Below are 57,117 nucleotides of genomic sequence, written 5' to 3'. Positions count from 1 at the left end.
GCAGCAGTTACTATCTACCCCACTACGACTGAACCAACGAACTATGTCGTCTATTTACACGGTGGCGGGATGATTTATGGAACCAAAAGTGATTTACCAGAAGAACTGAAGGAGCTGTTTACAAGCAATGGCTATACCGTTTTAGCACTGGACTATTTGTTGGCTCCAAATACAAAAATCGATCACATCTTAGGGACGCTAACAGAAACCTTCCAATTGCTAAACGAAGAGATTATTCAAAATCAGCCCTTTGGTTTGTGCGGACGTTCCGCTGGCGGTTATTTAATGTTACAGTTAACCAAACAATTACAAACACTAAATTTGACGCCACAATTTTTAGTCAATTTTTACGGCTATACAGATTTAGAATTTATTAAAGAGCCACGGAAATTATTAAAGCAAGCCATTTCCGCTAAAGAAATAGCTGTTATCGACCAAACGAAGCCTGTTTGGGATGATCCTTTTCTTTCTCGCTATCTGCTGTATCATTACAGTATTCAGCAAACGCTATTGCCGCACTTTTACGGATTACCAGAAAATGGGGACTGGTCTGCTTACGCACTGTCAGACGAAACATTAAAAACTTTTCCACCTTGTTTCAGTACAGCTAGCAGTTCAGACGAAGAAGTGCCGTTCCGCTATAGCAAAAAAATCGGACGGACCATTCCTGAGAGTACCTTTAAAGCGGTTTACTATTTAGAACATGATTTTTTAAAACAAACCAAAGATCCTTCGGTCATCACTTTATTTGAGCAATTGGATAGCTGGTTGAAGGAACGATAAGCATAACAAAAAAAGAAGCGAGAAATCTCGCTTCTTTTTGTTATTTTTGATAAAGTATGGTTCCTTTTACCACACTGATTTCCACCGGTGTCTGACGAGCGACAAAAGCCGCCGCACATTCTGCTTCAGTGAGTAAGTAAGTTGCTTCAGCACCAACTTGCGGCCAATTTGCTTGCCCTTGTTCGTCTAAAGTTGTGACACCATCTGTCACTAAGCCCAATAATTGGGTTAAAGCATCTTGATCTTTCACATTAAAAAGTTCACCTAAACGAGCCAATTTTTCTTGTAATGAACCATCACCATAGGGAGACCAGCAATCGTAGATATTGTCACAACCAAGATGGACATTGACTCCATGACGTAACAATTCCATAATTGGCGGAATCGTATTAGGTGTGATTGGCACGCTGGAATTAATATGAATTTTTTCTGCTGCTAAAGCATCATAAACTTCGGCACGTTCTTCACCAATGAAATCATTTAACCCGAAGGCATGGCTGATAAATACTTTGTCTTGTAGGCCATATTCTTTCGTTAAACGGATAATTTCTTTAATCGTTGTTGTCCCAGCTTCGTGACGGTCATGTAAATGAATATCCACACCGACACCATGTTTATCTGCTAAGCGGAATGTTTCAGCCAATGATTTTTTGTAATCACCATCTAGTGAATAAGGATCCACGCCACCAATAAAATCGGCACCTTTTGCCAATGCTTGATCAACTAATTCAACGGAATCTGAACGTAGTAAGCCGTGCTGTGGAAAGACGACAATTTCTACCGCAAATGGTTTCGTTTGGGCCAATGCTTGGACTTCATCAAAATAACGTAAGTCTGTCATCGGTTCCACGTCGACATGTGTTCTGAAAGCTGTCGCGCCATGTGGTAATTCTAAGTCGATTAAATGGTTGGCGCGTTCAGTTAAAGAAAGTTCTAAACTATCTAAATAAGGAATTTCTGTTTCGACACGTTCCACAATTGACTTCGCTGGTGTCACCGGATACCACGGAACACCTAGTTTACTTTTATCAAAGTGACAATGTTTTTCAATCAAACCTGGTAAAATCAATTGATGGTGACCATCAATAATTGTCAACCCAGGTTCTTCTACCAATTCTTCATTGGGAATGATTTTCGTAAATACTCCATCTGTTACTTCAATTGCTACTTCTTTGGTTACTGTCCCAGATAACCAGTCACCTTCTTTTTGATACCCTGTTTCAATTCGAACATTTTTTAACCAATAATTCATGCTTTCCTTCACTCCTACCTGTATTTATTCCTTCCCGAAAGGACACAATACTTAGTTGTACTGTGCTAAAATTTTACTAATTTCCGTATAACCTTTTTGCTTGGCATAGTCCATTGCTGTTCGACCAGAATTGTCTTTAATGGATTGATCCGCACCATTTTCCATTAACAATTTTACAATATCTTGGTAAAGTTGGTTCCCTTCACGTAACCCCACTGCCTCAATCAACGCTGTATAGCCAAAGTCATTTTGGAAATCTATGTCTTCTCGTCCATCTTCTAACAAGAGCTTCACATTGTCAATATGTCCTTTTTCAGCTGCCGGAATTAACGCATTGCCACCGTAACGGTTATGCTTATTTAAATCTGGGGTCGCATTTTTTAACATATACGCTAAAATCTCCGTACGTCCTTGCGCTCCCGCATAAAGATAGGGACTATCACTAATGCTATTTTGCAGATTAATATCGGCACCCCGATCAATCAACGCTTTTGCAATCTCAATGTCATTATTGTGAACAGCGATATTGAGCGGTGTGTTGCCTTCTGTGTCGACTTCATCCACTTGATAAGTAGTATTTTGTAAAATTTCCTTGACCTTCTTCGTATCTCGTTGATTGGCTGCTTCTAAAAGCGCACCCACTTCATAGGTCTTCATCGGTTCTTTCACTTCCTCTTTTGATGTTGTTTGAGCCACCGAACGGGTTGTACTGGTGCTTTCAGTTTTTGCACTACTTTGAGTAGTCACCGTTTGACTATTTTTTGACGCTGCGGAGGGTGTTTCTCCTCCTTGACACGCAGCAAGTAATGGAATGGTCACGACACTTAATAGCCCCATTAAAATTTTTTTGTTCATTGTGCTCAACTTCCTTTCCTCGAGAGAAATATGAGATTTTTCTCCAGTGGTTCTAATCTAACGAATCTTTTTTTATTTGTCGATTAAAACGCTTTCTCTGTTTTTCTATTTTAAAAAGAGAGAAACCAAAAGAAGTCGAAACTTTTTTTGGTTTCCATTCGTATGTTTTGTTCTTAAAAGGTAAATTCAGGATTAAAAGTTCCTTGGTATGGTTCATGTTCCACATAGACTTGGATATCGTTTCCTTCGTTATCTTTACCCATTCGTGTGTACGTAAAACGATTATCATTCAATTCTGTTAATTCTAAGACAGCACCATAGCGATTGGTTCCAATCGAAACATGGGCACGGAATTTATTTTGATTTCCTACTTTAAAGTAGCCATAGTCGCCACGAGTTTCACCAGTTTGTAAATTGAAAAATTCATATTTGCTGCTATCTTGGTCAAATTTCGCTAAGCTGATAAAGTTTTGGTTGGCCGAAGTTACGTCATTGCCATCTTTATCCACTACTTTTGTGCCATTCCAAAGAAGTTGCGGTGTCCCATCAAAGGAAGTTTTACCAATAATTTCATCCCCTTGTCGATTTACATCAATCTGGCCTGTTTGTTCTGTCATGGCACGGCGTCCATTCGTGAATTCTAGTGTTCTGGGACGATTATTGGGGTATGGCTGCGGACGACCATAAACTGGTCCTGAGGTTGCTTTGTTTTCTACGAAAACTTCAATATCATTTCCGTTTTTATCTTTCCCCATCTGTCTATACGTAAAAGTATCTTGGTATAAAGTTCTAAGTGGGTATACACCTTGATAATTTTTGGTTTCAGAAATAATTACAAGACGGGAAACATCTGTAATACCAGCGGTCATAAAGAAGGTTCCTTCATCTCCTGTTGATTCTCCAGTCTCTTTATCAAAAAATTCATAGAAACTAGTGGTTGCATCAAATTTGATTGCATGTAATAGGTTTTGATTTTCATCTGTTAAGTCATTCCCGTTTCGATCATAAACGCGTGTTCCAGCCCAATCTTTTTCTGATAATCCTTCATCTTGTCTAATACCAACTGAACGTAAATACTCAGGTAAATCCCCTAAATTATTGGGATTGTCTACGCTTTGAGGAACGTATGCTTCTGCCGTCAAAGCCCCTCCTGCTCCACCAACTAATAACGCACTTAAAGCCAACAACGTAATTGTACCAACGATTTTTTTCTTCATAAACGACTACTCCCTTTCCTTTTGATAATTTAAGGATAGCAAGTAGTTATTAACTCCACCTGTCCATAATATGAACAAATTATTAAATAATAATCATTATAATTATCTTAATAATAATATTTAATTATAACTAATAACAATTTATTTATAGAAGAAGAAGAGAAAACAAAAGAACGTTGAGGGACGTTCTTTTGTTAAATAAGAGAGAAGACAAGAGACTTTTAGAAAGTAAAGGCTGGATGATATGCGCCTTGGTAAGGTTCATGTTCCACGAACACTTGAATATCATTACCAGCATTATCTTTACCCATTCGAGTATACGTAAATCGATCATTGTTTAGTTCCGTTAATTCTAGCGCTGCACCGTAGCGATTCGTACCAATAGATACATGGGCCCGAATCTTGTTATTGTCCACCACTTGGAAGTACCCAAAGTCGCCGCGGGTTTCACCTGTTTGTAAATTGAAAAATTCATATTTACTTGTGTTTGGATCAAATTTCGCTAAACTAATGAAATTTTGATTGGCCGCTGTCACATCATTCCCGTTTTTATCTACGACTTTTGTGCCATTCCACAAGGTTGTTCCTAAAATTTTATCCCCTGATTTATTTGTCACAATTTTGCCAGTTTGATTGGTTAATGCTTCACGTCCATTTGTAAAAGCTAATTTTTTCCCATGATAAGGGATGTGTTCCACGTAAACTTCAACATCATTCCCCAGTTTATCTTTCCCTAAACGCTTGTAAGTAAATTTGTCTTTACTCACTTCGGTTAAATCCACTACGGCTTGATAATTTTGTGTCCGCGAAATTAAAATTCGTTTTGTGCCATCACCCGTCACAAAAAATGTTCCTTCGTCACCACGGGTTTCCCCAGTGTTTTTGTCGAAAAACTCGTAAAAACCGGTTTCACCATCATATTTTGCTAACCCAATAAAATTAGCATTTTCTGCCGTTAAATCATTACCTGCAGCATCATAAACTCGGGTTCCTTGCCAGTCCGTGCCAGATAAAATCTTAGTCACCTTATCGCCTTTTGTTTGGCCATTGTTTTGATGTTTGCCTAAATTTGCTGTAGCACTATTTGGATTGGCTGCATGACCTGCAAATGCTGGACTTGCATAACCTGCTATAAGTAACGTACTTAATGTTACTAAAGTAATCGAACTTAATACTTTCTTTTTCATAAAGCATCGCTCCTTTTCTTTGATAAACCTATCTTAACAAACGATTCTAAACTACCACTGTCAGAAAAATGAACAATTTATAAACGATTAAAAACAACTATAAACTATTTTTTTGTTAAAAATGAAGCGGTCAAAAGAATCCTTTACTTCCTTTTGACCGCTTCATCCACTCGTGATTGACCAATTAGAACGTGAAGTCTGGCGTAAAGTCTCCTTCATATGGTTCATGTTCTACAAAGACTTTAATTTCTTTGCCATTGTTGTCTTTACCCATTCGTGTATACGTAAAACGTTTATCATTTAATTCTGTTAATTCTAACGCAGCTCCATATTTATTGTCACCAATTGAAACGTGGGCCCGGATTTTGTTATTATCAATTACTTGGAAGTAACCAAAATCTCCACGGGTTTTACCCGTTTCTAAATCAAAGAATTCATATTTACTTGTTTTATTATCAAATTTCGCTAAACTAATAAACATTTTATTTGCTTCAGTAACATCGTTACCGTCTTCATCTAAAACTTTCGTGCCATTCCATAATGTAGCCCCTAAAATGTCATCCCCAGGTTCACTGGTAACAATCTTGCCAGTTTCTGTTTCTAAATCTTTACGGCCATTCGTAAAGGTTAATTTCTCGTCAGAATAAGGGATATGTTCTACAAAGACTTCTACATCTTTCCCGTCTTTATCTTTACCCATTCGCTTATAGGTAAATTTATCTTTCGTCACTTCCGTTAAATCGACCACCGCTTGATAGTTTTGTGTATCCGAAATTAAGATACGCTTTTCGCCATCGTCTGTCACAAAGAATGTGCCTTCATCGCCACGGGTTTCACCTGTTTCTTTGTCGAAAAATTCATAAAAACCTGTTTCACCATCATATTTTGCTAAACCAATAAAATTAGCATTTTCTGCTGTTAAATCATTATTGTTTTTGTCGTAAACTTTTGTGCCTTGCCAATCAGTACTGGATAAAATTTCTGTTAATTCTTGTCCTTTTGATTGCTCTTTAGCTGCTTCTGCTGAACTAGAGACTGCAGTGCTTGAGCTAGCTGCACTTGATTTATCTGTTGCAGAGTTGGCTCCGCCAGCACAGCCTGCAATCAACAACGTACTAAAGGTTAATAAGGTAATCGTACTAAAAACTTTTTTCTTTTTCATAGTTGGTAATCCCCTTTTTTCTTTTTGATATACCTAGAATAGCAAAGCCTTATAAACTCCTACTTGCCGAAAAATGAACAAATTATAAACAAATGAAAAAAAGTTAATAACAATACTAGCTTTTTTTTGTTCACTTGTAATACACTATAAGTAAGAAATAGATTAAAACCACTAGGAGGGACGCTTTTGACCATTAAACGCCGCTTTTTTATTTCTTATATTAGTGCCATCATTATTACTTTAGCCTCTGTTTTAGCTGTTTTATCCTTAGCTTCTTACATCACGTTAGGAACTGTCCCCAGTTTGCCCCAAGCTTACCGAATGATGAATAAGCAACGACCATTGACCGCTAACGAAGAAGAAAGTTATTTGGCCTTAGATCAATTGTTAAAAAAGTCACCGAAATTACTAGATACGCCTTTAAGTAAAGAATTAAAGGAAACGATTCAAATAATTGAGGCAAAAGGATTAAGTGTGATTATTCGAAAGAATGCACGGTTTCCTTATTATTCGGATAATTTAGTAGAAAAATCTTTGTCTGTACATATTCCAAACTACGAAATGAATAATATTATGCCAACTGGCACACTGGATAATGCAGGGCGTCTATATCATTATGTCAAATCCGATTTTCATTATTTAGATGGTTCTAACGGGAGCTTTATTGTCTTGAAACGCGAAAGCAGCCTTTTTGAGTTCTTCACACGCTGGATTATCTGGATGATTTTGTTAATTATCCTTGTAGCAATTGCGGCAGCTTGGCTCATTAATAAGCGCTTAACCAAAACTACTATCGAGCCATTAGAAGCATTAGAAAAAGCGACTAAAACATTGGGTAAGGATGCCCAAAAAGAAAATCCATTTACACCAACTAGCCACCAAACCGTCTCAACAGAAGTCAAACAGCTCCAACTTAGTTTTGAACAAATGTGGCAAGATTTAGAAGAAGCCAATGCGGAACGCGAAAAATATGAAGCTAATCGGAAAGAATTAATTGCAAATATTTCTCATGACTTAAAAACACCAATTACTTCTATTATTGGTTACGTTGAAGGTTTGATGGATGGCGTTGCCAATACTGAAGAAAAAAAACAGCGCTATTTAACGGTCATTCATGAAAAAAGTTTAGGCCTCAATGATTTAATTGAAGAATTATTTTTGTATTCTAAATTAGACCTAGATCGTGCTGTCTTTACAATGGAAAAGACCAATTTCACTCGTTTTATTGCACATATTCTTGAAGAATACCGTTTGGAACAAGAACTCGTGATCACTTCTGTACTTCCCACCGAAGCTTTATACGTTCAAATGGATCCCACGCAGATGAATCGCGTGATTACCAATCTAATTCAAAATAGCATTAAATTTGCGGATCCCACTAAAGAACAACTAGCCTTTACGATTTCTTTAACGCATAATCAAACAGACTTAGTTTTAACCATTACAGATAACGGCATTGGTATCGATAAAAAAGAATTACCTTATTTATTCGAACGCTTCTATCGTGTAGACAAATCTCGAACCCCAACAGTTAAAGGAAGCGGCTTGGGATTAAGTATTGTCAAACAAATTATTGACTATCATCAGGGAACAATCACTGTCACAAGTAAAAAAGGAGACGGCACCAACGTGATAATTACGCTGCCGTTGTTGGAGGATGAAAAATGAAACCACATGTATTAATTATTGAAGATGATCCAAGCATTGCTGATTTGCAAAAAGATTATTTAGAAATTAACGATATGACTGTCACAATTGAACATGATGGAAAAAAAGGATTGGAAGCAGCTTTAAATGAGCCCTTTGATTTAATTATTTTAGATGTGATGCTGCCAACTATGGATGGTTTTGAAATCTGTCGTGCAATTCGAAAAAAAAAGCAAACGCCGATCATGATTGTTTCGGCTAAAAAAGAAGATATTGATAAAATTCGTGGGCTTGGCTTAGGTGCGGATGATTATATAATCAAGCCGTTTAGTCCCAATGAATTAGTCGCTCGAGCAAAAGCCCATATGAACCGTTATCAATTGTTAAGCAAAGCAGAACAACCACCACAATTACTAAAAATCAATGAAATCGCTGTCGACACTGCCGCCCACAAAGTGTTTGTTTTAGAAAATGAAGTTATTTTTACAAGCAAAGAATACAAATTGCTGGTTTTCTTGATGGAACATCCTAACCGTGTGTGGAATAAAGAAGAACTTTTTGAAAGTGTCTGGGGGTTTGATGCCTTAGATACTGAGGTTTCGACTGTCGTTGTTCATATTAAACGGATTCGGGAAAAATTAAAAAAAGCCAATCTTTCTGACTCTCCAATTGAAACACTCTGGGGTAGTGGCTACCGCTTCAATCGATAAAGAGAGCAAAAATAAGTCGGAGCCTATTTCTAGGCTCCAACTTATTTTTTATTAATTTACACGAGAAAATTTTTGATAAAGTTGGTTAAAAACAATCATAAATTGTTCAATTTCTGCCATTGTATTGCTTTCATCTAAACTAATGCGCACAGCGGAAGTCGCCAATTCCCCAGGCACATGCATGGCATACAAGGTGCTACTAGCCATTTTTTTTCGGCTAGAACAAGCACTCGTAGTCGAAATATAAATCTGTTTTTCTTCCAATGCATGGACTAGCACTTCGCCGCGAATCCCTTTCAAAGCAAAACATAAAATGTGTGGCGCAAAATGTTCATTATCTTGTGAAAAAACAGTCACATTTTGAAATTCTTCTAGCGCCTTTAATAAATAACTCCGTAATGTCGCCACATGTTGCGGCCGTTGTTGTTCGTTCTCTAAATGCAAGCGTAACGCTTTGGCCATTGCCACAATTGCTGGTACGTTTTCTGTCCCACTGCGTTGGTTGTTTTCTTGCCCGCCTCCTGTTAAAAGCGGCGCTAAACGTTTTCCTTGTTTCCAATACATAAAACCAATGCCTCGTGGTCCATGAAATTTATGTGCAGAAAACGTTGCAAAATCCACCCGATCCGTTAACCACTCTGAGTAATTAACTTTCCCAATTGCTTGAACCGCGTCTACATGAAAATGAATTTTAGGAAACTCCGCTAAAACCTCGCTGATTTCTTTAATTGGTTGAATCGTTCCCACTTCATTGTTCACTGCCATAACAGAAACCAAAATCGTTTCTTTTCTAATTAATTTCTGTAATTCCTCGACTTTTACACGACCTTCTTTATCCACTGGCGCATAAGAAAGTTCAAAACCTAGTTCGACTAATTGTTCCGCTGTTTCTGTAACTGCTGGATGTTCCACTGCAGAAATAATAATATGATTACCAAATTCTCGTTTTTCGATTGCCGTTCCTTTTAAAACCCAGTTATCTCCTTCAGTTCCGCCACTTGTAAAATAGATTTCATTTGCTGAAACATCGATTAGCTCCGCAATCTGCTTCCGTGCTTGTTGTAAGAGCCGATTCGCTTGGCTGCCTAAGTCATGTAGGCTAGACGGATTGCCAATAATCCGCTGACTGGTTTTTACATATGTATCTAAAGCCTGGGAGTAAATCGGTGTAGTTGCACTATTATCAAAATAAATCATTTGTCACCCTTCTTTTTTAAAATTCTTTCCCATTATATACTTTCTAAAGTATCACTTCAAGTCACCCCCACGCCATAAAAAACAGAGGCTTGTCTGTCGACAAACCTCTGTTTAGTGATTGTTTAATTAAATTGCTGTTAAATTAGGGTTATTGATATTTTTAAAATAAAAATCTTCGATTCGTTTGAACGCTCCTGGCTCAACAGCTTCCAATGCCGTTCCAATTTCATCTAATGCATCTTGATAACGGAATTCTGTCGAGAATAAATACATGCTTTTATCTAAAGCCGCTCGGATGTTCTCGTGAGTATGACGATAGCGGTTTGCATATTGCATCATTTGTTCTGTCAGAGCTGCTGCATTGACTAAATCTTTTGTTTTCTTATCTAATAACTCTAAATCATCTTCGCATAAGTCACACAAACGATTGATTTCATCCATGTTAATGCGCATTTTATTTAAGGCTCGGCTTAAATCTTCAATTCGATCCGTTGCCACATAGAAAAATTCTAAGTAATCAGCAGACAAACCTGGTAATCGTTGCTTTTCAACATATCGTTTGATACTCCGTAAACGGAATTCGTATTCGTCGACTTTTTCTTGGGCGACTTTTTCGCCTTTTCTTAGTTCTTTCAATGAAGCATCGATTTCTAATTGTTGATTTTCAATATCATCTAAAATCTTATAGCATTCTTTATAGAACGCTTGAATTTCAGAGTAAGGAACGGTATGTTCTTTCATTCGAGGTTCCAAGTCTTTTTGACGGCGGATAATTTCTTCAATTTCCGTTTGGAAGCCACGACTACGTCCTAGCTCGTTGTTGTTTAAGGTGTAGCTTTGTGATACATGGTCCAATTCAATCATTAATTGACGGTTATTTTTTAAGGAATGAGAAATATAATCGTCAATAATTTTTTGATTGGTCACGACATATTTCTTCGCTTCAATTTCACGTTCCATCACTTCATATAATGCATCAATCGCCGTTGCTGTGTCGCGATTTGCGACCTCTACTGCAGCAATCTCTGTTTTCTCTAAATCAGCCATTGAATTCTCGACACGTTTTTTCGCATGTTGAATTTCTTCAGCAAAGTTTTGTTCAGGGAACACATAATCGTCAGCTAATAATTGGTTGTAGCCTTCTTCGATTTCTTTTAATTGATCTGGGAAAGTTTCATTTAATTCTTCATACATTGGTGGAATCCGTTTCATTAAGTCTTCCAATTCATACGTATGACGTTCCGCATCTTCTAGGACTTCTCGAGCCTCAATTGGGTCCCCCGATGTATTTAGTGTGACAAATTGTGTGAATTCAATTTCGACGTTTCTTAATTGTTTTTGGATTTCGGAGTAAGCTGGACCAAAGCTAGCTTTATCATCTTTTAGTGATTTACTTAATTCTTCATAGACATCCAAAGCTTTTTGAACTTCTAATGAATTGCGCTCTTCACTTTCACGTAATTCTTTCAAGCCATTACGAATGACTTCCACTTCGGCTTCCATTTCGGTCATCGTTTCATTCGCTTCCACGACTGCTTTCTTCGCTTTCATGAAACGGAAAATTTCATTTTGATTTTCGACTTCATAAATTTGACTCTCTAGTTCGGCGAAAGAACGCGTCGATAGTTCTACCCAGCGTTGATTCCATTCACGGAAACTATTTTGACTCTGTCCAACTAGATGCATTTTTTTAATGTCATCGATTTCTTCAAAGACTGGCAAGTCAAACAGGGCTTCTTTACGAACTTCTAATTCATCTAATTGTTCTTGATTTTTTTTGCGCATAAAATAACCAATTAAGTATAGCACCGCAGCAATAATAACGATTACTAGTACTAAAATGATAATCCAATTATTCTTCATTTTGGCTCCTCCGATAATTTTTCTATAATAAAAGAAAGGTTGTTTGTTCTCTTCACACGGTTATCTATTGTTCCTGACCCTTGAAAAAGGGCATTCTTGCAGAAATACCTATAGAAAATTATAGCACAAACTGTATATTCATTCACTAGTTATAACAAACTTTTTTAAGAAAACCCGCGATCTTCTTACGAAGGGGTTGATTCACTGCTTTCATCGATCCGATTTTCACTAATTTTTTTACAAATATCACTTAGTTGTGTTAAGAAGGCATCCGCTTGACTTTGATCCATCCCAAAGTGTTCATCGCGCATCGCCCAAACTTCTAGCCCAGCTTCTTTGGCAGAGGCAATGCCTTTTTCTGAATCTTCAATGGCTATACATTCCTGTGGCGCAACAGCTAATTCTTGTAACGTGTGCAGATAAATATCCGGCGCCGGTTTACTTTCTTCGAAATCTTCCCCACTCACGACCGCATCAAAATAACTACTTAATTGCCCCACTGTCAAAACCTCTTCAATTGCGTCTTTTGTGGAAGAAGAAGCTAATCCGATTTTATAGCCTTGTCTTTTTAAAAATTGTAAAACACGTTTCGCATTTTCATCAAGCACAGCTAAATAATCTATCGGATGCGCTTTTTTATAGGCTATGTATTGTTCATTTAAAAAAGCAATATCTAGCTCTTTTTTGTTGACTTGTTCAATCTTTTGCCATAATGAACGCATATCCGCACCGACTAATTCCGGCAAGGTTAGGCCCTCAATGGTCAAATCAAATTCCGCTAAAAATGCTTTACGTCGCTCATAATAATAAGCTTCGCTATCTACTAGGACACCGTCCATATCAAAAATAATGGCAGTTTTGGATTCTGTCATACTATTTAACTCCTTCGTTACGACTCATATCTTTACAGTTTAACAAAATTTTAAGGAAAAATGAAGAACAAATATTTTCATGATTTCCTAACTTTCTGAAAATAAGTGGTTGCTTTTCTAAATGTTTTTCGGTATCCTTTTACTAATCTACAAATGAGAAAATAATTAAAAACAGGAGTGATAAACGTGAACGTAGTTAAATTCGGCGGTAGCTCGCTAGCATCAGCACCACAGTTACAGAAAGTCTTACAAATCGTCAAGGAAGAGCCGCGCCGAACGTTTGTTGTTGTATCTGCTCCTGGAAAGCGAACCCCGCAAGATATTAAAGTGACTGATTTATTGATTCAATACTATCAGCGCTACTTAAATAATGAGGAAATTGAATCGACAATCTCTGCCATCATTCGTCGTTATGAAGATCTTTTTGATGAATTACACTTGGATAAAGCAGTTTTAGCTGATATTGCTATTTCGATTCGCCAATTAGCCACTTTACCAAAAGAAAACAATGCTTTTTTATTTGACTATTTTTTAGCTAGCGGCGAGGACAATAATGCAAAAGTTGTTGCCAGTTTTTTCAATCAGAATGGCTTAGATGCTCGCTACATTAGTCCAAAAGAATTAGGTCTCCTAGTGACACCTGAGCCAGGCAATGCCCGCATTTTACCAAAAGCTTTAGAGAAAATTAGTGCCTATCGTGAGACTCAACAAATCTTGGTTATTCCAGGTTTCTTTGGTTATACAGAAGCCGGCGAAATTTGTACTTTTTCTCGTGGCGGTTCCGATATCACAGGGTCCATTGTTGCCGCAGGTGTTCAAGCAGATTTGTATGAAAACTTTACCGATGTGGACGGAATTTATGTCGCCCATCCTGGAATTATTGAACAGCCTCAAACGATTCAAGAATTGACCTACAGAGAAATGCGGGAGTTAGCTTATGCAGGATTTGCCGTCCTCCACGACGAAGCCTTAATGCCTGCCTATCGCGCAAATATTCCAGTCGTTATCAAAAATACCAACAACCCACATCATCCTGGCACCCTAATTACCACCTCTCGCAAAGTGAAGCATGCTCCTGTTGTAGGAATTGCTAGTGATCAAGGGTTCGCAAGTATTTACATTAGTAAGTATTTAATGAATAGAGAATTAGGTTTTGGGCGACGGCTCTTAGAAGTACTAGAAAAATTAGCCTTGAGCTATGAGCATATGCCCTCAGGAATTGATGACATCACGATTGTTTTAAGAGAAGACCAGTTAACAACTGAAATTGAAAATCGACTGATGGCTCAACTCCAAGAAGTTTTAGCGCCTGATGAGTTACGCATCACGCATCACCTTTCTATGATTATGATTGTCGGGGAAGGCATGCGCCAACGAATTGGGGTTACTGCTGAAAGTACAATGGCGTTAGCCAAAGAAAAAATCAACTTAGAAATGATTAACCAAGGATCTTCGGAAGTAAGTATTATGTTTGGTATCAAAAAAGAACAAGAAGAAAAAGCCATCAAAGCCTTATATCGGACGTTCTTCCATGATTAATGAAAAAGACGAATGAGTTTTCTCATTCGTCTTTTTCATTGGTCTCAGTAATTTTCAATTGGCGTTGAATTTCCGCTTTAATTTTAGCTTCTGGCGCAAAATCTTGTTCCCAATTTTCAGGTTTTAATACTTTATTTGTTTCCGGATCATAATGTGGCTGCCCATCTGGAAATAATTTCCCCATATTGGCTTGATGAACGATTTCAATAATTTTTGTTGGATTGACGCCCATTAAGCAAAACGAACCATAAGTAAAATACAATAAATCAACTAGTGCATCCACTTCCTCCACTAAAGGATCAGATACTGGTTTGCCTTTCGCCAAGACTTTCTGCTCTGCTTTATCGACAGATTTTTTTAATCCGTTGACCAATTGTTGAAAAAGTACTTGGTCATTATCAGCAGCACTATATAAAAATTCCACAAGTTCTTCGACTTTAAACTCTGCTCGTCGACTGGCTAGCTCTGGCGAAAAAGCAGTTGGTTGCTCTGGTTGTTGTGGATTAAAAACCTCGTGGAAGGCACAAGCCATTTCATAAGGGGATTGCTTTTCAGACATTCAGCTACCTTCTTTCTCAAAATAAATCTAATTGTTTTGGATTCAAATCATCGTAACTCAAATTCAAGACTTTTTGCATCTGTAGAGCGTTTTCTGCGGCATCGCCGCCAGAATTATTATTAAAAATTACGCCCACTTCTTTAGCTTCTTGCGACATTTTTAAAACAGCTTCGCTTAAATCAGCGATTTCCTGCGTATTATAATGATAAAGGGTTCTTTTTTTTCGCCACTCTGCATCATTGGCTAACCAGCCAGCCGCATTACGTCCGTGAAACCGGAAGAGCACGAGATTAGGATTCGTTACATAAGGATAAAAGGGCACTGGATTCGTAGGAATCTGCGGTTCATCTACAATCACAAGTGAAAATTGATTTTCTTTCATAAATTGCAACATTTGTTTTACAAAGTTTGGTTGATACCATGAATTATTTCGTAATTCAATGGCGATAGGTAGGTCTTTAAACCAGTGACGAATTTTTTGCAAGTAAGCGACATTTTCTTTCGTACAACCAAATGTTCCTGAAAATTGTACCAGAAAGGCAAATAATTTTTTACTTTCAATTAATGGGGCCATACTTTCTAAAAAAGCGGTGATCATTTCTTCTTCACTTGCATAATAGGTTTGCCACTCACCTTGACAACTGATTCCACTATAAACTTTCATGACAAAGCGAAAGTTTTCGGGAACTGCTTTGACCCATTCAGCTACTCGTTCTTTGGGAGGAATCCCGTAATACGCCGTGTCCATTTCAACTAGCGGTAAATGACTGGCATATTCATAAAGCGTGGCCCGTTTTTTTCCAGTTAAATAGTCGTGTTCACTAAAAGATGTTAATCCTAAGCGAATCATGTCCTTCCTCCTCTGCGTAACTTTTTATTTTTCTAAACCGTCCTCTCAACTTAGTTGGTCCAATCGATATTCGCTTCACAATAGGTTTGACCATCAATCCGAATCTCATGGCGCGTTTTCAACTGATTTTCTTGTTCGACAATTTCGTAATGACTTTCGACTTCTTGGCCATATTCTACTTCTTTATCAAATTTCACAAGAATTTTTTTCGGTTGATGCGTTGTTAAAAAGTCATACCCTAACACATCCAATAACCAATTAAAGTAAATCGCATTATTAACATGTTGATTGCCATCAATATCAAAAAAACGCACACGATAAGGTAAAAAGTTCCCCTCTGTGACTTTTTCAATTTTTTCATGGCGATAAATTTTAGTGATTTTTTCAGAATCAAAAGGTGCAATAATTTCTGGTAACACACTACTGATTTTCCGATTTTTTTGATCCATTAAGACAAAGGTTGATTTCACAAAGACACATTCATTGCCTTCTTCATCATGAACCCAAAAGTTACGATAACAAAAATATTTGTTATAACTCATAGCTTGCGTTGTAATTGCTACTTTTTCACCAACTTTTGGTAAACGGTGAATCTCTATTTCATAATTGGTGATGACCCAGCCTAGACCAAATTGAGCGACATAAGCCGCATCTCTTCCTAGTAATTCTGTTTGTTCTTCTGATACTTTAATGACAACCGCTAACAAAGCCGGTATCTTCATTGCACCAGTAAAATCGCCGTCATAGTAGGCAACTTCATAAGAGGATGTATGTTTTTTTCCCACGAAATAATCTCCTTTTTCCAATGGCTACTTTCGTGTCATTGTTTCTTCTTAAAAGTATACCACGTGATTTCTTCAATTGCGATTCCGAATGAAAAATTAACAAAACTTCGAAAAACACTATTATTTATATTATTTAAAAACATTCTTAATATTACTTAAAAAATATTGTTTTATTTTTAAAAATAACATTTCTTATTATTTGTATCCGAAAGATTATTATGTTATATTCCTATCTGTAAGCGCATACAAAATAATTTTTTAGGAGGTTTTTTTCGTGAAAAAGAGTTTATTAACAATCGTCCTGGCTTTTAGTTTTGTTTTAGGTGGCGCTGCATTGGCCCCTACTGTTTCAGAGGCTCATGGTTACGTAGCAAGTCCTGGAAGTCGTGCTTTCTTTGGTAGTTCTGCTGGTGGTAACTTAAATACAAATGTTGGTCGTGCACAATGGGAACCTCAAAGTATCGAAGCGCCCAAAAATACGTTTATTACTGGTAAATTAGCCAGTGCAGGTGTCTCAGGTTTTGAACCTTTGGATGAACAAACAGCTACTCGTTGGCACAAAACAAACATTACAACAGGTCCCCTTGACATCACTTGGAACTTAACTGCCCAACATAGAACTGCTTCTTGGGATTACTATATTACTAAAAATGGCTGGAACCCCAATCAACCATTAGACATTAAAAACTTCGACAAAATTGCTTCAATTGACGGCAAACAAGAAGTTCCTAATAAAGTTGTTAAACAAACAATTAATATTCCGACAGACCGCAAAGGTTATCATGTCATTTACGCTGTCTGGGGCATTGGTGATACGGTGAACGCCTTTTACCAAGCGATTGATGTGAACATTCAGTAAAAATACTCACATCTTAAACTACATTAAAGGAGTTCTCAAAAAATGAAGCTAAAAAAAATAATTCCTGCTTTTCTCCTTCTTTCAACCGTTGCAGTTGGCTTGTGGTTAACGCCTACTCAAGCTTCTGCAGATGCTGCGGATACGATGGTAGATATCTCTGGCAAAAAAGTGTTGGTTGGATATTGGCATAACTGGGCCTCAAAAGAACGCGATGGTTACAAACAAGGAACATCAGCATCGCTGAACCTTTCAGAAGTAAATCAAGCCTACAATGTCGTACCGGTTTCCTTCATGAAAAGCGATGGTACGACACGGATTCCTACGTTCAAGCCTTATAACCGAACGGACACTGCCTTCCGACAAGAAGTCGCACAATTAAATAGTCAAGGTCGCGCAGTTTTATTGGCACTTGGTGGAGCAGATGCACATATCCAATTAGTCAAAGGCGATGAACAAGCCTTTGCGAATGAAATCATTCGTCAAGTGGAAACATACGGCTTTGATGGTTTAGACATCGACTTAGAGCAATTGGCGATTACTGCTGGCGACAACCAAACCGTCATCCCTGCTGCGTTGAAAATAGTCAAAGACCATTATCGAGCACAAGGAAAAAATTTCATCATTACGATGGCGCCAGAATTCCCTTATTTAAAACCTGGTGCCGCTTATGAAACATACATTACTTCCCTAAATGGTTATTATGATTACATTGCCCCACAATTATATAACCAAGGCGGCGACGGTGTCTGGGTCGATGAAATTATGACTTGGGTTGCTCAAAGCAACGATGCTCTAAAATACGAATTCCTCTATTATATGTCTGATTCATTAATCCATGGCACGCGCGGCTATCTACAGATACCAAACGATAAATTAGTCCTTGGTTTACCAGCAAATCGGGATGCTGCTGGTAGCGGCTATGTCGTTGAGGCTACCCCTGTAGCCAAAACTTTTGATCAGTTAGCAAAAGACGGTAATCCTATAAGTGGCTTAATGACTTGGTCTGCAAATTGGGACGTTGGTCAAGATGTCAACGGCAAGTCCTACAACAATGAATTTGCGACACGTTATAGTAACCTTGTAAAATAAAAGCTATTTTGAGACAGAACACCGCATTTGGTTCTGTCTCTTTTTAAATTTTACTCACCTGTCTTTCAATAATCCAAACAATGTTCTCTCGCCTTCTAACCAATTAATTTTAAACCAATCACAGAAACAATGATTAAAAAAATAAAAAATATCCGGCGTAGGTCTTTTGATTCACCTAAGAGCATTCCTAAGATAGCGCCTCCTGCTGTACCAATTCCTGTCCAAACCGCATAAGAAACGCCCATCGGTAATTGTCTCATCCCTAAATATAAAAATAAGAAACTACCACTAAACGCTAGAATTAAAATTAACAATGAACGTAAGTCTTTTTTTGTTGTAAATAATTTAATTGAACCTACGCCAAAGATTTCAAAACAGCCTGCAATAACTAAGTATAACCAACTCATCTTGTTTCCTCCTCTTTATTTCCAGTTACCATTTTTAAGCCAATTACACCTATTAATAACAGCAACAGAAAAAGAACTTTTCCTATGCCCAATGGTGTGTGGAATAAAAAATGATCTGTCACAATAGTTCCAGCACTACCTAAGCCGACAAATACAGCATAGGCTGTGCCAACTGGCAATTCCTCTCCTGCTTTAATCAGCGCATAAAAACTGATAAAGATTGCGATTACTGTCCCTAAAATCTCCCACCATGTTGTACTATGCTTCATACCAATGACCCAAATCACTTCACAAAAAGCGCCAAAAATAACTTTTAACCAAGCTTTACTCATCTTGTTTTCCTTCCCTTCCAAACAAAAAAAGTGCCAACAAACAGTTCAGCTATGGCCTAAGAACTGTTCATTAACACTTTAGTCGCAAGCATCCGGCGATGTTTACGAAAGTTTATGTATTAAAATATCTCAGGCTATTATATTCTTATTTTTTTAAAAAATCAACTAAAAAATAATAGTTCGAATTCGAGACATTTCTTTTGCATTTTTAGGACTAATCATTTAAACTTACTTTTAGTAAGTTAATTAATTAAAAAATTATTTTTCTTTTAGGAGGATTTTTATTATGAATACACAAATTTTAGGTTTACACCACGTCACTGCCATGACTTCAAGTGCTGAAAAAATTTATCACTTTTTCACCGATATTTTAGGTCTACGTTTAATTAAGAAGACTGTCAACCAAGACGATATTGAAACATATCATTTATTTTTTGCTGATGATGCCGGCTCTCCCGGAACAGATATGACTTTCTTTGACTTTCCAGGCTTACCTAAAGGAACCAAAGGAACCAATACAATTTCTCGTACTTCCTTCCGTGTAAAAGATGATGCTGCTTTGGATTACTGGGTATCACGCTTTAATGAATATGCAATTGATCATGGAGAAATTCAAGAACGTTTTGGTAAAAAGTATTTAGAATTTGAAGACTTTGACAATCAACGTTACCAACTTATTTCTGATGAAAAGAACCAAGGTGTCGAAGCCGGCACGCCTTGGAAAAAATCTAACGTTCCTAGTGAACATGCTTTAATCGGCTTAGGTCCAGCCTTTGTAACTGTCGAAAATTACGAACATCTGCAACTAGTTTTAACTGAAGTTTTAGGATTCAAATTGATTGATGCTGAAGGTAGTTTCCATTTATTTGAAGTTGGTGAAGGTGGGAATGGCGCCAGCATCATCGTAGAGCATCGAGAAGATTTGCCAGCGGCTCAAGAAGGCTACGGCAATGTCCATCACTTAGCCTTGCGCGTTGCCGATGAGGAAGCACTACGTTTCTGGATTGAAAAAATTAATCGTTTGGAATTTCCTAATTCTGGCTTTGTGGAACGTTTTTACTTTAAATCTGAATATTTCTTGGCAGCAACACATGTTTTATTTGAACTGGCAACCGATGGTCCTGGATTTTTAGAGGATGAAACCTATGAACACGCTGGCGAAAAATTATCATTACCGCCATTTTTAGAACCAAAACGGGCAGGGATTGAAGAATTTGTGCGTCCTTTCGATACTTCAGATGCGAATGTTCAACGAAATTAGTATTTTTTCTAGGAGGTTCCTATGATTCATTACAATAGTAACGAGTTATCTGCAAAAACAGCGTATAAATTTTTATCAGGAAGTATTATTCCTCGGCCAATCGCTTGGGTTACAACACAAGATACAGCTACAGGTGTCGTCAACGCTGCCCCCTTTAGTTTCTTTAATGCGGCGGCAGCTGAAATTCCTTTAGCAACGTTGTCCATTTTACGACCAGACAAAGAGCCTAAAGATACGGCACGAAATATCTTGGCTACTAAAGAACTTGTCATCCATTTCGTTAACGAAGACGTTCTTACTCAAATGAATCAGACTTCGGCACCTTTAGCAGCAGAGATCAGTGAAATTGACACATTTGGGATTGAAACCATTGCCAGCCAGACTGTTGCTGTTCCAGCAATCAAAGCCGCGCCGATTCGGATGGAAGCTCGCTTACATCAATATGTACCTATTGCTAACCATGAAGGTCAAATTATTACGGATTTATTCATTGTAGAAATTACCGATTTCTATTTTGATTCAGCCGTTTTCGATGAAGAACATCAGTACATTTTACCTGAAAAACTCCAACCGATTGCTCGTTTAGCAGGCAATGATTATACAACATTGGGCGAAATCCGTGAAGTTCGCCGCCCAACGTAAAAAGAAGGCCCCCGCCATGACGGCGGGGGCCTTCTTTTTCTGTTTTATGCTAATGCGCCCATTGGATCCCAAGGTGCCAAAACAGTTGGCGCTTGTTCCCAAGCTTTTTTCTGTTCATCAGTTAATAAATCTTTGTGCACAACGATTTGATAAGTGTACTCGTCCATCCACGCATCGCTCATAACGAAGAAGCCATTTTCACCGACTTTTTCGCCCCAGCTATTTTCCACTTTCCATTTTGTTGTTTGACCATCAACGATATCAACACCTGTTAAAACCATGGCGTGTGTCATTAAGCTTTCACCAAAGTCTAAACGTTCTGCTTTAGTCATCGTAAAATCAATATCAAAAAGATCGTTCATATCGTAAACGTCTAATGCCATAATTCCTGTGTCACGTGTTGAAGATTGTCCGACATCACAACCAAACCAAACAGATTCGCCTTGTTCCAATTGTGCAGCAGCTAATTTTTTGAAAGCAGCCATTTCTACATTTAAATATTTAACTTCTTTGCCGCCGACAACATTCCCTAACATTTCAACAGTGTATGTTTTGTTGAAGGGTTTATCTTCTGTAGGAGCATTAATAATACTTACATAATCATGTAAATTAACGCCAACGTATTTTTCAAAGAATGTTTGCGGTGTTAGATTTTGATCCAAATGATAATTTTTTTCTTCGTCACGGTATTCAAAATCAAAGGTTTCTGGCGGCGTTCCTAAAGAGATTGCTAAGAAATTATAAATTTCTTGTAACATTGCTTCTTTGTTTTTTTGGACTTCTTCAGCAGAAGCGCCTTTTTCAATTAAACTACGTAAAATTGTTGCATCTTTGCGTAATTTTTTATTTAAATAGTTGTTTAAATCACGTGAATTGGAACTGTTGCTGCTTTCAGGCATTGCCGTTTTAGGCACTACGCCATATTTATCAAAAATTGAAACGATCATATCCCATTGCCCACCATCTTGTTGTGGTGTCGCTAATAAAAAGGCCACTTTACGACTAGTCAACGGTTGATCGGCTGTTGCAATAATATTTTCATAGAAATAGTTTGATTTTTCATATTTATCCCAGAAAAATGTATAGTTTTGTGATAATTCAAAATCTTTTAATTGAAACGCATTTAACATTCTATGTCTAAATGTATTTAATGCCGCAAACATCCAGCAGCGACCGCTTTGTTTTTGATTGGCTACTTTTCCAGTAGCTAAGTCGACTGAAAAGACGGGTACGTTATTCACGGCTCCTTGTACAGATTCACCTGAAGCGCTGATACCATTTTTTACTACACTACGTTGTAAGGCATTTTGTTTATTATTGTTCAAGAAATCTTGATGGAATTTCTCTGTTAATTTTGGTTCAATTGCTGTCATATTTTCATCGTCCTTTCATTTTACGTTCTTCTTCATTATATGCTTCTCTTTAAACAGAAACAACCATTTACTCTAAATTCCTTGCTTTCCAACTCTTTTTGCATTAGTATATATAATACAGATAGCACAAATAAGACAGGAGTGATTCGATGCTTTTAGAAATAGATGAACAAAGCGAACAGCCCATCTATCAGCAACTCATTGATCAAATCATTGTAGGCATTGCCAAAGGTGAACTGGTTCCCAATGAAAGTTTGCCTTCTATCCGACAATTGGCGGACGAAATCGGGGTCAATATGATGACTGTTTCAAAAGCTTATAATAAGTTAAAGCAATCAGGTTATATTGTGACTGACCGTCGTAACGGCACCAAAATTGCCGCAAAGTTACCTGCTACCGCTGTTTGGCAACAGCAATTGCATGAGCGTTTAGAACTTCTGTTGGCTGAAAGTTTTTTACATCAGCAATCCGAAGCAGAAATCCAAGCACTTATTCAGAAAATTTATCAAAATTTTGATTCGAAAGGGCGTGCATTATAATGGCGGTATTCTTTTATTTCATCCTAGTTTCTGTCGCTTTTTTTATGGCATTTACTATGGGGATTTATGCAAATCCTCACAAAAATATTATTTTGGAAAACACTTTACCAGAAGATAAACTACAAGATCCCAGCGTTCAAGCAATCCGAAAACGTTATAAAAAACGCTTGGTTCAACTAGCAGCCGTTTTTAGTGTTCTTAGTTTACCTTTGTTATTTATTCCTTATGATTCGATTTTGTTGTTTCTTTTTCTGTTACTTTTATTTAGTTTTATTGGCAGTGGCTACTATCTGCAAATCGTTTATATTCGCAAAATGGCCGCTTTAAAAATGCAAAACGTCTGGTTGCTACCTAAGCGTCCTCTCTTAATCGATACGCAATTAGTTTTAAATAAAAACCAGAAACTTATTTCATTTTGGTGGTTTTTACCTGCAATTATTCTTACTTTTGCTGGGGGCTTTTATTCCTTGCAAACGGCGATTGGTTCCTGGATTCTTTTCTTAATTACTGTTTTGATGTTAAGTTTGTTCATTGGCGGCTATTATTTTATTGCGCGCTTACCTGTCAAACCGCTAACTAGTGACTCAAAAATTAATCAGCAAATCAATGATTTATTTCGGCATCATTGGTCTGTTTTAATGGTTTTATCAGCCTTAGTTTTTGCACCGCTAACCATTTTACCAACTTTCACAATTGTAATTAATTATACGGTTGCGATGGCCCTTACTTTTTGTTATTTTATTCTTTTGTTTGTTTATGTAGGCTTTCTCTTCTACTACCTATTTTCAATGCGCAAAAAACAAGATCAATTCGTTTTACAGGCTGGCGATTATCGCTATGGGGATGATGATCAATATTGGCGGTATGGGATTTATATCAATCCAAAGGACCCCAAAATCATGGTTCCTGATCGCATTGGTATGAATTTATCTATTAACCTAGGACGGCCTGCTGGGAAAATTATTCTAGCCGCTACTGGTATTTTAACGATTGCGGTGCTGTTCTTTGCCACAGTACCAATGTTTATAAATGATTTTTCTAGTCATGCCTTTCAAGCAACTATTGAAAAGAACCAAATTGAATTATCTGCCCCATTAGCAAAAACAAGGTCAATTCCTTTTAACCAAATCACTGCTGTTTCTTTGATTGATGACTTACCTCAAGAACGCATCCGCACAATGGGTGCTGCGACAGATAGTTACTTAACAGGAGAATTTAAAGTCGCGGGAAAACCTGCTTATTTACTAATTTATACAAAAAGTCATCCGATTCTGAAAATAGAAACGCGGGAGAAAGTTTATTATTATACTGCGCGTGAGGGTCAAGAAACGACTAAGATTTATCAGGAAATCAAAGCAAAACTTCCATAACAAAAAAACAGGGCCTACTCATGATGGTAGGCCCTGTTTTTTGTTATTCGCTGACAACCTTGAATTTTGTATCTGCCAACGTGGTATTCAGTTCATCTTGGCTTACTTCACGATCTGCTGTCACAACGGCTGTTTGATCTGCCAAGTGAACCGCAACATTCGTTACGCCGTCAATTCCACTAAATTTTTCAGTGACCGCTTGAACACAGCCATCACATTTCATCCCATCAATTTTTACTGTTTTTTCCATTTCACTTCATCCTTTTCAATTTTATTTTTGACTTCCACTAGTTCTTTTCACCGTCGAAGGTTTAAATCCTTTTAAGCGTAAGGCGTTTAGTAAGACAGAGACTGAACTAAAACTCATAGCTGCTGCTGCAATCATCGGACTTAACAAAGGTCCACCAAATAAGTGTAACACACCCATAGCCACTGGAATACCTAATGTATTATAGGCAAATGCCCAGAAAAGATTTTCTTTGATGTTTTTGATGGTCGCTTTACTTAATTCAACTGCTGTAGGCACATCCATTAAATCACTACGCATTAGCACAATATCGGCCGATTCCATTGCAACATCTGTGCCTGAACCAATAGCAATCCCCACATCTGCTTGGGCAAGTGCTGGTGCATCATTAATACCGTCACCCACCATCGCAACTTTTTTGCCTTCTGCTTGTAGTTTTTTCACTTCTAACGCTTTATCTTCTGGTAAAACTTCACTTAAGACACGATCGATACCTACTTGTCTTGCAATCGCCTCGGCAGTACGCTTGTTGTCTCCCGTAATCATCACGGCTTCGATCCCCATTTTATGCAAACGTGCAATGGCTGTTTGACTGCTATCCTTCACAGTATCTGCTACCGCAATGATACCCGCAAACGAACCATCTTTTGCCACAAACATTGGGGTTTTCCCTTCTTCTGCCAAACGATCCGCTTGTTGAACAAACGTTGATAGCTCAATGGCTTCTTCTTTCATTAATTTTATATTGCCCAAAAGTAGGACTCGTTCGTTGATTGTCACACGGATGCCGTGACCTGGAATCGCTGAAAAATCGCTTCCTTCTGCTAATGGCAATTGACGTTCTTTAGCCGCCCCCACAATTGCTTCACCTAGAGGATGTTCTGATCCTTGTTCTGCAGAAGCTGCTAATGTTAGTAACTCAGCTTCTGAAAGTGCTGAATCAGCAACTAAAATATCTGTAACCACCGGTTTGCCTTCTGTAATAGTCCCTGTTTTATCAAACACGATTGTTTGAATTTTGTGAGTGGTTTCTAAAGCATCCCCACTTTTAATTAAAACGCCATTTTCAGCACCCTTACCTGTCCCCACCATAATCGCAGTCGGCGTTGCCAAGCCGAGCGCACAAGGACAAGCAATCACTAACACAGAAATGGTAATTGTCAAAGCGAAAATCCATGACTCTTGTCCTAAAAAGAACCAAGCCAAGCCAGAAAGAACAGCCAAACCAATGACGATTGGGACAAAAACACCCGAAATTTTATCAGCTAATTGTGCAATCGGTGCTTTTGAGCCTTGCGCATCTTCTACTAATTGAATGATTTGGGCAAGGGCCGTCTCTTTTCCCACTTTTGTCGCCTTGAATTGAAAGCTGCCATTTTTATTGATGCTAGCACCAATTACTGCATCACCGACTTTCTTTTCAACAGGCAAACTTTCGCCCGTTAACATGGCTTCATCCACAGAACTACTGCCTGAAACAATCACTCCATCAACAGGGATTTTATCTCCTGGGCGAACAATCACAATGTCATCCAACTGAACAGCATCAACTGGCACTTCAATTTCTGCGCCATCACGTAAAATATGAGCAGTTTTCGGCGCTAAACCCATTAATTTTTTTATCGCATCTGAGGTTTTCCCTTTTGAAACAGCTTCGAAATATTTTCCTAATGTAATTAAGGTTAAAATAACACCCGCTGATTCATAATAAAGAGCCATTGTAAAACTTGTGTCTCCTAAAAATATCATGACTGTGCCATATAAACTATACACAAAAGCAGCGCTGGTTCCTAAAGCCACCAAAGAAAACATATTCGGATGCCCTTTAAACAATGCTTTAAAACCAACTGTGAAAAATTCTCTGCCGACATATAGAACGGGTAAAGTCAAAATCAATTGAACCATTGCAAAGGTCATCGCATGTGTCATTGGATTCAAAAAATCCGGCAATGGTAAGCCTACCATATGTCCCATCGCAATATAAAGAAGGGGCACTGTAAACACCGCTGAGATCCAAAAACGTTGCCACATCTCAGCAATATGTTTTTGTTTCTTTTCACGATCTTGGTCCGCTGTTGCACCTGCAGCGACTTCTTCTGTCGCTTGATAACCTGCATCCGTAACTGCTTTGATAATTTTAGCACTCGTTACTTGATGGTCGTCATAACTAACCACCAGTTTTTCCGTGGCTAAATTAACAATCGCTTGTTGAACACCAGATAATTGGTTCACAGCTTTTTCAATCGTTTGGGCACAGGAAGCACAACTCATTCCTTCAATCGTAAACGTTCGTTGCTTGGCTGGGCTAATCGCCTTGTAGCCAGCATCTGACACAGCTTCCTTAATTTCTTCTTCTGTGACTTCCGTCTGATCATACGTGACACTTAATTTTTCCGTAGCTAAATTGACACTTGCCTTTGCCATCCCAGGTAACTTCGCCGTAGCCTTTTCAATCGTTTGGGCACAGGAAGCACAGCTCATCCCTTCAATATCAAACGTTTTACTTTCCATTTTTTTCACTCCTTTTTAAATTAAATGACATTGGCATTGACCAGGAATACAGTTACAAGGGACAGATTCAACCGCCGTCTTGCGCTTCTCTTTCAAGAGTTCCTCTAATCGATCCAAATCGTCATAACTCAACTGACTCTCTGTTAAAATTGTTTCTACCACGGAACCAACTTTACGGCTGCACACCTTGGCTAAAAGTTCGTCTGCCACCGTTTCAACGCTCCGACGTTCTTCTACTAGCGGATAATAAATATATTTATTGCCTGCTTTCTCCGTCCCAACTAACCCTTTATCTGTTAAACGACTTAGTAACGTCTTGACGGTCGTTGATTTCCATTCTTTTTTCTCATTTAAAAGTGTATGCACTTCACGACTCGTGGTTTTGCCTTGGGTCCAAATAACCCGCATGACTTCCCACTCTGCATCAGTAATTGTCGCTAATTTATCTTTTGCCATACTCGTTAAATTCCTCCTTCATCAATAAAAAAAGAGTTCAAGATTATCGACTACAAATGTAGTCGTTTATCTTGAACTCATCATATAGCTATTTTATTTTTTTGTCAACAACTTCTGCTCATCTTTTTTTATTGCAACGCAGATTCTTGTTTTTTAACAAAGTATTTCAATAAGAACGGTGCAACTAAGGTCGTTAAGATAATTACCACAATCATGCTCGTATAATACGCTTCTGAAAGTAATTTAGATTGGTAACCAATTTGCGCAATGATTAATGCCATTTCCCCACGCGAAACCATCCCAGCACCGACCATTAAAGAACTTGTATTGGAGAAACCAACCATTTTCGCTCCCCAGGCGCCGCCCAGTAATTTCGTTAAAATCGCCATAATCGTCATTACCAAAATAAAAGGTAAATCCTTTCCTAACGTGTTAAATGTCACTGATAAGCCAATGCTGGCAAAGAAGACGGGAATAAACACGGCATAGCCAATAGCTTCAATATTGAAATCAATTTCTGTTTTTGCATCCGTTTGTCCCACAGCAATCCCTGCAAAAAAGGCACCTACGACAGAACTTAAACCAACTAAATCAGCCAAATAAGCCATGCCCAAACAGATAATCAATGACATGATAATCACAGACGACCCAATGTTCATTTTTTGACTTAAACGTAGTAAATAGGGAGCAATAAAGCGGACCAAAAAGAAAATCCCAATAAAGAATAAGCCTTGTTCAATTAACTTAACAATAAAGCTGACTTCTGTATTGCCGCCTGTACTTGCACCAATCATGCCGACAGCGACACTTAAAATAATCACGACCACGATATCGTCAACGACGGAAGCCCCAAGAATCGTTGCACCTTCTTTACTACTTAAAACATTCAACTCTCTTAATACTTCTACTGAAATGCTGACCGACGTTGCTGCTAAAACTAACCCAAGGAAAAAAGCTTCTTTCCAAGAAAAAGCAAACAGCTGACCAATCAACATAGTAAAACCAACCGGTAAAACGATGCCCAAAATAGCGACCATGACACTAGGTTTCGCATATTTTTTCAATAATTCCAATTCACATTCCATTCCAGCAATAAACATCAGCATAATGACACCAATTTCTGAAAAGTCATGCACAAACACATCTTGATGCACAATATTTAACATCGCTGGACCTAACACAATCCCTACTAGCAATTGCCCAATTACCGCAGGAATTCCTACTCTTTTACAAGCAACACCTGCTAAAGTCGTTGTAATTAAAATCAAACATAAAATACCTAAAAATTCCATACTATTTCCCTCTTTCTCTATTAACCAATCATCACTGATTCTTTTGGATATTGAACTTTCGACTGACTTTCCAAGCCTTTCTTAATTAATGACAATAACACCGTGTACACACCCACACGACCGACGAACATTAGAAAAATAATCACCAGTTTACCAAAAACAGTTAAATCTGGTGTTAACCCCATTGTTAAACCGACCGTTCCAAATGCAGAAATCACTTCAAAAACAATATACTCAATCCCGTTTTTTAAAGGTAATGTTTCTGTAAACGAGAGAATAACCGAAGCAGTTACACATAAAAAAGTTGCCAAGAAGAACAAAGTAAATGCTTGGAGCACTACTCGCTCAGGAATTGTGCGTTCATGGAATTCCACTCGCTGTTTCCCTTTAAAAATTGCACGAAATTGTAAAAATAACACACCAAACGTAGTGGTTTTCAAGCCGCCAGCGGTTGATCCTGAAGTGCCACCAATAAACATCCACAAAATCGTGACAATCAGGCCTGGATTACTCATTTTCAAATAATCAACCGAATAAAAGCCAGCCGTTCTTGGTGTAACCGACAAGAACCAACTGTTGACAAGACGCTGCCAAAAAGACATGTCAGCTGGAAAATGGCGATATTCTGAAATGTAAAAAATAACGGTCCCTAAGACTAAAAAGGTGGCGGTCACCGTTAAAGCAAGGCGTGTATGAATACTAACACGGTGCTTAATTTTATTTTTATAGCCTTTAATCATTGCAAAAATATCGCGCCACACAATAAATCCTAAACCACCAGCTATAATTAAAAAGCTAATGACTAGTAAAAGATAAGGCGAATTTTGATAAGGAACCATACTATCCCCTAGCAAATCAAAGCCAGCATTACAAAATGCCGAAACGGCATGGAAGAGACTAAAAAACAACCCTTTTTTCCACCCAAATGTTGGCACAAATTGAAAGGACAACAAGAAGGCTCCAAGTAATTGAATAATGGCCGCAAACTTCATAATATATTTCATTAAACGAAAAACTCCGGAAACTTCACTAACATTTAAAGCTTCTTGATACAACATCCGTACACTTAGTGACGCTTTTTTCCGCAGCAAACTAAAGAAAATCGTGGCAACGGTTAAAAAGCCTAAGCCGCCTAATTCAATCAAAATCATAATAATAACTTGCCCGATAGGACTCCAATGTTCCGCCGTATTCAAAGGCGAAAGCCCTGTAACACAGACGGCGGAAGTTGCCACGAAAAAAGCATCAATCCATTGCGTTTTTTGTCCAGCTTGTGCAGAAAAAGGCATCATTAATAAGATTGTGCCTACAACAATTAATAGAAAAAAGCCTAAGACAATTGTTTGAACAGGTGAAATATACAACCTTCTTTTGATCTGATGTTTCATTTTTTTCTCCTCTACCATTTCTTTGTCAATCAAAAACAACACAAACGGCTAGACAACTGTTGCTTTGTTCCTCTCGCCCTATGAGAAACTCAAAACCTTGAAAGCAACTTGCCCAACCGAATAATTATTTTTTAATTTTTGTTTTCACGTTGATAAATCGAATAAACCAACTCATTTTTTTGATAAACCTGTTTTAAACGAACTGGGATTGATTGAGCCATTGTCTCGTATAGAGCAATGCCCTCACCCAGAAACAGTGGTATTGTCGTCAAAATGAAGGTATCAATTAAATCAGCTGCCAAAAGCGGTTGAACCACTTTTGGGCCTCCAACAATCCAAATTCCCGCGCCGTCTTCTTCTTTGATACGACGAATTAATGTGACGGGATCTTCCTTTGTAAAAGTTCTTGAAGCAGTTGATGGTTCTGGATGAGAGGTAATGATATAAGAATGCTTGTCTTCATAAAAATACACATCTGGGGACAATTCTTGTGTCACTTGATCATAAGTAGTCCGCCCCATTACCACAGTGTCTATTTTTTCATACATTTCATCGTAACTACGATCTTCTTCATCGCCACGAATATTCTCTTCTAACCAAGCAACACCGCCCGCTTTGTCCGCAATGAAACCATCAATACTCGCTGCAATAAATAAAATTACTTCCCGTGCCACATCAACGCCTCCTTTTCTCTTCTTATCTATTTTAGCTTGTTTTCTCAAAAAACTCTAGGGGTGCGCATTGTTATTTTTAAAAGAAAAAAGAGAAAAACTAGGATAATTGGGTTACTTTTTGTAAAATAGGAAATAAGAAACTTTTTATTGAGTTATTTTACATTTTTTTCAAGAAAAATAAGAATTGGTTTATTTGATTTACAAAAAAAAATAACATATTCAGTTTTTATATAAAGGAGGATTACTTTGTTTGATTTAGAGAAGGTTCAGACCTTGAATGAATTAGAAATGCTCGTTTACCATTATGTATTGGAACACCTGCACCAAATCCCTCAACAGACCATTCGCCAACTGGCTACTTCCTGTCATGTCTCCACCTCAACGATTCTACGATTTTGTAACAAAATGGGCTATGCTGGTTTTTCCGAATTAAAATATGCAGTGAAAGAAGAAGCCAAACAAACACAAACGTTTGAAAATTTTTATGATGCCACGGTTCACGTCGATGCTTTTTTGAAAAAATTAAACCAAGAAACCTATTACGAAATGCTTCGTCCAGCAATTCAAATGATTGTTCAAGCACGTCACGTTGCCTTTACTGGCATTGGTACTAGCGGAATTTTAGGTAGTTATGGCAGTCGTTATTTTGCCAACTTAAATATCAATTCTTACAGTATTGCTGATCCCTTTACGCCTATCCCCAAGCGCGGATTTGAAAATACATTAGCCTTGATTCTGTCTGTATCTGGGGAAACCAATGAAATGATTAAACAAATGACCGATTTTAAAACAGCTGGTGCCAAAGTGCTAAGCATTACCAACAATCAACATTCAACTATTGCCCGCTTGGCTGACTACAACATCTCCTATTATATGCCCGACGAACGTTCTCCATTTGCAGATAAATCAGTTAATACAACCACTCAAATCCCTGTCATTGCTTTAATTGAACTCCTAGCTCATCAAGCAAGTCAACTTTTAAAGGAACTAGATGAAACACCTTCCTAGTTGTTTTTCACAAAAGCTCATGCTGTCTAAAACAGCATGAGCTTTTTTGTTTTTTTTCTTGGTACATGTTTCTCATTCAGGCAAAAGTCTATTTTTTCTTCAAATAACCTTATATAGTAAATATGTAAACGGATACATTTGCATTTATATTATTCTTCAAAGGAGAGATTTTTATGAACGAATGGATTAACGAGAAATTATTACCTCCAGTACTAAAATTCGTCAATACCAAAGCAATTACTGCCTTACGGAACGGGATGCTTTACACGATGCCTTTTACCATTGTTGGTTCCGTGTTTCTTCTATTAGCGAATTTCCCAGTTACAGCTATTTCTGAATGGGTTAACGCAAGTGGCCTGGCTGTTTATTTCAATCAAGCATATGGGGCATCTTTTGCGATTATGTCGTTATTTGCGGTCATCGGTATTGCCTACTCATATGTAAAAAGCGAGGGATTTGAAGGCCTCCCAGCGGGCATGATTGCCATGGTGGTTTTCATTTTGTTTATGTCATCTGAAGTCAAAGATGCGGTTTCTGGCGCAGTAGTTGGCAATGTCATCAACAAAGATTGGACAGCTGGCAAAGGGATGATTACAGCTATTATTGTTGGTTTGTTAGTCGGCGTTGTATATAGTTGGTTTTTACGTCATGATATTCGTATCAAATTACCAGAAGCTGTACCAGAAAATGTGGCCAATTCCTTTACTGCGTTAATTCCTGCCAGCGTCATTGTAACTGGTGCAATGCTAATTTTCATTCTTCTAGATAAAGTCTTCAATACGACATTCTTTGACTTTATTTACGAAGTGCTACAATCACCACTTCAAGGAGTCACAGATTCACTAGGTGGCGCATTACTATTAGGTTTTGTCATTCCCCTCTTTTGGTTTTTCGGTGTTCACGGGTCAACAATCGTTGGCGGCATCATGGGTCCTATTTTACAAGCAAACTCTTTAGAAAACACCGAAATTTTGAAATCAGGAAAAGACTTAACACTGGCTAATGGTGGCCATATTGTTACACAACAATTTTTAGATCAATTTTTAACGGTCACTGGTGCGGGCATGACAATCGGGTTAGTCGTGTTCATGGTTTTCTTTGCCAAATCAGCTCAGTTTAAGCAATTAGGTCGGCTTTCAATTGGGCCAGCTGTTTTCAATATTAACGAGCCAATTGTCTTTGCTACACCTATCGTGATGAACCCAATCATGGCTGTGCCATTCATTATCACACCGATTGTTTCTTCTGTTGTGACATATTTTGCCTTGTACACAGGACTGGTTCCTCTCTTTACTGCGGTACAAGTTCCCTGGACTACTCCTCCAATCATTTCTGGACTTTTAGTTGGTGGTTGGCAAGCAGCGTTGCTTCAAGTAGTAGTACTGACGATGAGTTTCTTTATCTATTTACCGTTTGCTAAAAAAATGGATGCACTTAACTACGCAGAAGAAACCAATCAACCGATTACTGAAGAAACCCTTGAAAAAGTCGAAGCACAAAACGTATAAAAATTTGAACAAAGGACTGAAACGATATGTCAATTTTGAAAAATGATTTTCTTTGGGGCGGCGCTGTCGCTGCTCATCAATTAGAAGGAGGCTGGGACCAAGGCGGTAAAGGGGTGAGCGTGGCGGATGTAATGACTGCCGGTGCACATGGCGTCCCTCGTAAAATTACCGCAGGCGTTTTACCAGATGAACACTATCCTAACCATGAAGCGATTGATTTTTACCATCGCTATCAAGAAGATATTCAACTATTCAAAGAACTTGGTTTAAATTGTTTCCGAACCTCTATTGCTTGGACACGAATTTTTCCTAACGGAGATGAAGAAACGCCCAATGAAGAAGGCCTTCGTTTTTATGATGCACTTTTTGACGAGTGTTTGAAAAATGGTATTGAGCCAGTTGTGACACTGTCTCACTTTGAAATGCCTTATCATTTAGTCACAAAATATGGCGGCTTTCGCAATCGCCAGGTCATTGATTTTTTTGTCAAATTTGCTGAAGTCTGTTTCACTCGTTACCAGAAAAAAGTCAAATATTGGATGACCTTTAACGAAATTAACAACCAAGCCAATTATGAAGAAGATTTTGCACCTTTTACTAACTCTGGTATTGCTTACCAGGAAGGAGAAGACCGCGAAGCAATTATGTATCAGGCTGCTCATTATGAACTAGTCGCTAGCGCACGTGCAGTGAAAATTGGCCACGCTATCAATCCCGACTTCCAAATTGGCTGTATGATTGCGATGGTGCCTATTTATCCTTATTCTTGTAATCCTGAGGATATGATGATGAGTGTTAGCGCAATGCAAAAACGTTATTGGTTTACCGATGTTCATGTCCGCGGTCATTATCCAAGTGCAATTCAATGCTATTTGAAACGAAAAAACATTTCATTAGATGTCACAGAAGAAGATTTAACTGATTTGGCTAATGGCTGTGTTGATTATATTGGCTTTAGCTATTACATGTCGTTTGCTGTGAAAGGTGCAGAAAAGGTCCCTACTTTTGACTACAATGAAGCAAAAGACTTGGTGCGAAATCCTTATGTAGCAACATCTGATTGGGGCTGGCAAATCGATCCTATGGGCTTGCGCTATGCAATGAATTGGTTCAATGATCGGTATGAATTACCACTCTTTATTGTTGAAAATGGCTTTGGTGCTATTGATGAGCTAGAACCAGACGGAACGATTAACGACACTTACCGAATCGCTTATTTACGTGAACATATTGAGATGATGAAAGAAGCCGTTGCGTATGACGGCATTGATTTGATGGGCTACACACCTTGGGGATTCATCGATTTAGTGAGTGCTAGTACAGGCGAAATGAAGAAACGGTATGGCTTCATTTATGTAGATAAGGACAACGATGGTCACGGAACGTTGGAACGGCGAAAGAAAAAATCGTTTGCTTGGTATCAACAAGTGATTGCTACGAATGGTGAAGAATTATAAACAAAAGGCCTTCGTCTAAAGACGAGGGCCTTTTGTTTATGCTTGTAATCCCTTTTCTAAATCAGCCAACAAATCTTCGACTGCTTCAATTCCTACAGATAAACGAATGAGTCCATCTTTAATTCCCACAGCTTCACGATTTTCTTTGGGAATAGATGCGTGAGTCATAATGGCAGGTACTTCAATTAAACTTTCTACGCCACCTAAACTTTCCGCTAAAGTAAAAATTTCCAACGCTTCTACGAAAGGAACGACTTGCTCATCCTTGGCTAATTCAAAAGAAATCATACCACTAAACCCCGACATCTGTTTTTGTGCAATTTCGTGACCAGGATGACTCGCTAGTCCTGGATAATACACCGTTGCTACCGCTGGATGCGCTTCTAAAAATTCTGCGATTTTTTGAGCATTTTGGGCATGCGCTGCCATCCGGACGCCTAATGTTTTTAAACTACGTTGGACCAGCCAACTATCATGTGGTCCTAAAACAGCACCAATCGCATTTTGTAAAAAGGCAATCTTTTCTGCGCTTTCTGGATGATTCGTTACGACTAAACCAGAGACTACATCACTATGGCCCCCTAAATATTTTGTCCCGCTGTGAACCACAATATCAGCACCTAACGCTAACGGCCGTTGAAAATAAGGCGTCGCAAATGTATTATCGACAATAGTTAACAACTGATGTTTTTTAGCAAGCTTAGCTGCCGCTTCAATATCTGTAATTTTTAACAGTGGATTACTTGGTGTTTCCAAAAACAAGGCTTTTGTATTTGGCTGAATTGCGGCTTCAATTGTTGATAAGTCGCTGGCGTTTACAATCGTGTAGCTTAACCCATTTGCTACAAATACTTTATCCAATAAACGGAAACTGCCCCCATAGACATCATCACCTAATAAAATATGATCTTCGGGTCCAAACATAGAAATGATTGCATGGATACCAGCTAAGCCTGAGCTAAACGCAAAGCCATGGCTCCCACCTTCTAACTCAGCGATTAAGGTTTCTAACGCGTGACGTGTGGGATTACCTGAACGAGAATATTCATATTCTTTTGGCTGGCCCACGCCATTTTGTTCAAAGGTTGACGTTTGATAAATAGGAACACTCACTGCACCTGTTGTTGTGTCTTTGCTAATGCCGCCATGAATTAATTTGGTATTGAATTTCATAAAAGTTTTCCTCCTAAGAATAAATATTTTTTGATAAATAACGGTCACTACCGTCAGGAAAAATAGTTACAATTGTGCTGCCTGCTGGTAAGCGGCGCGCCTCTCTTAATGCCGCCGCAAACGCTGCGCCGCTGGAGCTTCCCACCAGCAAAGCGCTTTTCTTGGCTAATTGTTTGACCCAGAAAAAACCATCCTCGTCTGAAATGGTATAAAAGCCGTCCACAGGAATCTGTTTAAGAAAAGGCGGCACGAACTCCACGCCAATGCCTTCGATTTCATGTCCGTGTGCAGGTCCGCCATTTAAAATCGAACCTTCTGGCTCCACACCCCATAATTGCGTCTTACTATTTTGTTCTTTGAGATATCTGCCAACACCTGCAAACGTTCCACCACTGCCTAAACCTGCGACAAAGCTAGTAATCTTCCCGCCTAGGTCTTGAACAATTTCAGGTCCTAATCCTTCGTAGTAAGCAGCAGGATTATCCGGATTTTCAAATTGTAATGGCACGTAACTATTAGGAATTTCCTTGGCTAAGTCTTGAGCACTAGTTATCGCTCCGACAATCCCTTGCTCTGTTGGCGAAGGGACAATTTTAGCACCTAACGCTTGCATCAGCTGTTGTTTTTCCTGACTAAATTTTTCTGGCACAACAAAGATTGTCTTGAGGCCCAGTTGACTGGCAGCTAATGCAAGTCCAATCCCTGTATTCCCCGCTGTCGGTTCAATAATTGTTGTGGCTTGATTTATCTTTCCCGTTTTCATTGCTTCTTTGAGAAGATGCACACCAAGCCGATCTTTGACGCTGCCACCTGGATTCAAATATTCTAGTTTCGCATAAATTTTAGTGCCTTCTGGCATAGGATATTGTTCACTTGTAAATTCAAATAATGGTGTTGCTCCGATTGTGTCTAAAATTGACTGAACAATCATAGCGAATTCCTCCTTCTAATACATGTACATAAAACAAAAAGGTGCTGATCGCATCAGCACCTTTTTTGTTTATTTCTGGTTGTCTAGATTCAGAGAGGAATCGTGTTAGGCAATTTTTCAGAAATAACGGAGGTTTTCCCCATCACAAAAGAGTATGCTGCACTATTTTGCACCATACAACAACAGCTTTCCGTTTCTAAAAAAGAGCTAGCTTGTTTTTTCGTCATGGTTGATTTCCTCCTTCGTCATGTGTTGACCAAACTATACCATTTCCCATTTTCTAGTGTCAACGATTCTAACGATTGCTATTTCCTATCACACCAATGGTTTTCTTATAGGTAAAAGAATTAATAGACCAAAAAAAAACAGAAGGCTAGCCTTCTGTTTTTTTTGGTACTTATTTAGCACGTTTTAAATACGTACCTTCCGCAGTATTGATTTCTAATAATTCGTCTGCTTCAACAAAATCTGGAACGTTAACAACTAATCCTGTTTCCATTGTAGCAGGTTTACCAGAACCAGTTACTGTTGCGCCTTTGATTGAAGGTTGCGTTTCAGCAACACGTAAGATTACCGTTGTTGGTAAAGTTAAACCAATGACTTCTTCACCATAAAATTGAATTTTTACTTCCATATTTTCTAATAAATATTTTAATTCTTCTTCAATTAAAGCAGTTGGTACTTCATATTGTTCATATGTTTCTAAATCCATGAAAATAGCCATATCATCTTGGCTGTATAAATATTGAACCGGTTTTGTATCGATGTGCGCTTTTTTCACTTTTTCATCTGGGCGCATTGTTGTATCTGTTGTTGAACCCGTACGAACATCTTTTAATTTCATACGCATAACCGTGTTACCTTTACCTGGTTTGTGGTGGCTAGCTTCCATTACTTTAATTAATTTGCCGTCTTGCTCAAAAGTCATACCGGCTTTTAAATCGCTTGCTGCAATCATTGTAATTTCTCCTTTTCTCTGGTTAATTCTTCATTATTGTAGCAAATAACCTAGGATTAATCTAGGAAATCACGTATCTTTTTTAGAAGTTTATCACTCCCCAGACATTGAATTGGGAAATAAAACGAGTTTAACTTGCCTTTTTTCTTGAATTGCGTTAGAATTACCAAGCTTTCATCAATTATTTTCACTTTTTACATAGAAAAAATCAATCATTAAAGGGGGTGATGATATGATACGTCAAACGCTATCTTTATCAAAAACACATGAGGTTGTCTGTCACTAAACATACGTTGGTGAGACAAATTGCCTTTCAGCGTATGTACTCGGTCTATTTGAAAGGAATTTAAAATCATGAACCCAACTATTCAACCTTACCAATTTAACATAATTAAAGAACAAGTCGCTGTGTTACTAAATACCTATACGTCTGTTAACGATGCTACGACTGTCAAAACTGTCCAGGCCCTATGTGTCGAAAAAATCAATGGGTTATTTCCAGAAGAACACCCTGCTGTTACGATTTTGTTGGACAAAGTGATGGATCGTCGTTTAACACGCGCACGTGCTGAAAAATATTTAGATGAATTAAAAGAAACCGTGTTGCCCTTTAAAGAACCTTCAACACCACAAGTCACGAAAGTCTTTCGCAAAGTGAAAAAGTTAAAGATTCCTGAGTGGGAAAACATGGATTTACGGAACAATACCTATGTCGGTTGGAACGACGCTGGGACTCAGAAAAAATTTATCTTAGCTTATCGAGAAAATAAATTAATCGGCGTCCACGGCACCCTTTCACCCACCATTGTTAAAGGTGTTTGCTCCATCTGTCAAACAATCACGAATGTGTCTATGTTCCTAGCTACCACCAAATCAGGCGGTGACGGAACCTACACGAAAAAAGGCAATTACATTTGCCATGATAGCGACACCTGTAACCAACAATTAACACAACCTGAATATTTGGAAGCCTTTATGGAAAATGTTAAGGCTGTGAAATAACAAAAAACCGTCAAGAAAATTTCTTGACGGTTTTTTTGTTACATCTCTTTCAATTTCCCACGAAATTCTTCAATACTTTCATAACCTTTTGCTGCCATGATTTCTTGTAATTCTTTGGCTAGACGCGCAAAAACTTGTGGACCTTCTTGATGCAATTGTGTGCCGACTTGTACTAATGTCGCACCACATAAAAGATGCTCAAAAACATCCTTTCCGCATGTAATACCGCCCGTTCCAATAATTTTGATTTCTGGTTTCAAACGTTGCGCAAACGCACGAACATTGGCTAACGCTGTTGGTTTGACATATTCGCCGCCCAGCCCACCGAAACCTCCTTTTGGTTTAATGACCACTTCTTCCTTGTCACTGTCAATATATAAACCATTACCGATGCTATTAATACTATTCACGTATACTAAAGGGAATTTATTTAAAATTTCAGCCATTGCGTCAAAATGCGCAATATCAAAAAATGGGGGTAATTTTACACCTAATGGTTTAGTAAAAAATTGGAAAACTTCTGTTAAAAGCTTTTCTGTTAATTCAAAATCATAAGCAATTTGCGGTTTACCAGGCAAATTGGGACAAGACAAATTAAATTCTGTCACTCCTGTGTATTCACTTTCTTGCACTTTTTTTAAAATAGCGATATTTTCCTCATAATTCATACCAGATACAGATAAAAAGCGTAACTCCTCAGGAAATTCCTTTTGACGTGCAATCTGATAATCTAAATAATAATCAATCCCTAAATTAGGCAAGCCCATTGAGTTAATACTTCCTAATGGTGTATCAAAATACCGTGGTTCCTCATTGCCCTGACGAGGATTAGGTGTTGCCGTCTTAGCGACAAAAGCACCTGCTTGAGAAGCCGCTAACTCATCCATTTCCTTAATTGTCATACAATGAATGCCTGATGCGTTCATTAACACATTCGCCAATTTATGTCCCGAAAACTCTACTGAAATATCCAAAAGAAAAACCCTCCTGTAAATTGTTTTACTCATAAGCTTACCACCTTCACGTAAGCTTTTTATGATTATAGCATGTTTTTTTGCGTTAGTGTTATTTATATAAATTTAAAAAGGAATAAGCCATTGTGACTTATTCCTTTTCTTAGGGAAACTAACGTATCCAAAATTGATTGATTCTTATCGTCCCACAATAAACGTCAATTCACATTCGCAGACCTTTTTATCTTCCACGTAAGCAGTCGCTTTGCCGATGCCGACAAAGTCACGTAATTTGACGATTTCAAAATGTAATTTCAAGACATCACCAGGGACCACTTTTTGACGGAATTTGGCTTTGTTAATACCGCCAATATAGGCCGTTTCACCTTCAAATTGATCCATTTTTAAGATTAAAATCGAACCTACTTGTGCCAATGCTTCAATAATCAAAACACCTGGCATTGTTGGATTTCCAGGGAAATGTCCTTGGAAAAATTCTTCGTTAATTGTCACATTTTTTGTTGCAATAATCTTTTCATTTGGAATAATTTCATCCACATAATCAATATAACAAATCGGATAACGATTAGGAATCATTTCCATAATTTCTGTTGCAGTCATTACTTTTTTCATACTAGTTTTCCTCCCATTTCTTCAAGCAAATTACACCATTATGGCCACCAAAGCCAAACGAATTACTAATTGTATAGTCCGCTGTAATGTCACGTGCACCTTCTGTGACATAATCTAAATCACAATCTGGATCAGCAACTTGGTAGCCTACTGTCGGATGAGCTTTTCCTTCTTGCAATGTTTGCACACAAGCGATCGCTTCGATACCGCCAGCCGCGCCCAATAAATGTCCAGTCATACTCTTTGTACTTGAAATTGGAATTTGCGATGCTCGCTCACCAAAGACACGTTTGATGGCCGTTGTTTCCGCAGCGTCATTCGCTGGGGTTGACGTACCATGAGCATTGATATACCCAATTTGTTCCGGTGTAATCCCTGCTTCTGCAATCGCCATTTCCATCGCAGCCGCCGCGCCACTACCGTCTTTTAAAGGAGCGGTCATGTGGCTAGCATCACAGTTGCTGCCATAGCCAACAATTTCGCCGTAGATAGTTGCGCCACGTTTCTGTGCATGCTCGAGTTCTTCTAAAACCAGCATTCCTGCGCCTTCACCCATCACAAAACCTTTTCGTTCTTTATCAAAAGGAATCGAAGCCCGAGTCGCATCTTCTGTTGTATTTAAAGCATTCAATGCTGCAAAGCCTGCAATCCCAATTTCACATACTGTGGCTTCTGTCCCCCCAGTTACCATCATGTCCGCTAAACCATATTTAATCGTGCGAAAAGCTTCACCAATCGCATTCGTCGCAGAAGCACAAGCAGTCACGATAGTTTGAGAAGGTCCTTTTGCACCTAAACGAATCGAAATATTTCCCGCTGCCATATTAGCAATTACCATGGGCACGAAAAATGGTGTTACGCGTTTTGCGCCTTTTTTATCCATTACCCGTACTTGGTCTTGTAAGGTAGTCATCCCGCCAATCCCACTACCGACAATCACACCTAAACGAGTCGGGTCAATCGTTGCTTCTGTTAAACCACTCATTTCCCACGCTTCTAAAGCAGCGACCAAGCCATATTGAGAAAATAAGTCCATTCTTTTTTGCTCTTTGCGTTCTAAAACAGCACTTGGGTCAAACTCTTTCACTTCGCCAGCCAAAGCTACCCCAGTATCTTCAGAATCAAATTTAGTAATTTTGCCAATTCCTAGTTTGCCATCCACTAGATTATGCCAAAATTCTTTTACGGTATTGCCTAATGGTGTTACGGCACCCATGCCGGTTATGACCACTCTTTTCATACTGTACCTCCGAGTTTATTTTGATTATCAAACTATTATTTCGTGCGGTTTCCAGCACTTTTTCTTAAAAAATAAGAAAAATAGTTTGACTTTCAAAGTATTTTGGTTAATAATTCAGACATCAGGAAAAATGTCTGTTTTTTTCAAGATTAGAAAATTGAGAAGATTTTGTTATCATTCTCACACAGATAATACCAGTTGAAATTTTATTCGTCAACTCAATAAATGTAACTTTTACATTTTGATGAAGAAAAGCCTATTCTATCAACAAAAATTTTTTATTAAAGGAGATTTTATATGTTTTTACAAAATAAGAATGTCGTCGTAATGGGTGTTGCCAACAAAAAAAGTATTGCTTGGGGCTGTGCAAAAGCATTAAAAGATCAAGGGGCCAATGTTATTTATACGTATCAAAACGAACGCATGAAAAAGCAAGTGGTTAAATTAGCAGATGAAAATGATTTGTTGGTGGAGTGCGATGTTGCTTCTGATGCGTCCATTCAAGCAGCCTTTGAAACAATTAAAAATGAAGTGGGCACGATCGATGGACTAGTCCATGCGATTGCTTTTGCCAAAAAAGAAGAATTGTCTGGAAACGTTAGTGACATCACTCGTGATGGTTTCCTATTAGCACAAGATATTAGTAGCTACTCTCTTTTAGCAGTCACTCATTATGCGAAACCTTTGTTAAATCCTGGTTCAGGAATTGTCACATTGACGTATTTAGGTTCCGAACGTGCGATTCCTAACTACAATATGATGGGGATTGCTAAAGCTTCTTTAGAAACTGCCGTGAAATATTTAGCTTTTGAATTAGCTGCAGATAAAATTCGTGTCAACGGAATCTCCGCAGGAGCGATTAAAACATTGGCTGTGACTGGTGTAAAAGACTACGATCAATTGATTAGTATTTCTAATGAGCGGACACCAGATAAAACAGGTGTAACCATTGAAGAAGTCGGAAACACTTGTGCCTTTTTAGTCAGTGAACTAGCTAGTGGTGTGGTCGGTGACATCATTTATGTCGATAAAGGCGTTCACTTAACTTAATCATTTTTTGTCTTTATTTTCTATTTATACATTAAAAAACAGAGATTGGACAATCTCTTTCACTCATTGATTGTCCAATTTCTGTTCTATTTTTTACTTTATTCTATAATAAAATTGACAGTTTCAATTCCAAAAACAGTTGTTAGAATTTGATTGACTTGTTCAAAAAGTTCTGGTAAATCTTCCAGTTTATTTTTAGATTGGATTTTTTCAGAACCGTTATCGTAGCTTAAATGATTGTACGCTTCTTTAAAGGTTACTGCTGTGTCTTCTTTTCGATAAAGGATATATTCGTCATCTAGCATATCCATTTGCAGCTCCTGTTTAAATCCATTTCTGGCAACAACAGCAGAAACTAGATGAGCAACTGTCAAGCCATCTAACGGAATGTCCACTCCATTCATTGCTAATGTGTAGACGGTATCTTCCACTAAACCACAGGCGTTGCAACCACCACTGGTTAAATCTACTGTACTTGTTATAATTGCCTCTTGCATCGTTTCTTCCCCCATATTGTTTTTTAAAGTTATTCTTTCATTTGTTATTTACGAATGTAATTCACATCATAATCGTCAACTTCAATATAGATATAGATTTTTTTATCAGGCATTTTACTGCGAATGTCTCGTTCAATCGCATTCACAACATCAGGTGCATCTTCTTCCATTGGTTCTACCACATCAATTTTTGCCGCTACTAAAATTTCAGTTGGACCTAAATGAACGGTCTTTACATCAATTAGTTTTTCAACATCCGCCCGATCAAATGCAGTTTTAATTTTTGCTAAATCTGTAGCGGTCACACTTTCTCCTATAATCAAACTATAAAATTCTTTCGCTAAGAAAATGGCTGCACACATTAATAGTAAACCAATCAGTAAACCACTGATAGCATCAAATGCAGCAATCCCAGTTACCATTGTTAAAAGGGTTCCCACCAAAGCTAAACACAAACCAATAACCGCACAAAAGTCTTCCGTAAAAATAATTAAAATTTCACTGTGACGACTTTCTCGCAAAAATTTTAAGAGCGATAACTTCTCTGTATTCAATTCTTTGATTTCTTTCATCGCTACACGCAACGAGCTACCTTCCACAAGCAAACCAAAAATTAAAATACCAATGACAATAGCCACATTTTCTACTTCGTGAGAGGGATGCAGTAACTTCTGAATAGCCTCCATTACGCCTAACGCACCCCCACCAAAAAAGAGCATCGTTGCAACAATTGTACTAAAAAAGTATTTTGCACGGCCTTCTCCAAATTGATGTAACGCACTTTGTCCACGAGAAGCGCGCTTATTCCCAAAAAGTAATAACACCTGATTACTACAGTCCACGACACTGTGGATACTTTCATTCATCATAGCGGTACTACCACTTAAAGCAAAACCAACAAATTTACTAATCGCTACTAAAATATTCGCAATCAGTGCGGCAATAACTGCAAACATGCCACTCGATTTTTTTGTCTCCATAATTACCTCCTATATGTAACGTAAAACTAAGATAAACCACCCGTTTATTCATCCATCATTTTACCACTTCTGAGGTATTTGTAAAAAAGAGTTCTCTTAAAATTCAAAAAGAAATGTACTGGCTGTTTTAGTTGGCCCTCATTTATCGGTGTCCATCCCACTCTTGATAAAATTCCTCCAGATAAAGTTCCATAAATTGATGACGCTTTTCCGCCAATAAGCGACCATAATTTGTATTCATTTGTTCCTTTAACTTTAAAAGTTTCTCATAAAAATGCATAATAGCAGTATCTTCCCCATTCCGGTATTCTTCTTGGGTTAACTGTTCACGAGGTTGTTTATGAGGATCGTGAATTAAACGGCCTTTATTTCCCGAATAAGCCATCACCCGTGCAATTCCAATTGCGCCGATGGCATCTAGTCGATCCGCATCCTGGACCACTTTTCCTTCTAATGTAGTAACTGTTTTCCCAGTATTTCCTCCTTTAAAGGACATATTAGCAATAATGGAAAGGATGTTATTCGTTTGCTCTGTTGATACGTTATTTGCTTCCAACCATTGTTGCACCTTTAGCAAGCCAGCCTCTTCGCTTTCGTTAAATTTTTCATCGCCAATATCATGTAACAATGCTGTTAATATACATAAAAATAAATTTGCTTGTTCTTTCTCTGCAATTGTTTTTGCTAATTGTGTCACCCGATAAATATGCCACCAGTCATGGCCACTTGCTTCGTTGGCTAATTCTTGTTGAACATAACGCGCTGCTGATTGAATAATTGTTTGTTCTTCAAAACTAAGAGATTCATTTTCAAACATCCTAACACTCCTTTATTCTGGATTTAAAATTTCCACCTGGATAATCCCGCTAGCTTTCAGAAACATATTGGTGACAATCGGACCTACAAAACAAAATCCTCTTTTTTTTAAGTCTTTTGCTACGTTATCTGACAAAAGCTGTGTGCGCGGGACTTGGTATGCTTCTTCATAAATAGATAAAACGGGGACGTTTTTTACAAATTGCCATAGATAATTGGCAAAACTGCCAAATTCTTCTTGTACTTTTAAAATTGCTTGCGCATTTTTAATGGTTGCTTCAATTTTGCGCCGATTGCGAATCATATCTGGATCAGCTACTATTCGATCGACTTCGTCAGGCAACAGCGCGGCAACTTTTTCCGGCTTCATTTGGCAAAAATTTTTCATGAATGCTACTTTTTTCCCTGCGGCTGCTTTCCAACTTAAACCAACTTGAAAAACACCCACCGTCAACAATAAAAACAGCAAATCATCCTCTCTTGTAGGTTTTCCCCATTGTTCTGTATACCATTGATAGTTGTTCATCGCCGCCTCCTTTTAAGACTGTTCAAATGTTAATAATGCTTGTTTCATTGCTAAACCACCACGGTAACCGGTTAATTGTCCCTTGCTGCCGATGACTCGATGGCAAGGAATGACCATTAATAAAGGATTTTTCCCAATCGCTGTGCCAACTGCTCGAACCGCACGTGGACGCCCAATTTTTTCTGAAATTTCTTGATAGGTCATTGTCTCACCATAAGGGATTTCTTGCAACGCCTGCCAAACTTCTTTTTGAAAGGGCGTTCCTTCGATGTCTATGGGGCAAGCAAACGTTGTCGAATGTTGGTTAAGATAACTTATGAATGCTTCTTTATAAGGCGCAGTTTTCTTTTCAGAAGCTTCTAATTGTGCTTGAGGGTACCAGTTTTTCAGCTCTTCTATCGATTGATTGGCTGAACCTACAAAAGCTAGTCCAGCGTCTGTCACACCAAGATAATAGTGATCGTTCTGCCATTCTTGTTGCGCATAATAAATCTTTTTTACCATATGTCTACACTTCTTTCTCGTGTTTTCTTATCTTCATTATAATTCTTTTGGCTTTCAAAATCTTGCGCTCCTATCACTTTTTACTTGTTTTTATTAGGGATTCTTTTACAATGAAGAAAACGGGAGGTGTGCTTACAATGAAAACAACGTATCGACTTACTCAGAAACGTTGGGAAGCCATTCAAAATAATAATACGCAATTTGATGGTGATTTTTTTTATGGTGTGACCACAACTAAAATTTTTTGTCGTCCTTCGTGCCCTTCCCGTGTGCCCAACAAGAACCACGTTCTGATTTTCAAAACGGCTCAGGAAGCTTTAACACTTGGTTTTCGTCCATGTAAAAGATGTCAACCAACCGGGCAAGTCGTTCCTAACGAGGAATGGGTTGCTCAAATTAAGCAATTTATTGATCGGCATTCAGCGGAACCTTTAAGTTTAGACTATTTAGCGCAAGTCTGCCACGGTAGTCCCTTTCATTTGCAGCGAACCTTTAAGGAACAGACGAAACAAACCCCGTTAGCTTATTTAACAAGTGTCCGAATTAGGCAAGCCCAAGAATTGCTTCTCCATTCACCCCTTACGATTCAACAAATCGCGAAAAAAGTTGGCTTCCAAGCCGCAGCATATTTTGCCACCACTTTTAAAAAAGAAACAGGCGTAACCCCCTCTGTTTATCGCAGTAAAAATGAGCCGAAAAAATAACATTTCGGCTCATCGGATTATTTATTGGGGCGTGATTGTAGCCACGCTACAATCAATTGACTGATTTCTGTTTGCTGTTGCTCGTTAGAAATTGTCGCTTTGTTGTCTCCTTTTTGGACACCGTAATTACCAAACCCTGCATGGTTACCACCTTTGATAGATACATACTGCGTATCTTTTGGCAAAAACTGTTTGGCTTTTTGGTAGCTAGTCCAATTTAAAACACCATCGTTTGTGGCTGTTATTGACAGAACCGGCAGATCTTGCTTGTTTAGTGCACCTTTTTCGTCAGGATAGCTGGCTAAATAAATCATGCCTTTGATTCGTTGCTCATTTTCCGCTACAAAACGGCTAGCCATCACACCACCCAGAGAATGTCCAGCCAAAACGAAGTTTTGTTGTGGATGATCCTTTATAATTTGTTCTGCAGCATTTGGTGCAAGAACCGCTAAATTCAAAGGAAAATGAACAACATAGACATCATAACCTTTCGTAGCAACTTCTTGCGCCCATTCACTATAACTAGCGGGCGCAACCAATGCACCTGGATAAAAAATCAGTGCTGTATCATTTTTTTGCCCGTTTGTATAATAATCATAGTTTTTTTCTTGCGTGGCACTTTGGCTTATTTTTAAGGCTGAATCGGTTGCTTGATACGTACTATTTTTAATAAAAATAGTCAGACCGATGACTAATACCGCTAAAAAAAGCCCGATTCCTAGGACAATTTTTTTCCAGCGTGATTTTGTTCTATTTTTCATCTCATTTCCTCCCAATGAAAAAATTCTTCTTTCTGATTCTACCTTTAATAAAAAAAGAACACAACAATAGGAGTTGGTGAAGCAACCCTTTTCTTGCTCCACCAACTCCTAACTAGACTGTTTCTCGATGCCTTAGATTATTTTGATTCTTTTTCGCCTGCTTCTAAGTAGCTGACATCATTGACTTTATCCAAAGTATATTCGCCATTTTTGTAATAAATTGTTGTGATACTAGCATTCTTTAAACCGCCTTCTGGGACTTTAAAATCATCAAATAAAGTTGCTAACAACGCTGAAATACTCAAGCCATGAGAGACCACTAAAACATTGCCATTCCCGGGATTGGCTGATTCTGTGGCAACAATTTTATCTAAGCCTTTTTTTAAACGTTTGGTAATTGTAGCATAGTCTTCTGCAGGCCAGTTATTCTTGCTTTCCTCGCGCTGTTGATCCAGTTTAGCTACACTGTTGGCAAAAGATTCAGGGGTCATGTTTTTCATAAATTCTTCTAAGGAAACACCTTGATCATCAGCAATATCCTGCCACATTGTCTTGTTTAAATCCCCTTCATAGCTACCAAAATTAAATTCACGTAAATCTGGGTCCCGCACGACTTCAAGGTCTTTGCCTGCTTTATTTTGATCTAAAATAAGTTGAGCAGTTTGCAAGGCGCGGCCACTATCACTACTATATGCATTTTGAAAGGCAACATCTTTCAAACCAATCCCAGTTGCTGTCACAACTTTTTCACCTTCTGGTGTTAAGACCGCATCTGACCATCCTTGTACGCGGTCCGTCGTATTTAACATGGTTTTTCCATGGCGCACAATGTAAAGAGTTAGTTCTTCAGGTTTTGTCTCTTTTTCTTTTGTCGTTGCTTGCTGATTTTTACCACAACCAACCATTACTAAAATGGCCAGAAAAAGCATCCCCACAATCGTCAATCGTTTTTTCATTTTTTATTTCCCCTCATTTTCTACTCAGTTGTTAAGTTTTCACCATTACTAGCGATAACTTGTTTGTACCAATTAAATGATTTTTTCTTAGTTCGTTTCAAGGTTCCCTGACCTTCGTCATCCATGTCTACATAGATAAAGCCGTAACGTTTTTTCATTTCGCCAGTCCCTGCTGAAACTAAGTCAATACAACCCCATGGCGTATAACCAATTAAGTTAACCCCGTCTTCTTCTACTGCGGTTCTCATGGCTTCAATATGTTGTTTAAAATAATCAATGCGGTAATCGTCGACAATCGAGCCATCCTCTTGCAATGTATCCACCGCGCCAAACCCGTTTTCAACCACAAACAATGGCATATTGTAACGATCTGACAACTGACACAATGAAATTCTTAACCCTAAAGGATCGACAGCCCAGCCCCATTCAGATTCTTGCAAATAAGGATTTTTAACCGCAGGCATTTGGTTGCCTCCGACATATTTTACTTCTTCGGGATAAGCAGTCGAAACAGTCGACATATAATAACTAAACCCGATATAATCAACTGTTCCTTTTTGAATAATCGCTAAATCATCTGACTCCATTTGAATTGTCATTCCTTCACGCTCAAATTCTTTGAGCTTATGCGCTGGATAATAGCCCTTAGCCTGGACATCCATATAAAATTCTTGCTCTCGGTTAAATTGAACAGCTGCCATCACGTCCTCAGGTTTGCAGGACAAAGGATAACTTGGAATATAAGCCACCATCATACCAATTTGGAAATCTGGATTGATGGAATGTCCTAATTCAACTGCTTTCGCACTTGCTACAAATAGATGATGCGCTGCTTGATATTTACTTTGTTTATCATTATTGTGAATCCCAATTTGCGTCCAACTTCTTAAAAAATTAATTTCATTAAAAGTCATCCAATACTTCACTTTATCCTGATAACGTGTAAAAATGGTTTCGCAAAAGAAAACAAAGAAATCAATCACTTCACGATTTTTCCAACCATCATATTCATCGGCCAAATACATTGGAATATCAAAATGGTTAATCGTCACAATGGGCTCAATTCCATGGCGCAGCAAAGTATCAAAAACTTTATCATAAAAGGCTAAGCCTTCTTCATTAATCTCTTTTGTTCCATTTGGGCAAATCCGGCTCCAGGCGATAGACAGCCGAAAACATTTGAAACCCATTTCTGCAAATAAGGCGATATCTTCTTCGTAATGATGGTAAAAGTCCGTCGCTACATGACTAGGATAGTATAACTCTTCATCGATATAGCCAATCGCTCCTTCGGGTAATGCTTGATCGCGCGTACACGAAGCTTTTTGGCCTTCTTTAGTTAAATACGTAATCCGTCGCGGTTCTGTTTGACTACCACCAGTAATTGCATCTAATGTACTCAGACCTTTGCCTCCTGAAAGATAGCCACCTTCATATTGGTTAGCAGCTGTTGCGCCGCCCCATAAAAAATTTTCTGGAAATCCCATAAAATCCCTCTTTCCCTCTGTTTTTAGGCATAACAAAGAAACCATCAAGGGAATTGACGCTGGCAGAAGAGTCCTTGTTTTTTCTACCAACGTCAAACGCCCTTGAATAGTTGCTAGTTTTATTAATTACTTAAATCTTCACCATTTGTTGCGATTACTTTTTTGTACCAATCAAACGATTTCTTCTTGCTTCGTTTTAACGTACCATTTCCTTCGTTATCGCGATCCACATAGATAAAGCCATAGCGTTTTTTCATTTCACCTGTTCCAGCTGATACTAAATCAATACAGCCCCAAGTCGTATAGCCTAACAAGTCGACACCATCTTGTTCAACGGCATCTTTCATCGCTTGAATATGCGCCGCCAAATAATCGATACGATAATCATCGACTACATCACCATTTTCGTCTGGTGTGTCTACCGCTCCTAAGCCATTTTCAACAATGAATAGTGGTTTTTGATAACGATCATATAAATCATTCATCGTAATTCTCAAACCAAGCGGATCAATTTGCCAACCCCATTCACTGGCTTTTAAATAAGGATTTTTCACAGAGGCAAAGATGTTACCAGCTGTTTGTTCATTAATTTCTGGATCTGTTGATGTGACACGAGAAGAATAATAAGAGAACGAAATGAAGTCCACCGTATGTTCTTTTAAAAGTTCTTCGTCGCCTTCTTCCATTTCAATTTGAATACCTTTACGTGCCATTTCTTTTAAAGCATACGCAGGGTAATCCCCACGTGATTGGACATCAATAAAGAAATAATTTTCACGATCTGCTTGTCGAGCAGCGAAAACATCTTCTGGTTTGCAAGTATAAGCGTAGTTGGAACCAGCCGCTAACATACAACCTACTTGGTTTTCAGGATCTACCTCATGAGCAATTTTTGTCGCAATTGCACTTGCTAGTAGTTCATGATGGGCCGCTTGGTATTTCACTTGTTCTTTGTTTTCGCCTTCTTCAAAGTATAGACCTGCTCCCATAAATGGTGCATGTAAAATCATATTAATTTCGTTAAATGTTAACCAATACTTGACTAATCCTTTATATCGGTTGAAAATTACACGGCAAAGATTTTCATAGAAACCTACTAACTTACGACTACGCCAAGCGCCATATTCTTCCACTAAGTGCATTGGACAGTCAAAGTGTGTAATCGTTACTAGTGGCTCAATCCCATATTTATGACATTCTTTGAATAAGTCTTCATAGAACTTCAAGCCTTCTTCATTCGGCTCTGTTTCATCTCCCATTGGAAAAATTCGACTCCAAGCAATGGATAAACGGTATGTTTTAAAACCCATTTCACCAAATAAGGCGATATCTTCTTTATAGCGATGATACATATCAATCGCCTCTTGTGCAGGATAGAAATGTTCTTCATCAAAGTTAAACATTTTCTTTTCACCAGTGATTACTGGAAAACGATCTGGACCAGTTGGCGCTAAATCGACGTTTGCCAAACCGCGTCCACCTTCGTTATAGCCACCTTCACATTGATTGGCTGCTGTTGCGCCACCCCATAAAAAGTCTTTTCTAAATGCCATAAATTCTCTTCCTCCACATCTTTTTATATTAAAGCGGTCAGCAAATCATCACTTGTTGAAACTTCATTACTGCCGACTTCCAAAATATCTAAATAATCCGCTGTATTCGTCACAACGATTGGGATTTGTGTACTAAACCCAGCTTTTTTAATTCCTTCTAAATCAAAGGTTACTAATGTTTGACCTTTTTTCACGCGGTCACCTTGTTTTACGAAAGCTTCAAAGCCTTCGCCTTCTAATTGAACTGTATCAATCCCAATATGAATCAATAATTCTGTGCCGTTATCTGAAATCAAACCTAATGCATGTTTTGTTGGGAATAGTGTGACAATCGTTCCATCAAAGGGTGCAACCACTTTGCCTTCCGTTGGTTCAATCACGACCCCATTTCCTAATGCTCCATTTGCAAAAGCAGGATCCTCTGCATTTTTTAAAGATAACACTCGTCCTTTGACTGGACTTGTAATATTTTCTTTTTTAATCGTTGTTTTATCAATAATCACTTCTTCTTCCTCAACTGTATTGTCTTTCCAGAAGAAGAATGTTAGACCAAAACCGACGACCGCTGCAATGGCAATTGCAATAAAGGACTGGATCATCCCACTTGCATCATCACCATTGATAAAGTTTAGCACACCGAAAATTCCTAAACCACCCATTGTATAAGCTGTCACATTGTTGATCATCAAATATAAACCACCGACAGCGCCACCAATCATTGAATAAATAAATGGCCATTTTTTTGGTAAAGTGATTCCATAAATTGCTGGCTCTGTTACACCAAAAATACCAGAGATAATTGCTGGCGGACACAAAGCTTTTAACTTTTTATCTTTCAATTTGAAGAACATCGCTAAAACAACCGCTGTTTGCGCAAAACTAGCTGCAAATGATCCCGTTAATACTTGGCTTGAACCTTCTTGTGTCACTTGCATAATAGCTAATGGCACAACGCTCCAATGTAAACCAAAAATAACTAAGACTTGCCAGAAGAAACCAAGAATCAAACCATACAAAGCTGGTGAGAAACTCATTAATGCTGTAAAGCCAGCGCTTAATAAATCTGTTAGCATGCTAACGATTGGCCCAATTACTAAGAAACCAATTGGTAAGGCAATCAACAAGACGAAAAACGGTACTAAGAACGTTTGAACAACTTCTGGAATAATCCGTTTAAACACTTTTTGAACTTGTGCCGCAAAAGCAATAATGAAGATGATTGGTACGACACTACTTGTATAGTTCGCACCGACCCAAGGAATCCCCATAAATGTATTATAGGCAGGTAAGCCGAATAAATTATACGGTGCTGCGGCTCCGGCACCCGCTGTTGTTTCAAAGGCCGTTTGTAATGCACTTCCTTGAATCGTTGGGTAACATAAAGCTGCGCCAATCACGATCCCTACCATCGGATGCAACCGGAATTTTTTAGCTGCTGTATAACCTAAAATAACTGGCATAAAGTAGAAAATTGCATCGCCAATCCCATTTAACATGGTATAAGTCCCTGACGTAGCCGTATAGAGCTTTAAGAAAACCAATAAGGCATTTAACCCTTTGACCATCCCAGCCGCTGCTAACGCCCCTAAAAAGGGTTGGAAACAACCACTTAAAATATCTATTAAGCGATCAAATAAATTCCCACTGGAAGCTTCTTCTTCACGTTCTCCTGACAAGCCTGCAATACTAACTACTTCTTCGTAAACGGCTGGAACATGGTTCCCAATAACGACTTGGTATTGTCCACCGCTTTTCATAACAGTTACCACACCGTCCATATTTTTTAAGACATCATCATTCGCTTGACTCTCATCTTTTAATTTGAAGCGAAGACGTGTGATACAATGTGTCAAACTATTAATATTCTCTTGCCCACCGACATTTTTTACAATTTTTTCTGCTAGTTCATGATATTTTCCCATCTTTTTTTCCTCCAAAAATTTATTTTCATTTGAAGGTTTAGCCAACTGAATGTCACTATCCAAAGTGGTGCGTTTATTGTTCCGTTGTTTGTACAATTCGTGCAATGTGAATCGTTAGGTACAAGCGTTCTTCATTTGAGACTTGATAGTCATAGTTCTCATTTAAATACAAGCTGATCTTTTCCACGCAACGATAGGCGTTAAGATATTTCTTTTTAATTACCGCATACAGTTCTTCATCATCATTTTCGACAACTTCACGTTGGTGTAATAAGCGATAACAGAAAAATTTTAAATGTGTGCTAAATCGATAAAAGTAAACAGAGTCTTCATCAAAACTTACCTTAAAATAGTATTTGACGATATTTGTAATCTCTTGCATCAACTTTGTCAATTCGTAAATATTACCGACTTCTTCCTCCATCTCCGCATTCACCAAGTGCAATGCGATAAAACCTGCCTCATCCGTTGACAATTCCATTCCTACGCGCTTTTGTACCATTTTTAAAGCATTTACTCCTACTTCGTACTCTTCAGGAAAAAAACGTTTAATATCCCATAATAATAAATTCTTAATTGCAATTCCTTGTTTTTTTCTTTCTAAAGCTGTGTACAAATGATCCGTCAGAGAAATATAAATGGTATCATTCAAACTCTTTTTCAACGTTGATTTTGCATAAACAATAATGTCATCCGAGAGTTTCATCATCTCTAAAGGAATATTTCCTAACAATTCTTGAAACTTAAGTGATGTTTCTTGATTGGCTAAATAAAAAACTTGATCAATACTTTCATCAGGAACCCAATCCCCAATGCGTTTCTTAAAAGCAATTCCTTTGCCCATAACAATTTGCTCTCGTTTATCATCATCTAATGTAATAACCACATTATTGTTTAAAATTTTGTGAATAATCAATGCCCCACCTCCTTTGTGTTTCGTTGAAAAAAGAAAAACCCAATTTCTTCAAAAAGAACGACACACCTGTCGCTTCATGAAAAAATTAGGTTTAGCTTGTCTTTAAACAATCACTATCCATCTATTTACTTATCCCTACATCCAAAGAATAACATATTTACAACAAATGTCAACGCTTTCAACGACATTTGTTTGTAATAAAAATAAAAAAAGCATACAAACAATGTTTGTATGCTTCACTATGACCCGTACGGGACTCGAACCCGTGTTACCGCCGTGAAAGGGCGGTGTCTTAACCGCTTGACCAACGGGCCATTAAAAAGAAAAAACGGAGAAGGAGGGATTTGAACCCTCGCGCCGGTTTCCCGACCTACACCCTTAGCAGGGGCGCCTCTTCAGCCACTTGAGTACTTCCCCAAGAAATAAATGGGCCTAAATGGACTCGAACCATCGACCTCACGCTTATCAGGCGTGCGCTCTAACCAGCTGAGCTATAGGCCCCAAATAAGAAAAAAGCGGGTGACGAGAATCGAACTCGCGACAACAGCTTGGAAGGCTGTGGTTTTACCACTAAACTACACCCGCAAATTTTTCTTGGATGGCGCGGGACAGAATCGAACTGCCGACACATGGAGCTTCAATCCATTGCTCTACCAACTGAGCTACCGAGCCAAAAACGGTCTGGACGGGACTCGAACCCGCGACCTCCTGCGTGACAGGCAGGCATTCTAACCAGCTGAACTACCAAACCAATTCGTTTTTGCTTTATGCAAATGTATGCTTTAAAAAATAAAAGCAATTGCGGGGGCAGGATTTGAACCTACGACCTTCGGGTTATGAGCCCGACGAGCTACCTGACTGCTCCACCCCGCGATAATTAGACTAAGGAAACTTAATTCCTAAGAAAGGAGGATAAGGGATTCGAACCCTTGCACGGTTTTACCCGCCTGACGGTTTTCAAGACCGTTCCCTTCAGCCGGACTTGGGTAATCCTCCGTAACAAAACTATGACCCGTACGGGACTCGAACCCGTGTTACCGCCGTGAAAGGGCGGTGTCTTAACCGCTTGACCAACGGGCCATTTTATAAAATTATGGGCCTAAATGGACTCGAACCATCGACCTCACGCTTATCAGGCGTGCGCTCTAACCAGCTGAGCTATAGGCCCAAAAAGAAAAGCGGGTGACGAGAATCGAACTCGCGACAACAGCTTGGAAGGCTGTGGTTTTACCACTAAACTACACCCGCATGGCGGTCTGGACGGGACTCGAACCCGCGACCTCCTGCGTGACAGGCAGGCATTCTAACCAGCTGAACTACCAAACCATACTTTTCTTTTTATGTGCTTTTGAAATCAAAAGCAATTGCGGGGGCAGGATTTGAACCTACGACCTTCGGGTTATGAGCCCGACGAGCTACCTGACTGCTCCACCCCGCGATAATTAGACCAAGGAAATTTAATTCCTAAGAAAGGAGGATAAGGGATTCGAACCCTTGCACGGTTTTACCCGCCTGACGGTTTTCAAGACCGTTCCCTTCAGCCGGACTTGGGTAATCCTCCATGATAAAAATAAAACTATAAACAACGTCACAATGGACCTTGTAGGACTCGAACCTACGACCGGACGGTTATGAGCCGTCTGCTCTAACCAACTGAGCTAAAGGTCCAGGCTCTTCCAAATGTATAATCGCGGCGGAGGGGATCGAACCCCCGACCTCCCGGGTATGAACCGGACGCTCTAGCCAGCTGAGCTACACCGCGAAACTCTTATATTAAATAAGAATGGAGCCTAGCGGGATCGAACCGCTGACCTCCTGCGTGCAAAGCAGGCGCTCTCCCAGCTGAGCTAAGGCCCCATGAAAATTATTATCGGGAAGACAGGATTCGAACCTGCGACCCCTTGGTCCCAAACCAAGTGCTCTACCAAGCTGAGCTACTTCCCGTATATAACTAATGCACCCAAAGGGAGTCGAACCCCTAACCTTTTGATTCGTAGTCAAACACTCTATCCAGTTGAGCTATGGGTGCTAAATATAAAACAATGCCGAGGACCGGAATCGAACCGGTACGGTGATCACTCACCGCAGGATTTTAAGTCCTGTGCGTCTGCCAGTTCCGCCACCCCGGCGTAATGAATTGGCTAAGCGGAAAACGGGGTTCGAACCCGCGACCCCCACCTTGGCAAGGTGGTGCTCTACCACTGAGCTATTTCCGCAAAATGGTGCCGGCTAAAGGACTTGAACCCTCGACCCTCTGATTACAAATCAGATGCTCTACCAACTGAGCTAAGCCGGCTAAATATGCGGGTGAAGGGACTTGAACCCCCACGCCTTGCGGCGCTAGATCCTAAATCTAGTGCGTCTGCCAATTCCGCCACACCCGCAAATGAAATATGAATATGAGCCGTACAGGGCTCGAACCTGTGACCCTCTGATTAAAAGTCAGATGCTCTACCAACTGAGCTAACGGCTCAAAAAATGGAGGTTAACGGGATCGAACCGCTGACCCCCTGCTTGTAAGGCAGGTGCTCTCCCAGCTGAGCTAAACCTCCAAAAACAACAATTCGCGTGGCGACGTCCTACTCTCACAAAGGGAAACCCTTCACTACAATCGGCGCTAAGAAGCTTAACTTCTGTGTTCGGCATGGGAACAGGTGTATCCTT

General features: G+C 38.7%; 54 protein-coding genes, 25 tRNA genes and 1 rRNA gene (2 of these 80 only partly in view). 16 read left to right on the top strand and 64 right to left on the bottom strand.

The window, feature by feature from the left end; genetic code table 11:
* Positions 1–783, top strand: the 3' portion of a protein-coding gene (locus IGL90_RS01500) for an alpha/beta hydrolase (protein WP_048737134.1). It extends 30 nt beyond the left edge of the window; the window shows 783 of its 813 coding nt (coding positions 31–813); its start codon lies off the left edge, out of view; the stop codon is at positions 781–783.
* 40 nt (positions 784–823) lie between these two features.
* On the opposite strand, the gene IGL90_RS01495 is transcribed toward IGL90_RS01500, so the two are convergent.
* The 5 genes from IGL90_RS01495 to IGL90_RS01475 form a co-directional block, all read right to left on the bottom strand.
* Positions 824–2,035 carry an amidohydrolase family protein gene (locus IGL90_RS01495; RefSeq protein ID WP_048737136.1) on the bottom strand — a complete coding sequence of 404 codons (1,212 nt, stop codon included), beginning with the start codon at positions 2,033–2,035 and terminating at the stop codon, positions 824–826.
* A 51-nt stretch (positions 2,036–2,086) separates the two neighbouring features.
* Positions 2,087–2,890, bottom strand: a complete 804-nt coding sequence (locus tag IGL90_RS01490; RefSeq protein WP_010824369.1) for an ankyrin repeat domain-containing protein — start codon at positions 2,888–2,890, stop codon at positions 2,087–2,089.
* Positions 2,891–3,063: 173 nt separating this feature from the next.
* Positions 3,064–4,107: a DUF4822 domain-containing protein gene (locus IGL90_RS01485; protein WP_002387660.1), complete on the bottom strand. Its 1,044-nt coding sequence runs from the start codon at positions 4,105–4,107 to the stop codon at positions 3,064–3,066.
* A 221-nt stretch (positions 4,108–4,328) separates the two neighbouring features.
* The gene (locus IGL90_RS01480; RefSeq protein ID WP_048737139.1) at positions 4,329–5,294 is read right to left on the bottom strand and encodes a DUF4822 domain-containing protein; all 966 of its coding nucleotides are present in this window, start codon (positions 5,292–5,294) and stop codon (positions 4,329–4,331) included.
* A 184-nt stretch (positions 5,295–5,478) separates the two neighbouring features.
* Complete coding sequence (locus IGL90_RS01475) at positions 5,479–6,456, bottom strand: DUF4822 domain-containing protein (protein ID WP_016618112.1); 978 nt, start codon at positions 6,454–6,456, stop codon at positions 5,479–5,481.
* Between the two features lie 324 nt (positions 6,457–6,780).
* On the opposite strand from IGL90_RS01475, the gene IGL90_RS01470 reads away from it, so the two are divergent.
* Both IGL90_RS01470 and IGL90_RS01465 read left to right on the top strand, forming a co-directional pair.
* The gene (locus IGL90_RS01470; RefSeq protein ID WP_025192774.1) at positions 6,781–8,124 is read left to right on the top strand and encodes a sensor histidine kinase; all 1,344 of its coding nucleotides are present in this window, start codon (positions 6,781–6,783) and stop codon (positions 8,122–8,124) included.
* The gene (locus IGL90_RS01465; RefSeq protein ID WP_002355236.1) at positions 8,121–8,813 is read left to right on the top strand and encodes a response regulator transcription factor; all 693 of its coding nucleotides are present in this window, start codon (positions 8,121–8,123) and stop codon (positions 8,811–8,813) included. Before IGL90_RS01470 ends, IGL90_RS01465 begins: the two co-directional genes overlap by 4 nt.
* A 51-nt stretch (positions 8,814–8,864) precedes the next feature.
* Here IGL90_RS01465 and IGL90_RS01460 read toward each other — a convergent pair whose 3' ends face one another.
* The 3 genes from IGL90_RS01460 to IGL90_RS01450 form a co-directional block, all read right to left on the bottom strand.
* Positions 8,865–10,010 (bottom strand): cysteine desulfurase family protein, encoded by a 1,146-nt coding sequence (locus IGL90_RS01460; protein ID WP_010777364.1) that lies wholly within the window; start codon positions 10,008–10,010, stop codon positions 8,865–8,867.
* Between the two features lie 126 nt (positions 10,011–10,136).
* Positions 10,137–11,873 (bottom strand): septation ring formation regulator EzrA, encoded by a 1,737-nt coding sequence (gene ezrA, locus IGL90_RS01455; protein ID WP_002355233.1) that lies wholly within the window; start codon positions 11,871–11,873, stop codon positions 10,137–10,139.
* Positions 11,874–12,058: 185 nt separating this feature from the next.
* Positions 12,059–12,745 carry an HAD family hydrolase gene (locus IGL90_RS01450; RefSeq protein WP_002355232.1) on the bottom strand — a complete coding sequence of 229 codons (687 nt, stop codon included), beginning with the start codon at positions 12,743–12,745 and terminating at the stop codon, positions 12,059–12,061.
* Between the two features lie 186 nt (positions 12,746–12,931).
* Between IGL90_RS01450 and IGL90_RS01445 the strand changes: the two genes are divergently transcribed.
* Positions 12,932–14,284 (top strand): aspartate kinase, encoded by a 1,353-nt coding sequence (locus IGL90_RS01445; protein ID WP_002385384.1) that lies wholly within the window; start codon positions 12,932–12,934, stop codon positions 14,282–14,284.
* 22 nt (positions 14,285–14,306) lie between these two features.
* On the opposite strand, the gene IGL90_RS01440 is transcribed toward IGL90_RS01445, so the two are convergent.
* The 3 genes from IGL90_RS01440 to IGL90_RS01430 are packed head-to-tail and all read right to left on the bottom strand — an operon-like array spanning position 14,307 to position 16,478.
* Positions 14,307–14,843 (bottom strand): haloacid dehalogenase, encoded by a 537-nt coding sequence (locus tag IGL90_RS01440; RefSeq protein ID WP_002355230.1) that lies wholly within the window; start codon positions 14,841–14,843, stop codon positions 14,307–14,309.
* 16 nt (positions 14,844–14,859) lie between these two features.
* A complete protein-coding gene (locus tag IGL90_RS01435; protein ID WP_002358361.1) occupies positions 14,860–15,693 on the bottom strand; it encodes a DUF72 domain-containing protein in 834 nt (277 codons plus the stop codon).
* Between the two features lie 50 nt (positions 15,694–15,743).
* On the bottom strand, positions 15,744–16,478 hold the full coding sequence (locus tag IGL90_RS01430; protein ID WP_002355227.1) for an acyl-ACP thioesterase domain-containing protein: 735 nt from the start codon (positions 16,476–16,478) through the stop codon (positions 15,744–15,746).
* Between the two features lie 274 nt (positions 16,479–16,752).
* Between IGL90_RS01430 and IGL90_RS01425 the strand changes: the two genes are divergently transcribed.
* Together IGL90_RS01425 and IGL90_RS01420 are read left to right on the top strand one after the other, a co-directional pair.
* Positions 16,753–17,337: a lytic polysaccharide monooxygenase gene (locus IGL90_RS01425; protein ID WP_002355225.1), complete on the top strand. Its 585-nt coding sequence runs from the start codon at positions 16,753–16,755 to the stop codon at positions 17,335–17,337.
* A gap of 42 nt (positions 17,338–17,379) precedes the next feature.
* Positions 17,380–18,426, top strand: a complete 1,047-nt coding sequence (locus IGL90_RS01420) for a glycosyl hydrolase family 18 protein (RefSeq protein WP_430604662.1) — start codon at positions 17,380–17,382, stop codon at positions 18,424–18,426.
* Positions 18,427–18,521: 95 nt separating this feature from the next.
* Here the strand turns inward: IGL90_RS01420 and IGL90_RS01415 are convergent, their stop codons facing one another.
* Positions 18,522–18,833, bottom strand: a complete 312-nt coding sequence (locus tag IGL90_RS01415) for a DMT family transporter (RefSeq protein WP_002355223.1) — start codon at positions 18,831–18,833, stop codon at positions 18,522–18,524.
* Complete coding sequence (locus IGL90_RS01410; RefSeq protein ID WP_002386054.1) at positions 18,830–19,186, bottom strand: DMT family transporter; 357 nt, start codon at positions 19,184–19,186, stop codon at positions 18,830–18,832. Before IGL90_RS01410 ends, IGL90_RS01415 begins: the two co-directional genes overlap by 4 nt.
* Before the next feature lie 265 nt (positions 19,187–19,451).
* On the opposite strand from IGL90_RS01410, the gene IGL90_RS01405 reads away from it, so the two are divergent.
* Positions 19,452–20,426, top strand: a complete 975-nt coding sequence (locus IGL90_RS01405; protein WP_048737144.1) for a ring-cleaving dioxygenase — start codon at positions 19,452–19,454, stop codon at positions 20,424–20,426.
* 21 nt (positions 20,427–20,447) lie between these two features.
* Positions 20,448–21,068 (top strand): flavin reductase family protein, encoded by a 621-nt coding sequence (locus IGL90_RS01400; RefSeq protein WP_002395578.1) that lies wholly within the window; start codon positions 20,448–20,450, stop codon positions 21,066–21,068.
* A gap of 44 nt (positions 21,069–21,112) precedes the next feature.
* Here IGL90_RS01400 and IGL90_RS01395 read toward each other — a convergent pair whose 3' ends face one another.
* Positions 21,113–22,441, bottom strand: coding sequence for an aminopeptidase C (locus IGL90_RS01395; protein WP_002358357.1), 1,329 nt, complete (start codon positions 22,439–22,441; stop codon positions 21,113–21,115).
* A 149-nt stretch (positions 22,442–22,590) separates the two neighbouring features.
* Between IGL90_RS01395 and IGL90_RS01390 the strand changes: the two genes are divergently transcribed.
* The gene (locus tag IGL90_RS01390; RefSeq protein ID WP_002358356.1) at positions 22,591–22,980 is read left to right on the top strand and encodes a GntR family transcriptional regulator; all 390 of its coding nucleotides are present in this window, start codon (positions 22,591–22,593) and stop codon (positions 22,978–22,980) included.
* Positions 22,980–24,350 carry a DUF5808 domain-containing protein gene (locus tag IGL90_RS01385; protein ID WP_048737146.1) on the top strand — a complete coding sequence of 457 codons (1,371 nt, stop codon included), beginning with the start codon at positions 22,980–22,982 and terminating at the stop codon, positions 24,348–24,350. Before IGL90_RS01390 ends, IGL90_RS01385 begins: the two co-directional genes overlap by 1 nt.
* A gap of 43 nt (positions 24,351–24,393) precedes the next feature.
* Here IGL90_RS01385 and IGL90_RS01380 read toward each other — a convergent pair whose 3' ends face one another.
* The 6 genes from IGL90_RS01380 to IGL90_RS01355 form a co-directional block, all read right to left on the bottom strand.
* Positions 24,394–24,600: a heavy-metal-associated domain-containing protein gene (locus IGL90_RS01380; RefSeq protein WP_002355215.1), complete on the bottom strand. Its 207-nt coding sequence runs from the start codon at positions 24,598–24,600 to the stop codon at positions 24,394–24,396.
* A gap of 21 nt (positions 24,601–24,621) precedes the next feature.
* Positions 24,622–27,108, bottom strand: coding sequence for a heavy metal translocating P-type ATPase (locus IGL90_RS01375; RefSeq protein WP_048737148.1), 2,487 nt, complete (start codon positions 27,106–27,108; stop codon positions 24,622–24,624).
* Between the two features lie 15 nt (positions 27,109–27,123).
* Positions 27,124–27,564, bottom strand: a complete 441-nt coding sequence (locus IGL90_RS01370) for a CopY/TcrY family copper transport repressor (protein ID WP_002358353.1) — start codon at positions 27,562–27,564, stop codon at positions 27,124–27,126.
* Between the two features lie 128 nt (positions 27,565–27,692).
* Complete coding sequence (locus IGL90_RS01365; RefSeq protein ID WP_002355211.1) at positions 27,693–28,856, bottom strand: cation:proton antiporter; 1,164 nt, start codon at positions 28,854–28,856, stop codon at positions 27,693–27,695.
* 20 nt (positions 28,857–28,876) lie between these two features.
* Entirely contained in the window at positions 28,877–30,244 is a 1,368-nt protein-coding gene (locus tag IGL90_RS01360) for a TrkH family potassium uptake protein (RefSeq protein WP_002379039.1), read from the bottom strand.
* A 131-nt stretch (positions 30,245–30,375) separates the two neighbouring features.
* Positions 30,376–30,966, bottom strand: coding sequence for a dihydrofolate reductase family protein (locus IGL90_RS01355; protein WP_025190668.1), 591 nt, complete (start codon positions 30,964–30,966; stop codon positions 30,376–30,378).
* 198 nt (positions 30,967–31,164) lie between these two features.
* Between IGL90_RS01355 and genR the strand changes: the two genes are divergently transcribed.
* The 3 genes from genR to genA all read left to right on the top strand — a co-directional run bounded on the left by genR (position 31,165) and on the right by genA (position 34,891).
* Entirely contained in the window at positions 31,165–31,926 is a 762-nt protein-coding gene (gene genR / locus IGL90_RS01350) for a transcriptional regulator GenR (RefSeq protein WP_002362941.1), read from the top strand.
* A 173-nt stretch (positions 31,927–32,099) separates the two neighbouring features.
* Complete coding sequence (genB, locus tag IGL90_RS01345; RefSeq protein WP_002355207.1) at positions 32,100–33,434, top strand: PTS sugar transporter subunit IIC; 1,335 nt, start codon at positions 32,100–32,102, stop codon at positions 33,432–33,434.
* Positions 33,435–33,460: 26 nt separating this feature from the next.
* The gene (gene genA, locus IGL90_RS01340; RefSeq protein ID WP_048737150.1) at positions 33,461–34,891 is read left to right on the top strand and encodes a 6-phospho-beta-glucosidase GenA; all 1,431 of its coding nucleotides are present in this window, start codon (positions 33,461–33,463) and stop codon (positions 34,889–34,891) included.
* Between the two features lie 36 nt (positions 34,892–34,927).
* Here the strand turns inward: genA and IGL90_RS01335 are convergent, their stop codons facing one another.
* The 4 genes from IGL90_RS01335 to efp form a co-directional block, all read right to left on the bottom strand.
* Positions 34,928–36,064 carry a cystathionine gamma-synthase gene (locus tag IGL90_RS01335; protein WP_002358342.1) on the bottom strand — a complete coding sequence of 379 codons (1,137 nt, stop codon included), beginning with the start codon at positions 36,062–36,064 and terminating at the stop codon, positions 34,928–34,930.
* A 13-nt stretch (positions 36,065–36,077) separates the two neighbouring features.
* Complete coding sequence (locus IGL90_RS01330; protein ID WP_002361143.1) at positions 36,078–36,995, bottom strand: PLP-dependent cysteine synthase family protein; 918 nt, start codon at positions 36,993–36,995, stop codon at positions 36,078–36,080.
* 89 nt (positions 36,996–37,084) lie between these two features.
* Positions 37,085–37,222: a hypothetical protein gene (locus tag IGL90_RS01325; protein WP_010824974.1), complete on the bottom strand. Its 138-nt coding sequence runs from the start codon at positions 37,220–37,222 to the stop codon at positions 37,085–37,087.
* Positions 37,223–37,392: 170 nt separating this feature from the next.
* Positions 37,393–37,953: an elongation factor P gene (gene efp / locus IGL90_RS01320; protein ID WP_002355202.1), complete on the bottom strand. Its 561-nt coding sequence runs from the start codon at positions 37,951–37,953 to the stop codon at positions 37,393–37,395.
* 354 nt (positions 37,954–38,307) lie between these two features.
* Here efp and IGL90_RS01315 point away from each other — a divergent pair, with 354 nt between their 5' ends.
* Positions 38,308–38,955, top strand: coding sequence for a FusB/FusC family EF-G-binding protein (locus IGL90_RS01315; RefSeq protein WP_002361142.1), 648 nt, complete (start codon positions 38,308–38,310; stop codon positions 38,953–38,955).
* Between the two features lie 38 nt (positions 38,956–38,993).
* On the opposite strand, the gene IGL90_RS01310 is transcribed toward IGL90_RS01315, so the two are convergent.
* The 3 genes from IGL90_RS01310 to fabF form a co-directional block, all read right to left on the bottom strand.
* On the bottom strand, positions 38,994–39,962 hold the full coding sequence (locus tag IGL90_RS01310) for a dihydroorotate oxidase (protein ID WP_002404623.1): 969 nt from the start codon (positions 39,960–39,962) through the stop codon (positions 38,994–38,996).
* Positions 39,963–40,106: 144 nt separating this feature from the next.
* Complete coding sequence (fabZ, locus tag IGL90_RS01305) at positions 40,107–40,541, bottom strand: 3-hydroxyacyl-ACP dehydratase FabZ (protein ID WP_002355197.1); 435 nt, start codon at positions 40,539–40,541, stop codon at positions 40,107–40,109.
* Between the two features lies 1 nt (position 40,542).
* Positions 40,543–41,781 carry a beta-ketoacyl-ACP synthase II gene (gene fabF / locus IGL90_RS01300; RefSeq protein ID WP_002358339.1) on the bottom strand — a complete coding sequence of 413 codons (1,239 nt, stop codon included), beginning with the start codon at positions 41,779–41,781 and terminating at the stop codon, positions 40,543–40,545.
* Between the two features lie 297 nt (positions 41,782–42,078).
* Between fabF and fabI the strand changes: the two genes are divergently transcribed.
* Positions 42,079–42,831, top strand: coding sequence for an enoyl-ACP reductase FabI (gene fabI, locus IGL90_RS01295; protein WP_002358338.1), 753 nt, complete (start codon positions 42,079–42,081; stop codon positions 42,829–42,831).
* Between the two features lie 98 nt (positions 42,832–42,929).
* On the opposite strand, the gene IGL90_RS01290 is transcribed toward fabI, so the two are convergent.
* The 5 genes from IGL90_RS01290 to IGL90_RS01270 form a co-directional block, all read right to left on the bottom strand.
* Positions 42,930–43,343, bottom strand: a complete 414-nt coding sequence (locus tag IGL90_RS01290) for a DUF4809 family protein (protein ID WP_002355192.1) — start codon at positions 43,341–43,343, stop codon at positions 42,930–42,932.
* Positions 43,344–43,372: 29 nt separating this feature from the next.
* Positions 43,373–44,308 (bottom strand): cation diffusion facilitator family transporter, encoded by a 936-nt coding sequence (locus IGL90_RS01285; RefSeq protein WP_002386043.1) that lies wholly within the window; start codon positions 44,306–44,308, stop codon positions 43,373–43,375.
* Positions 44,309–44,450: 142 nt separating this feature from the next.
* Positions 44,451–45,125: an HD domain-containing protein gene (locus IGL90_RS01280; RefSeq protein WP_048737153.1), complete on the bottom strand. Its 675-nt coding sequence runs from the start codon at positions 45,123–45,125 to the stop codon at positions 44,451–44,453.
* 12 nt (positions 45,126–45,137) lie between these two features.
* Positions 45,138–45,650 (bottom strand): DNA-3-methyladenine glycosylase I, encoded by a 513-nt coding sequence (locus IGL90_RS01275; RefSeq protein ID WP_048737155.1) that lies wholly within the window; start codon positions 45,648–45,650, stop codon positions 45,138–45,140.
* 12 nt (positions 45,651–45,662) lie between these two features.
* Positions 45,663–46,154, bottom strand: coding sequence for a methylated-DNA--[protein]-cysteine S-methyltransferase (locus IGL90_RS01270; protein WP_048737157.1), 492 nt, complete (start codon positions 46,152–46,154; stop codon positions 45,663–45,665).
* 110 nt (positions 46,155–46,264) lie between these two features.
* Here IGL90_RS01270 and IGL90_RS01265 point away from each other — a divergent pair, with 110 nt between their 5' ends.
* Positions 46,265–46,858 (top strand): bifunctional transcriptional activator/DNA repair enzyme AdaA, encoded by a 594-nt coding sequence (locus IGL90_RS01265; RefSeq protein WP_048737158.1) that lies wholly within the window; start codon positions 46,265–46,267, stop codon positions 46,856–46,858.
* A gap of 17 nt (positions 46,859–46,875) precedes the next feature.
* On the opposite strand, the gene IGL90_RS01260 is transcribed toward IGL90_RS01265, so the two are convergent.
* The 32 genes from IGL90_RS01260 to rrf all read right to left on the bottom strand — a co-directional run.
* Positions 46,876–47,619, bottom strand: coding sequence for an alpha/beta hydrolase (locus tag IGL90_RS01260; protein WP_002364998.1), 744 nt, complete (start codon positions 47,617–47,619; stop codon positions 46,876–46,878).
* A gap of 137 nt (positions 47,620–47,756) precedes the next feature.
* Positions 47,757–48,575: a histidine phosphatase family protein gene (locus IGL90_RS01255; protein ID WP_048737160.1), complete on the bottom strand. Its 819-nt coding sequence runs from the start codon at positions 48,573–48,575 to the stop codon at positions 47,757–47,759.
* A gap of 20 nt (positions 48,576–48,595) precedes the next feature.
* The gene (locus IGL90_RS01250; protein WP_048737162.1) at positions 48,596–50,062 is read right to left on the bottom strand and encodes a glycoside hydrolase family 1 protein; all 1,467 of its coding nucleotides are present in this window, start codon (positions 50,060–50,062) and stop codon (positions 48,596–48,598) included.
* 122 nt (positions 50,063–50,184) lie between these two features.
* A complete protein-coding gene (locus IGL90_RS01245) occupies positions 50,185–51,615 on the bottom strand; it encodes a 6-phospho-beta-glucosidase (RefSeq protein ID WP_048737164.1) in 1,431 nt (476 codons plus the stop codon).
* A 23-nt stretch (positions 51,616–51,638) separates the two neighbouring features.
* Positions 51,639–53,537, bottom strand: a complete 1,899-nt coding sequence (locus IGL90_RS01240; RefSeq protein ID WP_002358327.1) for a beta-glucoside-specific PTS transporter subunit IIABC — start codon at positions 53,535–53,537, stop codon at positions 51,639–51,641.
* A 73-nt stretch (positions 53,538–53,610) separates the two neighbouring features.
* The gene (gene licT / locus IGL90_RS01235) at positions 53,611–54,453 is read right to left on the bottom strand and encodes a BglG family transcription antiterminator LicT (RefSeq protein WP_002355181.1); all 843 of its coding nucleotides are present in this window, start codon (positions 54,451–54,453) and stop codon (positions 53,611–53,613) included.
* 242 nt (positions 54,454–54,695) lie between these two features.
* A tRNA-Glu gene (locus IGL90_RS01230) sits at positions 54,696–54,767 on the bottom strand.
* A 15-nt stretch (positions 54,768–54,782) separates the two neighbouring features.
* Positions 54,783–54,870, bottom strand: a tRNA-Ser gene (locus IGL90_RS01225).
* A gap of 10 nt (positions 54,871–54,880) precedes the next feature.
* Positions 54,881–54,954 (bottom strand) — tRNA-Ile (locus IGL90_RS01220).
* A 13-nt stretch (positions 54,955–54,967) separates the two neighbouring features.
* Positions 54,968–55,038 (bottom strand) — tRNA-Gly (locus IGL90_RS01215).
* A gap of 14 nt (positions 55,039–55,052) precedes the next feature.
* A tRNA-Phe gene (locus tag IGL90_RS01210) sits at positions 55,053–55,125 on the bottom strand.
* A gap of 5 nt (positions 55,126–55,130) precedes the next feature.
* Positions 55,131–55,204, bottom strand: a tRNA-Asp gene (locus IGL90_RS01205).
* Between the two features lie 48 nt (positions 55,205–55,252).
* Positions 55,253–55,326, bottom strand: a tRNA-Met gene (locus tag IGL90_RS01200).
* A gap of 33 nt (positions 55,327–55,359) precedes the next feature.
* Positions 55,360–55,449: transfer RNA gene (locus IGL90_RS01195), tRNA-Ser, on the bottom strand.
* A 12-nt stretch (positions 55,450–55,461) separates the two neighbouring features.
* Positions 55,462–55,533 (bottom strand) — tRNA-Glu (locus IGL90_RS01190).
* A gap of 14 nt (positions 55,534–55,547) precedes the next feature.
* Positions 55,548–55,621 (bottom strand) — tRNA-Ile (locus tag IGL90_RS01185).
* Between the two features lie 9 nt (positions 55,622–55,630).
* Positions 55,631–55,701: transfer RNA gene (locus IGL90_RS01180), tRNA-Gly, on the bottom strand.
* 1 nt (position 55,702) lies between these two features.
* Positions 55,703–55,779 (bottom strand) — tRNA-Asp (locus IGL90_RS01175).
* Positions 55,780–55,817: 38 nt separating this feature from the next.
* Positions 55,818–55,891: transfer RNA gene (locus IGL90_RS01170), tRNA-Met, on the bottom strand.
* A gap of 33 nt (positions 55,892–55,924) precedes the next feature.
* Positions 55,925–56,014: transfer RNA gene (locus IGL90_RS01165), tRNA-Ser, on the bottom strand.
* 33 nt (positions 56,015–56,047) lie between these two features.
* Positions 56,048–56,121 (bottom strand) — tRNA-Ile (locus tag IGL90_RS01160).
* Between the two features lie 20 nt (positions 56,122–56,141).
* Positions 56,142–56,215 (bottom strand) — tRNA-Met (locus IGL90_RS01155).
* A 22-nt stretch (positions 56,216–56,237) separates the two neighbouring features.
* Positions 56,238–56,310: transfer RNA gene (locus IGL90_RS01150), tRNA-Ala, on the bottom strand.
* Positions 56,311–56,323: 13 nt separating this feature from the next.
* A tRNA-Pro gene (locus IGL90_RS01145) sits at positions 56,324–56,397 on the bottom strand.
* A gap of 11 nt (positions 56,398–56,408) precedes the next feature.
* Positions 56,409–56,482: transfer RNA gene (locus tag IGL90_RS01140), tRNA-Arg, on the bottom strand.
* 14 nt (positions 56,483–56,496) lie between these two features.
* Positions 56,497–56,582: transfer RNA gene (locus IGL90_RS01135), tRNA-Leu, on the bottom strand.
* Positions 56,583–56,597: 15 nt separating this feature from the next.
* Positions 56,598–56,669, bottom strand: a tRNA-Gly gene (locus IGL90_RS01130).
* Between the two features lie 4 nt (positions 56,670–56,673).
* Positions 56,674–56,749: transfer RNA gene (locus IGL90_RS01125), tRNA-Thr, on the bottom strand.
* A 6-nt stretch (positions 56,750–56,755) separates the two neighbouring features.
* Positions 56,756–56,837 (bottom strand) — tRNA-Leu (locus IGL90_RS01120).
* A 16-nt stretch (positions 56,838–56,853) separates the two neighbouring features.
* Positions 56,854–56,926 (bottom strand) — tRNA-Lys (locus IGL90_RS01115).
* 6 nt (positions 56,927–56,932) lie between these two features.
* A tRNA-Val gene (locus IGL90_RS01110) sits at positions 56,933–57,005 on the bottom strand.
* A 14-nt stretch (positions 57,006–57,019) separates the two neighbouring features.
* A 5S ribosomal RNA gene (rrf, locus tag IGL90_RS01105) occupies positions 57,020–57,117 on the bottom strand; it runs 18 nt beyond the window's last position.

It is taken from the genome of Enterococcus sp. DIV1307a, from assembly GCF_050537425.1.
In the GTDB taxonomy this organism is placed as follows: Bacteria; Bacillota; Bacilli; order Lactobacillales; family Enterococcaceae; genus Enterococcus; species Enterococcus faecalis.
The sequence above is the reverse complement of the archived record's forward strand: the minus strand, read 5'-3'. Positions and strand labels throughout refer to the sequence as shown.

Excerpts from the sequence above, each read along its gene's own strand:
- IGL90_RS01290 (WP_002355192.1), bottom strand. The coding sequence starts at position 43,343 with ATGGGGGAAGAAACGATGCAAGAGGCAATTATAACAAGTACAGTAGAT.
- IGL90_RS01450 (WP_002355232.1), bottom strand. The coding sequence starts at position 12,745 with ATGACAGAATCCAAAACTGCCATTATTTTTGATATGGACGGTGTCCTA.
- IGL90_RS01310 (WP_002404623.1), bottom strand. The coding sequence starts at position 39,962 with ATGAGTAAAACAATTTACAGGAGGGTTTTTCTTTTGGATATTTCAGTA.
- IGL90_RS01280 (WP_048737153.1), bottom strand. The coding sequence starts at position 45,125 with ATGTTTGAAAATGAATCTCTTAGTTTTGAAGAACAAACAATTATTCAA.
- IGL90_RS01375 (WP_048737148.1), bottom strand. The coding sequence starts at position 27,108 with ATGGAAAGTAAAACGTTTGATATTGAAGGGATGAGCTGTGCTTCCTGT.
- IGL90_RS01265 (WP_048737158.1), top strand. The coding sequence starts at position 46,265 with ATGAAGAAAACGGGAGGTGTGCTTACAATGAAAACAACGTATCGACTT.
- efp (WP_002355202.1), bottom strand. The coding sequence starts at position 37,953 with ATGATTGCAGCAAGCGATTTAAAAGCCGGTATGACTTTTGAGCAAGAC.
- IGL90_RS01405 (WP_048737144.1), top strand. The coding sequence starts at position 19,452 with ATGAATACACAAATTTTAGGTTTACACCACGTCACTGCCATGACTTCA.
- IGL90_RS01250 (WP_048737162.1), bottom strand. The coding sequence starts at position 50,062 with ATGGGATTTCCAGAAAATTTTTTATGGGGCGGCGCAACAGCTGCTAAC.
- IGL90_RS01245 (WP_048737164.1), bottom strand. The coding sequence starts at position 51,615 with ATGGCATTTAGAAAAGACTTTTTATGGGGTGGCGCAACAGCAGCCAAT.
- IGL90_RS01395 (WP_002358357.1), bottom strand. The coding sequence starts at position 22,441 with ATGACAGCAATTGAACCAAAATTAACAGAGAAATTCCATCAAGATTTC.
- IGL90_RS01390 (WP_002358356.1), top strand. The coding sequence starts at position 22,591 with ATGCTTTTAGAAATAGATGAACAAAGCGAACAGCCCATCTATCAGCAA.
- IGL90_RS01240 (WP_002358327.1), bottom strand. The coding sequence starts at position 53,537 with ATGGGAAAATATCATGAACTAGCAGAAAAAATTGTAAAAAATGTCGGT.
- IGL90_RS01380 (WP_002355215.1), bottom strand. The coding sequence starts at position 24,600 with ATGGAAAAAACAGTAAAAATTGATGGGATGAAATGTGATGGCTGTGTT.
- IGL90_RS01485 (WP_002387660.1), bottom strand. The coding sequence starts at position 4,107 with ATGAAGAAAAAAATCGTTGGTACAATTACGTTGTTGGCTTTAAGTGCG.
- IGL90_RS01495 (WP_048737136.1), bottom strand. The coding sequence starts at position 2,035 with ATGAATTATTGGTTAAAAAATGTTCGAATTGAAACAGGGTATCAAAAA.
- ezrA (WP_002355233.1), bottom strand. The coding sequence starts at position 11,873 with ATGAAGAATAATTGGATTATCATTTTAGTACTAGTAATCGTTATTATT.
- fabI (WP_002358338.1), top strand. The coding sequence starts at position 42,079 with ATGTTTTTACAAAATAAGAATGTCGTCGTAATGGGTGTTGCCAACAAA.
- IGL90_RS01285 (WP_002386043.1), bottom strand. The coding sequence starts at position 44,308 with ATGGAGACAAAAAAATCGAGTGGCATGTTTGCAGTTATTGCCGCACTG.
- IGL90_RS01330 (WP_002361143.1), bottom strand. The coding sequence starts at position 36,995 with ATGATTGTTCAGTCAATTTTAGACACAATCGGAGCAACACCATTATTT.
- IGL90_RS01370 (WP_002358353.1), bottom strand. The coding sequence starts at position 27,564 with ATGGCAAAAGATAAATTAGCGACAATTACTGATGCAGAGTGGGAAGTC.
- IGL90_RS01255 (WP_048737160.1), bottom strand. The coding sequence starts at position 48,575 with ATGAAAAAACGATTGACGATTGTGGGGATGCTTTTTCTGGCCATTTTA.
- IGL90_RS01325 (WP_010824974.1), bottom strand. The coding sequence starts at position 37,222 with ATGACGAAAAAACAAGCTAGCTCTTTTTTAGAAACGGAAAGCTGTTGT.
- fabF (WP_002358339.1), bottom strand. The coding sequence starts at position 41,781 with ATGAAAAGAGTGGTCATAACCGGCATGGGTGCCGTAACACCATTAGGC.
- IGL90_RS01335 (WP_002358342.1), bottom strand. The coding sequence starts at position 36,064 with ATGAAATTCAATACCAAATTAATTCATGGCGGCATTAGCAAAGACACA.
- IGL90_RS01470 (WP_025192774.1), top strand. The coding sequence starts at position 6,781 with ATGAATAAGCAACGACCATTGACCGCTAACGAAGAAGAAAGTTATTTG.
- IGL90_RS01400 (WP_002395578.1), top strand. The coding sequence starts at position 20,448 with ATGATTCATTACAATAGTAACGAGTTATCTGCAAAAACAGCGTATAAA.
- IGL90_RS01465 (WP_002355236.1), top strand. The coding sequence starts at position 8,121 with ATGAAACCACATGTATTAATTATTGAAGATGATCCAAGCATTGCTGAT.
- IGL90_RS01460 (WP_010777364.1), bottom strand. The coding sequence starts at position 10,010 with ATGATTTATTTTGATAATAGTGCAACTACACCGATTTACTCCCAGGCT.
- IGL90_RS01315 (WP_002361142.1), top strand. The coding sequence starts at position 38,308 with ATGAACCCAACTATTCAACCTTACCAATTTAACATAATTAAAGAACAA.
- genB (WP_002355207.1), top strand. The coding sequence starts at position 32,100 with ATGAACGAATGGATTAACGAGAAATTATTACCTCCAGTACTAAAATTC.
- IGL90_RS01275 (WP_048737155.1), bottom strand. The coding sequence starts at position 45,650 with ATGAACAACTATCAATGGTATACAGAACAATGGGGAAAACCTACAAGA.
- IGL90_RS01490 (WP_010824369.1), bottom strand. The coding sequence starts at position 2,890 with ATGAACAAAAAAATTTTAATGGGGCTATTAAGTGTCGTGACCATTCCA.
- IGL90_RS01415 (WP_002355223.1), bottom strand. The coding sequence starts at position 18,833 with ATGAGTTGGTTATACTTAGTTATTGCAGGCTGTTTTGAAATCTTTGGC.
- IGL90_RS01360 (WP_002379039.1), bottom strand. The coding sequence starts at position 30,244 with ATGAAACATCAGATCAAAAGAAGGTTGTATATTTCACCTGTTCAAACA.
- genA (WP_048737150.1), top strand. The coding sequence starts at position 33,461 with ATGTCAATTTTGAAAAATGATTTTCTTTGGGGCGGCGCTGTCGCTGCT.
- IGL90_RS01270 (WP_048737157.1), bottom strand. The coding sequence starts at position 46,154 with ATGGTAAAAAAGATTTATTATGCGCAACAAGAATGGCAGAACGATCAC.
- IGL90_RS01260 (WP_002364998.1), bottom strand. The coding sequence starts at position 47,619 with ATGAAAAATAGAACAAAATCACGCTGGAAAAAAATTGTCCTAGGAATC.
- IGL90_RS01420 (WP_430604662.1), top strand. The coding sequence starts at position 17,380 with ATGAAGCTAAAAAAAATAATTCCTGCTTTTCTCCTTCTTTCAACCGTT.
- fabZ (WP_002355197.1), bottom strand. The coding sequence starts at position 40,541 with ATGAAAAAAGTAATGACTGCAACAGAAATTATGGAAATGATTCCTAAT.
- IGL90_RS01480 (WP_048737139.1), bottom strand. The coding sequence starts at position 5,294 with ATGAAAAAGAAAGTATTAAGTTCGATTACTTTAGTAACATTAAGTACG.
- IGL90_RS01440 (WP_002355230.1), bottom strand. The coding sequence starts at position 14,843 with ATGTCTGAAAAGCAATCCCCTTATGAAATGGCTTGTGCCTTCCACGAG.
- IGL90_RS01365 (WP_002355211.1), bottom strand. The coding sequence starts at position 28,856 with ATGGAATTTTTAGGTATTTTATGTTTGATTTTAATTACAACGACTTTA.
- IGL90_RS01385 (WP_048737146.1), top strand. The coding sequence starts at position 22,980 with ATGGCGGTATTCTTTTATTTCATCCTAGTTTCTGTCGCTTTTTTTATG.
- IGL90_RS01475 (WP_016618112.1), bottom strand. The coding sequence starts at position 6,456 with ATGAAAAAGAAAAAAGTTTTTAGTACGATTACCTTATTAACCTTTAGT.
- IGL90_RS01435 (WP_002358361.1), bottom strand. The coding sequence starts at position 15,693 with ATGATTCGCTTAGGATTAACATCTTTTAGTGAACACGACTATTTAACT.